This is a genomic window from Billgrantia bachuensis (assembly GCF_011742165.1).
Taxonomy (GTDB): domain Bacteria; phylum Pseudomonadota; class Gammaproteobacteria; order Pseudomonadales; family Halomonadaceae; genus Halomonas; species Halomonas bachuensis.
The window spans coordinates 1-56,226 of record NZ_JAAQTO010000030.1 but is presented as its reverse complement, the minus strand read 5'-3'; the positions used below and the strand labels follow the sequence as shown (position 1 = coordinate 56,226).

Here is a 56,226-nt window from a genome sequence, read left to right as displayed (position 1 = left end):
AGGTTTCGCTCACCACGTCGTCGGCACCGGCTTCGCGCAATTCATAACCATGGCCGCGGTCGAAGGCGCGGGCCAGTATCCAGACCTCCGGGTAAAGCTGTTTTACATGGCGCACCAGGCTCACGGCCCGGTCGCGGTCGTCGATGGCGACGACCAGCAGGCGCGCCTCGGCAATGCCGGCGGTTTCCAGCAGTTCGACGCGGGTGGCGTCGCCAAAGTAGCTTTTCAGTTGGATGCGGCGCAGGTTTTCGATCTGATCCAGGGCATGGTCCAGGGCGACGCTGGGAATGTTGTTGGCGCGAAGCAAACGACAGACGATCTGCCCGAAGCGGCCGACCCCGGCCACGATCACCGGGGCACGCTCTTCTATCTCATCCGGCTCCGCTTCTTCATTGGATGCCTTCTGATAGCGCGGCAGCACCACCCGGTCATAGACAATGAACAACAGCGGCGTCAGGAACATGGACAGGGCCACCACCAGTGACAGCACCTGGGCGGTGTCCGCAGGAATCACCCGGTTCTGGGTGCTGTAGGTCAGCAGGACAAACCCGAACTCACCGGCCTGGGCCAGCCCGAGCGTGAACAGCCAGCCTTCGCTATCGCGGATGCCGAATGCGAAGGCCAGGCCAACCAGAATCAGCGCCTTGCCCACGATAACCGCCAGGGCGAGAAGAAGGACCGCATCCCAGGAATCCGCCAGCACCCCGAAATTGATCCCCGCGCCCACGGTAATGAAGAACAGCCCCAGCAGCAGCCCCTTGAACGGTTCGATATTGGCTTCCAGTTCGTGCCGGAATTCGCTGTTGGCCAGGACCACGCCGGCCAGGAAAGCGCCGAGCGCCGGCGACAGATTCACCAGGCTCATGAGTGCCGCGATGCCGATAATCAGCATCAGGGACGTGGCGGTAAACACTTCCCGCATACCGGACTGCACCACGTAGCGGAACAGCGGCCGGCTCAGGTAATGGCCGCAGACAATCACCAGCACGATCGCACCGACAACCACCAGCCCATGCGCCCAGCCCGGTAGGTTCTCAACCAGGCTCAGGCTGCTGTGCCCGTGCTCTGCGTCGGTACCGGAAATTCCCGGCACGGCCAGCAGCGGGATGACGGCCAGCATGGGAATCACCGCGATGTCCTGGAAAAGCAGCACTGAGAAGGCACTTCGGCCGCCTTCGGTTTTGACCAGACCCTTTTCGGTCAATGTCTGCAGGACGATCGCGGTTGAGGAGAGGGAGAAGAGAAACCCCACCGCCACGGCTGTTTGCCAGGGCAGGCCCAGGGACCAGGCAAAACAGGTGGCGGCGGCTGCGGTCAGTGTGACCTGCAGGCCGCCGAGACCGAGCAGGCGGACCCGCATGGCCCAGAGTGTTTTGGGGTCAAGCTCCATCCCCACCAGGAACAGCATCATGACCACGCCGAACTCGGCAAAATGCTGAACGGTAGCGGTCTCCTGGCCCACCAGTCCGGTCACCGGCCCTATGACCACACCGGCCACCAGGTAACCGAGTACCGACCCCAGCCCGAACCGCCTGGCCAGTGGCACCGCGACCACCGCCGCCACCAGGTAAATAAACGCTTGAACAAAGTAGTCTGTCATCAGAGTAGTCAGTCATGTCCGTGGGCCGAAAAGCAAATATTCGCACATCCAACCTTAGCCCAACGGTTGCATTCCGCTTCCGGTTCCGAAAACGGGAGTGACCTTCCCCCTGGCTTGGCTCCGCTAATAATTCTCCAGGTCAGTCACCGACATGAGCCAAAGCCGCCGACGCTTCCCCAGCGTCGGCGGCTTTTTCTTTTCTAAGTCCGCAACCTCACGCCTCGATCCACACCTCATCGCTCTTGAAGCTTACCTTCCAGGTGCGCAGCCGCACGCTGTCGTCTTCCAGGCATTGGCCGTCTTTCAGGCGGAAGTGCTGCTTGTAGATCGGCGTGGCGACGACGAGCTGGCCCTTGAGGTCGCCGACGATGCCGCGGGCGATAACGTTGGCGTTGGAGAAGGGGTCGTGGTGGTCCAGGGCGTAGAGTTCCTGCGCCTGGCCGGGCAGGTAGAAGACTGCCACTTGGGCCGGGCCTTCCGGGGTTTCCACCCAGGCGGCGACGCCGGAGTAGGGCACCAGGTCGGCGCGGGTGCAGAGTCGTTGCCAGGTCTGGGTCATGGTCTTCGCCGCAATTGCTGAACTCATTTCTTTTAATCTCCAGATACGTTTCAGGAAATCGGCGAGCGAGATGAAGCGCTAGGCGCGCGGCGGACCGAAGGCGAGACATAACGTGGGGTTAGGCGAGCCTTCGGGGTGCCGCGCAACAACGCGATTCGCTCGCGCAGCGATTTCCATTAGGCCGGCCGCAGCTGGCCGCGCTCGGTGGTATAGATAATGTCCGGGTCGGGTCGCGCGTCGTTGACGAAGCTGCGGAAGCGCTTGAGCTTCTCCGGGTCGCTGATGGCGTTGGCCCATTCGCACTCGTAGGTGTCGATCACGGCCTGCATCTGCCGGTCGAGTTCTTCGCCGATGCCGAGGCTGTCCTCGAGGATCACCTGCTTGAGGTAGTCGAGGCCGCCTTCGAGGTTCTCGCGCCACACCGAGGTGCGCTGCAGGCGGTCGGCGGTGCGGATATAGAACATCAGGAAGCGGTCGATGATGCGGTAGACCTGCTCGTCGTCGAGGTCGGTGGCGAAGAGTTCGGCGTGGCGCGGGCGCATGCCGCCGTTGCCGCACACGTAGAGGTTCCATCCGTTCTCGGTGGCGATAACGCCGATGTCCTTGCTCTGGGCTTCGGCGCACTCGCGGGTGCAGCCGGAAACGCCGAACTTGATCTTGTGCGGTGCGCGCAGGCCCTTGTAGCGGTGCTCCAGCTGGATCGCCATGCCTACGCTGTCCTGCACGCCGTAGCGGCACCAGGTGCTGCCCACGCAGGACTTCACCGTACGCAGCGACTTGCCGTAGGCGTGGCCGGTCTCGAAGCCGGCTTCGATCAGCTCGCCCCAGATCGCCGGCAGGTCCTCCAGGCGGGCGCCGAACAGGTCGATGCGCTGGCCGCCGGTCACCTTGGTGTAGAGCGCGTATTTCTGCGCCACCTGGCCCAGCACCACCAGCTTGTCGGGGGTGATCTCGCCGCCCGGCACGCGGGGAACGACGGAGTAGGTGCCGTTCTTCTGCATGTTGGCCATGAAGGTGTCGTTGGTGTCCTGCAGCGGGATGTGGGCCGCGTCGGTGATCGGCTCGTTGAAGCAGGAAGCCAGTATCGAGGCCACCGCCGGCTTGCAGATATCGCAGCCGAGTTTATGGGTCTCGGGATTGCCATGCTTCTCCATCAGCTCGCTGAAGGTCTTGATGCCCTCCACCCGCACAATGTCATAGAGCTCCTGTCGGGTATGGGCGAAGTGCTCGCAGATCGACTTGTCCACCTCCACGCCGCGGCTTTCGAGCTCGTGGTCCACCAGGTTCTTGAGCAGGGCGGCACAGCCGCCGCAGCCGGTGCTGGCCTTGGTGGCGCCCTTCACCGCGCCGAGGTCCACGGCGCCGGCGTCGATCGAGGCGCACACGTCGCCCTTGGTGACGTTGTGGCACGAACAGATGGTGGCGGTTTCCGGCAGGGCGTCCGGCCCCAGCGCGGGGGCGGCTTCGCCACCGGCGGGCAGGATCAGCGCGGCCGGGTCCTCGGGCAGGTCGATGCGGTTGGCGTAGTACTGCAGCAGGGTGTCGTAGTAGCTGTTGTCGCCCACCAGCATGGCGCCCACCACGCGCTTGCCGTCGCTGGAGACCACCAGCTTGCGGTACTGCTGCTTGATGGGGTCGAGGAAGCGGTACTGCCGCGCGCCGGGGGTGCGGTCGCCGTGGGCGTCGCCGATGGAGCCCACGTCGACGCCCATCAGCTTGAGCTTGGTGCTCATGTCGGCACCGGCGAAGGTCACGCCGCCTTCCAGTAGCGTGGAGGCGGCGGCCTTGGCCATCTGGTAGCCGGGGGCGACCAGGCCGAAGATGCTGTTGTTCCACAGCGCGACTTCGCCGATGGCGAGTATCGCCGGGTCGCTGGTCAGGCAGTTGTCGTCGATCACCACGCCGCCGCGCTCGCCCATCTCCAGGCCGCAGTCGCGGGCCAGTTCGTCGCGTGGGCGAATGCCGGCGGAGAAGACGATGAGGTCGGTTTCCAGCACCTTGTCGTCCTGGAACACCATGCGGTGGCGGCTGGCCTCGCCGTCGACGATCTCCTGGGTGGCGCGGCCGGTGAGCACCTGCACGCCCAGCGCCTCGATCTTCTCGCGCAGCAGTTCGCCGCCTTCGCTGTCGACCTGCATTGGCATCAGGCGCGGGGCGAATTCCACCACGGCGGTATCGAGGTTGAGCCCGCGCAGGGCGTTGGCGGCTTCCAGGCCGAGCAGACCTCCGCCCACCACCACGCCGGTGGTGGCGGTCTCGGCGGCTTCGCGAATGGCGTCGAGGTCCTCCAGGGTGCGGTAGACTAGGCAGCCTTCGCGGTCGTTACCGGGAATCGGCGGCACGAAGGGGTAGGAGCCGGTGGCCAGCACCAGGCGGTCGTAGGCGTAGCGGCCCTGGGATGTCACCACTTCGCCCTTGCCGCGGTCGATGGCGGTGACCGCCTCGTGCAGGCGCAGCTCGATGTCGTGCTCGGCGTAGTAGTCGGCGGTGGAGAGCGCCAGCGAGGCGGCGTCGCGACCGCTGAAGTACTCGGAGAGGTGCACGCGGTCGTAGGCCAGGTGGCGCTCCTCGCCGAACACTGTGACTTCATAGCGCTGCGTGGCGCCCTGTTCGACCAGCTGCTCGACCAGATGGTGGCCGACCATGCCGTTGCCGATGACGATCAGTTGCGGTTTAGCGGGCGTGTTCATGCGGCCTCCTTCGCGGGGCTTTGCGGTGATTCATTCAGGGCGTCGTCGAGCAGGAGTTGGGCGTCGGCGGCGCCGAGCAGCAGGGCCGGGCGGCAGGGGGTCAGGTCGCGGCCCGCCAGGGCCTGCTCGAAGTACCAGGGGCCGGAGGCGGTGTCGCCGTAGAGCACGGCGCCTTCCAGGCGGCCGTCGCGCAGCAGCAGGCGGCGGTAGTCGCCCTGCTGGGGATCGCGATAGCTGAGCACTTCATGGCCGCCGGGTTCGGGATCGGTGGGGCCGAAGGCGTAGAGCGAGACGCCGCTGACCTTGAGCTTGGTGGCGGTGGGCTTCTCGGTGTAGCCCTGCGCACCCTCGGCATCGGGCCGGCAGAGCCGCTCGGCCAGCACCTCGACTTGGCGCCAGATCGGCTCCACCAGGCCGTAGGTCTGGCCTTCGAACTCGCAGCACTCGCCCAGGGCGTGGATCGATGGATCGGAGGTGGTCAGCCACTCGTCGACGACCACGCCGCGGTTGACCTCGAGCCCGGCGCTGCGGGCAAGCGCCGTGTTGGGCACGATGCCGATGGCCACGACGACGCAGTCGGCGGCGAGCCGGGTGCCGTCGCCCAGAAGCGCGGCGCATACCTGGCCGTCGACGTCGGCTTCCAGCCGTTCGAGCTGGGCAGCTGTATGGATGTCGAGGCCGCGGCCGCGCAGCTCTTTCTCGAGCAGGCGCGCGGCGGTAAGGTCGAGCTGGCGATTCATCAGGCGGTCGTCGCGCTGCAGCAGGCTCACCTGCATGCCGCGTTTGCGCAGCCCTTCGGCCGCTTCCAGGCCGAGCAGGCCGCCGCCAATCACCACGGCATTGCTGCCTCGTTCGGCGGCGCGCGCCAGGGCGTCGGCATCGTTGAGGTCGCGGAAGACGTGAACGCCCGGCAGTTCGAGCCCCGGCACCGGCGGGCGGGCCGGATGGGAGCCGGTGGCCAGCACCAGGCGGTCGTAGTCGAGTTCACGGTCGGCATCGGTGGCCAGGCGCCGTGCGCTGCGGTCGATGGTCTCCACCCGCTCGCCCAGCACCAGCTCGATGCCCTGCTCGGCGTACCACGCGGCATCGCGCAGGGTCAGCGCCTCGCGCTCCATCTCGCCGGCCAGTAGCGGCGAGAGCAGAATGCGGTTGTAGGCCGGCGTCGTTTCAGCGCCGATCACGGTGATGCGAGCGGGTCGCTCCGGCCGGGCGAGGAGCGCTTCGACCAGGCGATGGCCGGCCATGCCGTTGCCGACGATGACCAGGTGTTCGCTGGGTGCCGTTGCGGGATGTCGCTGGCGCATGGCTGACAGCTCCTCTCGATGCTTAAGTGACTGGGTAAAACCAAATGACCGGGTCAAAACGCAACGACGCCTCGGCGCGGCCCCTATCGATCTGCCATCGAATCGGGAAGCGCAGAGACGTCGTTGTCGAATATGTGTCGGCGATCGCCTTTGATCGCCTCACTCAGTACAGTTCAAGAACCCGGCCAGAACGCCAAAATGCAGCTAATTTCATTTGAAGAACATGAGGTTGGGCTGCATAAATACGACCGGATGGAGCTCGGCTCCCGCCGGTCGTGCACATCACTGGTGCGTTGCGGCATCGAAATGCACAGGGCTGTAGCAAGCCGCCAGCAGCGCCGGGTCGAAGCGTCCCCCCGCTTCTTCCAGTTGCCTGACGATGGGTTCGGCGAAATGCAGGGCGGCCTGCGGCGTGGGGCGCAGCACGTCCGGGCCGCAGAGCTGCTGGTGGATAGGCGCTTCGTCGTGGGCAAGAGTCTCCAGGTGGCGAACCGAGCGGTCGAGATAGGGCGGCAGGGCCAGCCACTCCAGCGCCTGGCGGCGGTGCTCGGGCGAGGCGTAAAGCCACTCGCCGGCATCGCGCAGGGCACGCAGCAGGGCGGCCAGCGTGGCCGGGTAGCGCTGCGCCCAGGAGCGCGTCACGCCGAGTACCTTTTCCGGGTGGTTGGGCCATAGCTGGGCGCCGGTGGTCACCAGCCGGCCCACCTCGCAATGGCGGGCCAGGGTGCCCCAGGGCTCGCCGGCACAGAAGCCGTCGATTTGCCCGTCGCGCAGGGCTTCCACCATGCGCGGCGGCGGCAGGGCGACCAGCTCCACGTCGCGGTCGGGGGCGATGTCGCCCAGGGTGAGCCATTCGCGCAGCTGATAGTGCTGGCAGGAGTAGGGGTAGACCATGGCCAGGCGCGGGCGCTTGCCGCCGCCCTGGCCGCGCAGCCAGGTGCCCAGCGTCAGGGCGCTGCCGGCCGGGTCGCTGGTAAGCGTGGCACCGCTGGCCTGGCACAGGGCGTCGGACAGGGTCACGGTGTTGCCGTTGCGGCTGAGCAATAGCGGGGCCAGCGTTTCGCAGGGCGCGCGCCCCAGCCCCAGGCTCATGGCCAGCGGCATGGGGGCGAGCATCTGGGCGCCGTCGAGCAGGCCGGCGGCGACCTTGTCGCGCAGGGTGGTCCAGGCGTTTTCCCGCGACAGGCTGACATCCAGCCCTTGGGCGGCGAAACAGCCCCGTTCGCGGGCGACGATCAGCAGGGCGGCATCGAGCAGCGGGACGAACCCGAGGGAGATGCGCTCGAGTTCCGGCGAGTCGGCGTGGTGTTGCGGGTGGCTCATGAGCGGGATCCCCGTGGTTCGGAGGCGGGCACGGTCGGGTTCAGGCGGGCGAGAATGTCAATGACGCTGTCGGCGACCTCGGCGATGCGCTGGCCGCGGTCCATGGCCAGCTTGCGCAGCATGCGGTAGGCCTGCTCCTCGTCGCAGCCTTGGTGCTTCATCAGCAGGCCCTTGGCGCGTTCGATGCGCTTGCGCTCGGTCAGCTGGTTGCGTGCCTTGTCCAGCTCCTGGCGCATGCTCTGGAAGGCGTCGAAGCGGGCGATGGCCACCTCGACGATGGCCTCGACCCGCTCGGGTACCAGGCCGTCGACCACGTAGGCACTGACGCCGGACTTGAGCGCGGCCTGCAGCATGTCGGAGTCGTGCTGGTCGGCGAAGAAGACCACCGGGCGCGGGTTCTCGCGGTTGAGCAGCGCCATGCTTTCCAGCGTGTCGCGGTCGGGGCTCTCCATGTCGATGATCACCACGTCGGGCTGGTGGCGTTCGACCATCTGGTTGAGGCTGGCCGGGCTCGCGAGCCGGCAGATGACCCGGTGCCCTTCGGCCATCAATGCCTCTTCGACCATGGCGGCGCGTACCACCTCGTCGTCGACCAGCAGGATGTTCAGGGGTGGTGGCATAGTGACGTCGCTCGTGTCTGGCTAGGGCTCCATCCCTTGCCTAGCAAGATCCATTCCAAATGTGATTTGCCGCACTCCTGGCGCTGCCTGGCGAAGGGCGGCCTCGGGGGCGGTTGCTGCGTCGCAGCGTTCTGGCTGGCATTCAGGCACCAGACTGGTGCAACGCGAGTGTGGACCCTGCCGGTTCATGGTGCGTTGCCGCATGAGGAAGCCGGCCGGGAGGCAACAGCGGAGAGACATCTGCCTGAAACGGTCGCGTTATACGCCGCATGGCACGCTTCCTGCTTGATATGGGGCAAGTAACTTCAATGGGAGCGCAACGTTCAGCGCCCCAAGCGGCAACGACGCCCGCCAACCGCCACCTCTTGAGGACGGCCGTTGGCGGGCGTCGTCGTTTTGCGAACGACGAGACAGGAGATCGACATGCGCGAGGCCCGAACCACTTGCCCCTACTGTGGCGTCGGCTGTGGCGTGGTGGCCTGCGTCGAGGACGAGCGGATCGTCGACGTACAGGGCGACCCGGAGCACCCGGCCAACTTCGGCCGGCTGTGCGTGAAGGGCTCGGCCCTGCACGAGACGCTGGGCAACCACGGCCGCCTGACCCGGCCGCGGGTCGACGGCGTCGAGGTTGACTGGGAGACGGCGCTGGCCACGGTGGCCGAGCGGCTCACGGCGGTGCAGGCCACCCGCGGCTCCCAGGCCCTGGCCGCCTACCTTTCCGGACAGCTGCTGACCGAGGATTACTACGTCGCCAACAAGCTGTTCAAGGGGTTTCTCGGCACGCCGCACCTGGATACCAACTCACGGCTGTGCATGGCCTCGGCCGTGGCCGCCCACAAGCGCGCCTTCGGCGCCGACGCCGTGCCGTGCAGCTACGAGGATCTCGAAGAGGCCGAGCTGGTGGTACTGGTGGGTTCCAACCTGGCCTGGAACCATCCGGTGCTCTACCAGCGGCTGAAGGTGGCCAAGCAGCGCAAACCGCTGCTGCGGGTGGTGGTGATCGACCCACGGGTCACCGACACTTGCGAGATCGCCGACCTTTACCTGGGGCTCAAGCCAGGCAGCGATGCGCGCCTGTTCACCGGGCTGCTGGCGTGGATGGCCAAGCGCAACAAGCTCGACCGGGTCTATCTGGAGCAGCACGTCCAGGGCTTCGACGAGGCACTGGCCGCGGCGCGGGAGCAGGATGCCGGCGTGGAGGCCATCGCCGCCGACTGCGACGTCGATGCCGAGCGCCTGGAAACCTTCTTCTACTGGTTCGCCAGCCACCTGCACGTGGTCACGCTGTTCTCCCAGGGCGTGAACCAGTCGAGTAGCGGCACCGACAAGGGCAACGCCATCATCAACTGCCACCTGGCGGGCGGCAAGATCGGCCTGCCCGGGGCCGGGCCGTTCTCGATCACCGGCCAGCCCAACGCCATGGGCGGGCGCGAGGTGGGCGGGCTGGCCAACCAGCTCGCCGCGCACATGGACTACGACACTCCCGGGGCGCGGGATCGCGTCACGCGCTTCTGGGCCACCGAGCGGCGGGTGCCGTGCCTGCCCGACGGCCCGGGTCACAAGGCGGTGGCGCTGTTCGAGGCGATCGAGCGCGGAGAGGTGCAGGCACTGTGGATCATGGCCACCAACCCGGCCGTGAGCCTGCCGCGGGCCGACCGGGTGCGCGCGGCGCTGGCGAAGTGCCCGCTGGTGATCGTCTCCGAGTGCATGGCCGACGCCGACCTGCTGGCCTATGCCGATATCGTGCTGCCGGCCTCGAGCTGGTCGGAAAAGGACGGCACCGTGACCAACTCCGAGCGTCGCATCTCGCGCCAGCGCGGCATCCTGCCGCCACCGGGGGAGGCGCGCCACGACTGGTGGATCGTCTGCGAGGTGGCCAAGCGGCTGGGCTTCGGCGAGGCCTTCAACTACAGCCACCCGAGCGAGATCTTCGACGAGCACGCCAGGCTTTCGGGCTTCGAGAACGGTGAGAATCCGGGCGAGGGCCGCCGGCTGTTCGACATCTCCGGCCTGGTCGGGCTCGACCGGGCCGCCTACGACGGCCTGGCGCCGATCCAGTGGCCGGTGAATGCTGGCGCCCCCCACGGCACCGCCCGGCTGTTCACCGACGGCCGCTTCGCCACGCCGGACGGCCGTGCGCGGATGCTGCCGGTGCGCCCGCGGTCGCCGGCACAGGCGCTGGACGCCGCGCGGCCGCTGCGGCTCAACACCGGGCGCATTCGCGACCAGTGGCACACCATGACCCGTACCGGGCGTGCGCCGCGCTTGATGAACCACCGTGCCGAGCCGTTCATCGAGATCGCCCCGGAAGATGCCAGCGAGCTGGGCGTGGAAGAGCATGCGCTGACCCGGCTGCACGGTGCGGGCGGCAGCTATATCGGCCGGATGCGGGTGTCGCGCGGGCAGCGCCGCGGCGAGGTGTTCGTGCCGATGCACTGGAGCAGCCATTTCAGTGGGTCGGCACTCATGGGCGAGCTGCTCGAGGCGCACCTGGACCCGATTTCCGGCCAGCCGGAGTCCAAGCATGGCGCAGTGTGGTTGGAGCCGCTGCAACTGGGCTGGGAGGCCACCCTGCTGGTGGCCGACGACCTGGGCGTGGCGGAAACGGCCTGGTGCGACGAGAGCCGCTACTGGGCGCGCATTCCCCTGGGCGACTGCCAGCGTTGGCAACTGGCCGGCGGCGAGCTGAGCGCCTGCGGCGGGGTGGAAGGCGCCCGCGGCGGGGTTGAGAAGGCCGAACGCGACTGGCTGGCCTGGCTGGAGGCCGAGCTGCCGGTACCTCCTACGCTCTGGTGCACCGACCCCGCCAGCGGCCGCCTGCGCGCCGCCGGGGTCGATGAGGCGGGCCGCCTGCGCTGGTGGTTCATGTCGGGGGCGCCCAGGGAGCTGCCCAATCTGACCTGGCTGGCCGCTCGCTTCGCTGAGGCTGCCAACGGGGAAGGGCTGGCGCCGCCGCACCGTCGGCGTCTGCTGGCCGGCTGCGACGACGGTACCGCCAACCAGGGCCCGGTGGTCTGCAGCTGCCATCAGGTGGGCCAACGCGCTATCCTAGGGGCTATACGTGAAGGCGACGACAGCGTCGAGGCGCTGGGCGCCAGGCTGGCCTGTGGCACCCAGTGCGGCAGCTGCATTCCCGAGCTGAAATCGCTTATCGAAGAGGAGAAGGCCCATGCGAGCGCTGAGCCACTTGAAGACAATGCTGTCGCCTGAGCTGCTGCAGGCCGCCTTCTCGCGGCTGCACGGCCTGGGGCATATCGTGCGCTCGCCGTTCGGGCGATCCACCCGCGTTGCCGCACCGACCGTGACCCTGGACGGCGATTGCCATGCCGGCCGGGTCTACCTGGTGGGGGCAGGTAGCGGCGACGTCGAGCTGCTCACGCTCAAGGCCGCCCGGCTGCTGCAGCAGGCCGATGCGGTGGTCTACGACCGCCTGGTGGGCGACGACGTGCTGGCGCTGATTCCCGCCGGCCACGAGCGCTACTACGTGGGCAAGGAGCGCGGCCACCACAGCGTGCCCCAGGCCGAGATCGGCGCGCTGCTGGTGAAGCTGGCGGGGCAAGGGAAGTCGGTGGTGCGGCTCAAGGGCGGCGACCCCGGCGTGTTCGGGCGCATGGGCGAGGAGCTCGCTGCGCTGGCCGAGGCCGGTGTGGCAGCAGAGATCGTGCCGGGGATCACCGCCGCCTCGGCGGCCGCGGCCGGCATGGGCATTCCGCTGACCGACCGCGCCCACGCCCAGCAGCTGCGCTTCATTACCGCCCAGCTGTGCCGCAAGGACGGTGAGCCCGACTGGGCCACCTTGGCGCGCCAGGACGAGACGCTGATCTTCTACATGGGCCTGACCAAGGTCGAGGCCATTTGTGCCGGGCTGCGTCGCCACGGCCTGCCCGACGACTGGCCGATCATGCTGGTGGCCAACGCCAGCCTGCCCGAACAGGCCTCGCTGGTCGGCACCCTGGCCGACATGCCGGGCAAGCTGGCTGCCTCACCGCTACCGTCGCCCTGCCTGATCGTGGTCGGCAGCGTGGTCAGCATGGTCGCGACCAGCCCGGCCGCCGCCCCGTCGGCCCAGACTGAGGCATCTCCCTCCCGCTGAACCGTCCGCGCCTGAGGTGCCCTGGGCCTTATGCTGCACCAAGGCTGGGCGCCCGCTCTCTGACTTGCACCGGCATGGTCGCTTCCGCCACGGATAGCGTGGGCCATGCGGGCATGCCGAAGCCTGGCGAAAGCTGAGCAAGTCGTAGCAAGTGCGCCGCGGCTCCGCCCTGGCGCGCTTTCTGCCGCGCGAGCGATGAATTGGCACGCAACGTGCTAGGTATAGGGCAAGGCTGCAACCGCAGGCTGCCGGCAGGATCAACGACGATCGCCGCTGCCTGGTTTCGCAGGCCTACGACAACGCGACGAATACAGGCAAGGGCGCCTGAAGCTGCACGCCGGCTTCAGGCGCCTTTGCGTTTGTCGCGCCAGTTTCGATACGGAGAAACGCCACGAGCGTCGAGAACGTTATGTCCTATCTGCTTCCTTCGGAATTCGCGACAAAGATGGTGGATGCCGGCGAGTCCAAGCTCCACATGGCCACCCGGGACGTCCTGATTCGCGCCTTCATGGCCGGGGCCATCCTGGCCCTGGCCGCGGTGTTCGCCGTCACCATCACGGTGCAGACCGGTATGCCGATCCTCGGTGCGGCGCTGTTTCCGGTCGGCTTCTGCATGCTCTATCTGATGGGCTTCGATCTGCTGACCGGCGTTTTCGTGCTGACGCCGCTGGCCTGGCTGGATCGGCGCCCCGGCGTCACCATCGAAAGAATCCTGGTCCATTGGGGCAAGGTCTTCTGCGGCAACCTGGCCGGCGCCCTGACGGTGGCGGTGCTGATGGCGGTCGTCTTCACCTACGGCTTCGCCACGCCGCCGGACGAGGTGGGGCAGAAGATCGCCGGCATCGGCCATGCCCGTACCGTGGGCTACAAGGAGTTCGGCGCGGCCGGCATGCTGACCATCCTGATCCGCGGCATCCTGTGCAACTGGATGGTCTCGCTCGGCGTGGTCGGGGCGATGGTCTCGACCACGGTGGGCGGCAAGGTGATCGCCATGTGGATGCCGATCATGGTGTTCTTCTTCATGGGCTTCGAGCACTCCATCGTCAACATGTTCCTGTTCCCGTCTGCGTTGATGATGGGTGGCGACTTCTCGATCACGGACTACCTGATCTGGAACGAGATCCCCGTGGTGGTGGGCAACCTGATCGGCGGGCTGTCGCTCACCGGGCTGACGCTATACGCCACCCACGTGCGCACCGCGCCCCTGCGCGATATCTGACATGTCGGCTTTCGAACCCGGCAGGTCGCTGCGGGTTTCGCTGGGGCAGTGCTCGAAGGCGGGGCGCAAGCCGGTCAACCAGGATTTCCACGGCGCCTACGTACCGCGTGAGCCGCAGCTGTCGAGCAAGGGCGTCGTGGTGGCGCTGGCCGACGGTATCAGCAGCAGCGATGTGAGCCAGGTGGCCAGCGAGTCGGCGGTCAGGAGTTTCATCGAGGACTACTACTGCACTGCCGAGAGCTGGACGGTGAAGACCGCGGCCCAGCGGGTGCTGATGGCGACCAACTCCTGGCTGCACGCCCAGACCCGGCGCAGCGAGTATCGCTGGGACAGGGATCGCGGCTACGTCTGCACCTTCACCGCGTTGGTGCTGAAGTCGCGCACCGCCCACATCTTCCATGTTGGTGATGCGCGCCTCTATCGCCTGGTCGAAGGAAGAGCGGGCGGCGCCCTGGAACCGCTGACCCGTGAGCATCGTGTCTGGGCGACGCCGGACAGGAGCTACCTCAGCCGGGCGATGGGCGTCAGCGAGCAGCTCGAGATCGACTACCTGGCCCTGCCCGTCGAGGCGGGAGAGCGCTTCCTGCTGATGACCGACGGCGTCTATGAGCATCTGAGCGAAGCGCGCATGCACGAAATTCTCGCCGAGCACGAGGCCGACCTGGACGCCGCCGCCCTTGCCCTGGTGCAGGCGGCCTTCGCAGCGGGCAGCGACGACAACCTGACGGTGCAGGTGGTGAGAGTCGAAGAGGTGCCGCTGGGCCAGGCCGAAGAGCTCTATTCGGGCGAGGCGAGGCTGCCGTTCCCTCCGCAGCTCGAACCGCGCATGGTCTTCGATGGCTATCGCATCCTGCGCCAGCTCCACGCCAGCGATCGCAGCCATGCCTACCTGGCCGTGGACCAGGCAACCGCGGACAAGGTGGTCATCAAGACCCTGGCGACCGAACTGCGCGAGAGCCCGAAGCACGTGGAGCGGTTCCTGATGGAGGAGTGGATCGCCCGACGCATCGACAACCCGCACGTGGTAAAGGCGCACCGGTCGGGGCGCCGGCGGCGCTACCTCTACAGCGTGACGGAGTTCATCGAGGGTCGTACGCTGGCCCAGTGGCTGCGCGACGAGCCGCGGCTGGAGCTGGAAACGGTGCGCAGCCTCGTCGAGCAGATCGCCCGCGGCCTGCGCGCCTTCCATCGCCTGGAGATGGTGCATCAGGACCTGCGGCCGCATAACGTCATGGTCGATGCCGCGGGGCACGCGACCCTCATCGACTTCGGTTCGGTACGCGTGGCCGGGGTTGTGGAAGGCAACCCGGGGCAGGGGGAGGAGCTGCTGGGGACGGCTTCCTACACGGCGCCGGAGTGTTTCCTCGGCGAGCCGGCCACGCCACGCTCGGACATGTACTCGCTGGCCGTGATCGCCTATCATGCGCTCACCGGGACGCTACCCTACGGCACCGAGGTGGCCAAGGCGCGCAGCCGAGCGGGGCAGCACCGCCTCGCGTACCGCTCGGCGCTTTCGGCCAACCGCGAGCTGCCCGCCTGGGTCGACGAGGTGCTGAGGAAGGCGCTGCACCCTCAGCCGGAGCGGCGCTTCGAGGCACTCTCCGAGCTGGTCCACGAACTGCGCCAGCCCAGTCCCGTGTTCGTGAAAAAGTCCCGCCCGCCGCTGATCGAGCGCGACCCCGTACTGTTCTGGAAAGGCGTGGCCGCGCTGCTTTCGCTGCTCGTGCTCGTGCTGCTGCTCGAGTGAGGTTGGAGGTTAGGCCCGCGAACTCGTGCCAGGGCGCTGCCGACGGCCGGCGAGGGCGCGCGCGAGCTGCGACTTGCTCATGCTCGAACGACCGCTGATGCGCCGCTCGCTGGCCAGCTGGTAAAGCTCGTCCTTGCTCTTCGCTTCGAGGTTCGTTGCGTCACCGTCCGGCTTGCGCTCGGCGTGCCCGTCGGGCCTCGGCTGCTCGTTCTGCTCGATCGTTTCCTCAGGCTGGGGCTTTCCTGCCTGCTCGATGCACGCCTTCACCGCATCCAATAACTCCTCGCGCTTCATCTTCGATGTGCCGGAGATTTCGTACTTCTTCGCCATGTCGAGCAGCTCGGCCTTGGTGCGCAGGTTGAGCCCGTAGATGTGCTCGTGCTCGCCAACGCTGTAGGGCAGGGCATCCGATTCGTCGGCTTGCTTCAGCTCCTCGATCATCTGCTCCAGATACTCGATCACCTTCTTGCGCTGGGCTTTCTCGCTGACGTTCCAGGCATTGTTGCTGGCACGCTTGTGCGCGACTTTGAATTTCTTGCCTTCCAGGCAGGTCTCGTAGCTGTTGGCGTCGCACTTCTCTACACGCTGATGGGACACGATCAGCCAGTTGTATTCCGTCCCGATGGGGGCGCCGGACTCCTCGGGGGCGCGGGCCGCCCGCCGCTTGGTGGTCTGGTAGGAGATTTCCCACTCGTCGGGGCTGAGCTTGCGCTCGCGCCACTCTCCCTGGTCGTAGTACCACTTGTGCGAGCGGCCGACTTTCATTCCCGAATAGCCTTTGCCTTCGTGCTGCTTGAGGCGGTCATAACGCTTGTCATCGGTAGCCATCGCTGCACCTCCCTGGTTTTCTTGATGCACACACCTAGCATAGGAGTAAACGGGGTTGGCGAAGTTCCTGGCGCGTGAGCCGCGGCCTCGGCATCTGCTAGGCTGATTCTGCAAGGCGCCGGGAATGGCGCGACGCGGCAGTTGCCGCAGCAGGCAAGGAGCGGGCATGGCCGACAAGGAAAGCGGCGTCAAAACGATTTCGCGCTATACCCGACGCGTGATGATTGCTATTGGGCTCGCCGCCCTCGTGGCGGTGCTGCTCTATTTTGCCAATCAGCTCCTCGACGTGATGCTGCTGGTGTTCGCCGGCATCCTAGCGGCCGTGGCGATCGATGGCGTGGTGCGTTTGTGCCAGCGCTATCTGCCGATCGGGCGGCGGTGGGCCCTGGCCATCGCGCTGCTGCTGGTCTGTCTGGCGCTGGGTGGAACGGGCGCGCTGGTCGGCCCGCGGCTGATGGCGCAGCTACCCCAGTTGGTGCAGCAGCTCCCCCAGGCGTTACTCCGCCTCGTGGAGGTGGTGCAGGAGCTGCCCGGCGTCGCGACGGCCCTCGAGGAGGTCGAGGACCCCGCGCGACTGCTCGGCGAGCCGGTGTTCAATCGCTTCACCGCTCTCTTTTCCAGCACGCTGGGGGGCATTGCCAGCTTCCTGCTGATCCTGCTGGTGGGTTTCTATCTGGTGCTCAGCCCGGGCGAGTACGTCGACAACGTGGTGCAACTGTTCCCACCGGCCCGGCGCGTGCGGTTGCGTCAGGTGCTGTACATGCAGGGACGTTCGTTGCGGCTATGGCTGCTCAGCCGCCTGGTATCGATGCTGTTCGTCGGCATCGCCATTGCGCTCGGGCTGATGTTTCTCGACGTGCCGATGGCGGGCGCGCTGGGACTGATCGCCGGCCTGCTCACCTTCATTCCCTACCTGGGGCCGATTCTCGGCGCGATACCGACCGTGCTGATTGCCTTTCTTCAGGCGCCGGAGCTGGCGCTGTACGCCATTGCCCTCTACGTGACGGTGGAAACACTGGAGTCGAATATCGTCATGCCGCTGGCGGCCAAGGGCATGGTGCGCCTGCCGCCGGCCTTTACCGTGGTGGTGCAGCTCGCGGGGGCGGCGGTGGCCGGAGTGGCCGGGGTAATCCTGGCCACGCCGCTCGCAGTGGTGGCGGTGGTAGCCGTACAGATGCTCTATGTGGAAGATGTGCTTGGCGACGATGTCGAGGTGCTGGGGCAGCGATGAGGGTGGTCAGCGAAAGGAGCGTCAGGAACCTCTTTCGTTGTGGTCGCCGTGCGTCTGCCGTCGGCTCCTGGCGTCCTTGAAGGCGGCATCCCACCCTTGGCGGTATGCAGGACATACCCTTCTGGGCGCAGCATGCGAGTCAGTGCGGAGAGCACGTTGGGCTCGTCGTCGACCAGGAGCAGCCTGGCAAGTACGGCTTCCTGCGCTACGTCTTCCATGCAGCTTACTCCTTTCCCGGTGAAGCATCGTGCCGAAACGGCCTCGACTGTTTTATCGGCGGAAAGGGAGGAAGCTTTAGCAAACGGGGCCAGGGAGCCCCGTGTCTTGCGTCACGAAGAGGAGCGGGAACCCTAAAGGTGAGCGAGCACCGTGTCGACGCTGCTCTTGTCGACCACGCCGCGTTCGGTATCGATGCCGACGTAGGACACCACGCCATCCTCTGCGATCAGGGCGAAACGCAGGCAGCGAATGCCCATGCAGGCACCGCTGGAATCCTTCTCCATGCCCAGGGCGCGAGTCAGCTCGGCGTTGCCGTCGGCCAGCATCAGGATCGCCTGGGCGTTCTGGTCCTTCTGCCAGGCGCGCATCACGAAGGCATCGTTGACCGCCATGCAGGCCAGGGTATCGACCTTCTCCAGCACCTTGTCGGCCTTGGCCACGAAGCCGGGCATATGGGTGTTGGAACAGCCGGGCGTGAAGGCGCCCGGCACGCCGAACAGCACCACGCGCTTGCCGGCGAACACCTCGCTGGTGGTGATGTCCTCGGGGCCGTCGGGGCCGTTGGTCTTGATCTTCACGTCGGGGATCTTGTCGCCTACGGAAATGGGCATTGGACAGCTCCATGTCATGTCATTGGTAGCGATACTGTAGCGCAGTATGGCGGCTTGGCACGTTGCCGAATGTAGCCCGGTCAGCTGCCCTGGTAGGCGTCGAAGACTTCCTGGCCGGTCATGTCGTGGGTCTCGTTGGCGAAACGGTAATACGCCGGCTTCTGGTCGATGAATATCTGGGAGTCGAAGCTCCATGCCTCGCCGCCGTCGACCAGGCCCACCGGAATGGCATAGTGGTTACCGGTCTTGAGGCGATAGAAGAGGTGGGTGCCGCAGCGTCGGCAGAAACCGCGCTCGGCCCAATCCGACGAGGCATAGACCGTGATGCTCTCCTCGCCTTCTATCTCGACGTCGCTGACCGACTCCAGCGCCAGCAGCGGGCCGCCACCCCAGGTGCGGCACATGTCGCAGTGGCAGGCGCCGACGTTCTGCTTGTTGACTGCCACGGCGACCTTCACCGCGCCGCACAGGCAACTGCCGCGTGCATTCATCCCGTCTTTCATTGGGTCTCCTCCGTTGAGCATTGAAGTGTTCATCATGGCGAAGGATAGCCTTCGCAGCGAAGGTTCGCAGTCTCATGTTGCGGGCCTGCGACCGGCTCCGTAAGCCTGGCCAGGCCGGCTAATCGGGGTCATCCGAGACGAAGGCTTGGCGATGAAAGGCAGCTGCGGCCTCGACCTCGGCCAGGCCGGTGATGCTGGGCTCTTGCAAGGTGCCGCCAGCCAGAGCCTCGAGAACCGTCCTGACCCCGCGTGACAGGGAAATGAGGTGGTAACCCCCTTCCAGCACGAAGACTAGTTGGCCCTTGCAATGTCGGCGTGCAACCTCTTGAAGTATTCCGGTCATGGCGGCAAAGCCTTCGAATGAGACATTGAGGGCGAGATCGAACGGGTGCGGATCGAACCCTGCCGATACGAGAATCAGGTCCGGTTGGAACCAGTCGGCGGCAGGCACCAGGATTTCGTTGAAGGCCTTGAGGTAGGCCTGGTCGCCGGCTCCGGCCGGCATGGGGACGTTGACCGTGGTGCCTTCGCCCAAGCCAACGCCGATCTCTTCCAGTTGCCCGGTGCCGGGATAGAAGGGCGAGGCACGGTGGATATCGAAGAACAGCACATCGGGGTCGGCATAGAAGATGTCCTGTGTGCCGTTGCCGTGATGGGCGTCCCAATCGACGATCATGACGCGCCTGCAACCGAGCTCCGCCTGGGCATGGGCGGCGGCGACGGCCACGTTGTTGAACAGGCAGAAGCCGCGGGCACGCGCCGGCTCGGCGTGGTGCCCAGGTGGGCGTACCAGCGCGAAAGCGGACTCGCTGCGCCCCTGTATGACCGCCTCGACTGCGGCGATGGCGGTGCCGGCTGCCACTTCGGCGGCATCGATGCTGCCGGTGGAAACCGCCGTTGTGTCCACGTCGAGCCAGGCATTCTTGCCGCGTAGATCGAAGATGTGGCTGAGATACGAACTGGTGTGGACGCGCCCCAGCTGCTCCCGCGTGGCCGCCTTGCCAATCTCGAAGCGCAGGCCGGGCACCGGCTCGAGTTCCAGCAATTGACGAATGGCGCTGAGCCTTCCTGCGTGTTCCGGGTACTTCCAAGGCACGTTCAGCGATGAGAGCAGTTGGCGTATTCGCCGCTCCATGCGGCTGGGCAGGAAGGGTGCGTCGGAGTCAGGCTGGTGCGATAGCACTCGTTCGTCGTAGAAAGCGATCACGCTATTGGGCTCGGCCACGTTCCGCTCCTGCAGGAAAGGTGTCGTTTTCCCACAGCATAGCCGCTTGCGAAACGCTAGCCGCCTGGATTCAGGGCCGACGCCTGGATCATGGCGTGAAGCGCCGCGGCGGCGGCCGAGAGCGGATGCCGACGACGCATGACGATGCCCAGTGGGCGGCTCACGTCGGGTGCCGTCAGCGGCCGGTAGTCGATGCCGTCGGTGGCGATCTGGCGGAAGCTGAGCCGCGGCAGCACGCTGATACCGAGGCCGGCGGCCACCATGCGACCCACGGTAGCGATCTGGCTGGCGTCGCAGAGGATCTCCAGTGGGGTGCCCACCTCGGCCATGATGCGGTCGATGTCCTGGCGCGAGCTGGAGAGACGATTGATGCCGATGAAGGGGTGGCCGGCCAGCTGCGCCCATTGCACGCTCTGCTGCTCCAGCAGCGGGTGCCCGCTGGGACAGACCGCCACGTAGCGATCCACCAGCACCGGTTCGAAAGCCAGCTCTTCGGTATCGTGGGGGGCCACCGAGAGCCCCAGGTCGGCACGGCCCTCACGCACCAGTTGGCTGACCTGCTCGGCCAGCACGTCGTGCAGGCTCAGGTTGATGCGTGGATGGCGGGCATGGAAGGTGGCGATGATGCCGGGCAGCAGGCCCGCTGCCAGGGTGGGCAGCGCGGCTACGGTGACCTTGCCGCGCTGCTTGGAGAAGCGCTCCTCGAGGTCGTCGAAGGCTTCGGACCAATCATGCAGCAGGCGTACCGCCACCGGTAGGAAGGCTTCGCCCTCGGGGGTCAGGGTGAGCTGGCGCGTGGTGCGCGAGAACAGCGCGCCGCCGACGGCCTCCTCCAGCTTGCGCAGGGCGATGGAGATCGCCGGCTGAGAGAGGTGGATGCGCTCGCTGGCCTCGGCCAGGCTGCTTGACTGGGCCACGGCGACGAAGGCGCGCAGCTGCTTGATGCTGGGTTTCATTTAGAAAGTAAAACACAATTTAAAAACTATTCAATATACAAAACGTAGGGGGCGCACCATGCTGGTTGCGTAGGCCATTCCACCTGCAACACGACAACAACAAGCCCGCAAGCCGGGCCCAAGGAGCCACTCATGAAGCCAACCATGAAGACCCTGCTGGCCGCCGTGGCGGCCAGCGCCACCCTGCTTTCTGCCGCTGCCGTACAGGCCCAGGAGCGCCTGCTGATCGGCTCGACCTCCAGCTCGTCGAGCCACTACGGTTACTTCGTCGCCGTCAATCAGATCATCAACAACCAGGTCGAGGGTGTCAGCGCCTCGGTGGCGGAAACCGGGGCCACCGTCGACAACCTGCGCCGCCTGAGCCGCAATCAGATCGACATGGGGCTGGTGACCACCAACACCGGCTACCACGCCTATGCGGGGCAACAGGACTTCGACGGTCGTCCGGTCGACAGCCGCCTGCTGTGGGTCTATACCGTGGCGCCCCAGAACGTGGTGATACGCGATGATGCCGATGCCTCCAGCCTCGAGGAGCTCGACGGCGTGCGCTTCAATCCGGGTATTACCGGCTCGGCTACCGAGAGCACCACCGAAGCGGTATTCGAGACCCTCGGCATCTCGCCCGACTACGTACGCGGTTCGACCACCGACGTGGTCGATTCCATCAAGGACGGTCGCATCATGGGCTACGTCAAGTCGGGGGTCGGCAACAAGCTCGACGGCTCGACAATGGACATCGCTACCTTCACGCCGGTCAACGTGCTGTCGCTCTCCGAGGAGCAGGCCGACACCCTGCGTGCCGAGATGCCCGATTTGGCCGTGGTCGATATTCCCGAAGGCGCCGGCGAAGGCATTCCGGCCTATACCACCTGGGCTTTCGGCGTTGCCGTGCATGCGCACCCGGACCTCGACGAAGAGACCGCCTACCAGATCGTCAAGGCGGTGATGGAGAACCCCGAGCCGCAGGCCAACGCCTTCTCGGCCGTGCGCGACGAGGACCTGGCGCAGATGACCCTGGAGGTCGGTACCGTGCCGTTGCATGCCGGTGCGGCACGCTACTTCGAGGAGCAGGGGCTGGAGATTCCCGACGCCCTGCAGCCCGTCGAGTAACGCCAGGAGGCGATTGCCATGCGCGAGAATCTGACCAAGCTGCTGGCCCTCGCATTGGGCGGGCTGATCCTCTACACCTCGGCGTCCGGCCCCTTCGAGAGCCTGATCCAGCGGGCCATCTTTCTCGCGCTGGTGATCCTGCTGGGGCTGACCCTCTATCCGCTGGGTGCCGACAGGCGCTGGCGGCCGCTGGGGCTGGCCGTCGACCTGTGCCTGGCCGTCGGCACGGTGCTGGCCTGCGGCTACGTGGCGATGAACCATGAACGGATTCTCGTCGAGCTGCCTTGGGCCACGCCGCAGGACATGCTGTTCACCGGCGTGCTGGTGGTTACGGTGCTGGAACTCTCACGGCGCGCCATCGGCGCGATATTCCCGCTGCTGGTGTTGGCGGGGCTAGCCTATGCCTGGCTTGGGGCGGCGATTCCCGGGCCGCTGGGGCATCGCGGCTTCGACCTCTTTTTCATTACCGAGACGCTCTACCTGGGTGACCTGGGCGTGTGGGGCATGCTGGTCGGCGTAGCCGCTACCACCATCGCCGCCTTCGTGCTGTTCGGCTGCCTGCTGCTGCATACCGGCGGCGGCCAGACCTTCATGGATCTGGCGCTGCGCATCAGCGGTCGCTCGCCGGGTGGTGCGGCCAAGGTCGCCACCGTGGCCTCGGGACTGTTCGGCATGGTCAGCGGCAGTGCCGTGGCCAACGTGGCCACCACCGGCAATTTCACCATTCCCATGATGAAGCGGCTCAATTATCCCGCGCCTTTCGCCTCGGGAGTGGAGGCGGTGGCTTCTACCGGCGGCCAGATCGCCCCGCCGATCCTCGGCGCGGCGGCCTTCATCATGGCCGAGATCCTCGGCGAGAGTTACCTGCGCATCGCGCTCGCCGCACTGCTGCCGGCCATCCTGTTCTATCTCGGCGTGTTCATGACCATTCATCTGGTGGCCAAGCGCCGCAACCTGCAGGTGGTGCCCGACGATGAACTGCCCACCTGGCCGGATGTACTGCGCCCGGAGCGGATCATCCCGATCCTGGCGGCGCTGGGCGGGCTCTTCTACGGCGTGCTGTCGGGACGCTCGATCCAGATGGCGGCCTTCTACGGCATCCTGATGACGGTGCTGACCTTCGTGCCCTTTGCCTTGCTGGCGCGCAGGCCGCTGCGCGAGATCGCCGGCAAGCTGCTGGCGGGGCTGATCGATGCCGGCAAGGGCATGGTGATCATCGGCGTGCTGCTGGCCGGCGCGCAGATGCTGGTGGCAATGATCGGCATGACCGGCATCGGCGTGACGCTCGCCAGCCTGATCGTCAACGTGGGTGGCGAGTCGCTGTTCCTGGTCGCCTTCATCGTCGGTGGCGTGTGCCTGATCCTGGGCATGGGCATTCCCACCACGGCGGCTTACGTGCTGGTGGCCTCGGTGCTGGCACCGGCGCTCACCACCATCGGCGTCGAGCCGCTGATCGCCCATCTCTTCGTGTTCTACTTCGCCACCCTCTCGGTCATCACGCCGCCGGTGTGCGTGGCGGTTTTCGTCGCGGCGGGCATTGCCGGTACCAACTGGCTGCCGGCGGCGGGCGAGGCGGTGCGCCTGGCGGCGGCGATCTACGTCATTCCCTTCCTGCTGCTGATTTACCCCGCCCTGGCCGGCTTCGGCAGTGCCGTGGATATCATGCTGGCCTGCTCCCAGGGCGTAGTGTTCGTGGTCGCCTTCGCCGCGCTGATGTCGCGGGTGGCGATGAGCGGCAACCGGCTTCTGGACGTGGCGGGGCTCGTGCTGGTGGTGGGCCTGGCGCTCATTCCCGGCTGGCTGACCACGGCCGGGGCGTTGCTGCTGCTGGTGGCGCTCTTCGCCCGGCGCCGCCAGCGCCTGGTGGCGGCCTCTTCTGGTGAGAGAAGGCTTGGCGAGAAGACACCGAACGCTCAAGGCATACCGGCCAAGGAGACCCACTCATGACCTTTCTGCTGGGAAGCGGGGCGGGATTCTCCGGCGACCGCACCGATGCGGCCATTCCGGTGGTAGCCGAGCTGATCCGTCGCGGCCAGCCCGCCGCCTTGCTCTTCGAGACCCTGGGTGAGCGCACCCTGGCGGCAGCCCATCGCGCCATGCGCGACGACCCGGCGGCCGGCTACGAGCCGCTGCTCGGGGAGCTGCTGGCGCCGGTGCTCGACGACTGCCTGCGCCACGGGATCGCGATTCTCGGCAACTTTGGCGCGGCCAACCCGGACGGCGCCTGTCGCGTGGTGGCCGAACTGGCCGCCACCACCGGGCGGGGGGGCGCCAGCATCGGCCGGGTGCATGGCGACGACATCCGCGCGCGCCTCGGCGAGCTGGAGCTGCAGCGCTGGGAAGCGGAGAACCGCGAGCTGCCCGGCGAGGAGGCGCTGATCTCGGCCAACGTCTACCTGGGGGCGGCGCCCCTTGTCGAGGCGCTCGAACTCGGCGCCGAGGTGGTGGTCAGCGGTCGGGTAGCCGACCCGGCGCTGTTCCTGGCGCCGCTGGTGCACCACTTCGGCTGGGCCTGGAACGACTGGGACCGCCTGGCAGCGGGCATGATGGCCGGCCACCTGGGCGAGTGCGGGGCCCAGGTCACCGGGGGCTACTTCGCCGACCCCGGTTGCAAGGAGGTGCCGGACCTGGCAAGGGTCGGCTACCCGATCATCGAGGTGGAGGAGGATGGTCGCCTGGTGGTGACCAAGCCCGCCGGTACCGGCGGCATGGTCACCGCGCGCACGGTCAAGGAGCAACTGCTCTACGAAGTGCACGACCCGGCCAATTACCTGACCCCCGATGTGGTGGTGGATCTCTCCTCCGTGCGGGTGGAGGAGCTCGGCCCCGACCGGGTAGCGGTGACCGGCATCCGCGGCAAGCCGGCCCCGCAGCGGCTCAAGACCACCGTCTGCTACGAAGGCGGCTGGCAGGGCGAGGCGGAGATCTCCTACGCCGGGCCCAACGCCCTGGCCAGGGCCCGGCTCGCCGCCGAGGTGCTGCGCGAGCGGCTGACGTTCCGAGCTCCAGTGGAGCTGCGCTCGCGGCTGGACATCGTCGGCCATGCCAGCGTGTTCGACAGCGATGTCGGCGACCTGCAGCGCACGCTGCCGGCGAGCGCCGGCGGCGACTATCGTCTGCGCCTGGCCGTCGAGCACTCCGAACGGCGCTGGGTGGAGCGCGCCACCCAGGAACTGCTGGCTCTCTATTGCGCCGGCCCGGCCGGCGGCGGCGGGGTGCGGCGCCAGTTCCAGCGGCGCGTATGCACGGCTTCCTATCTGGTCAAGCGCAGCGACGTGGAAGCCTTCGCCACCCTGTTCGATGCCACTCTTTTCGAGACGAAGATGGCCAACGAGAGGAGAGACGCCGATGTCGCCCACTGAAACGAACATGGCCGCAAGCACGGCCGGTGGGCGTGAGGTGGCGCTGCATCGCCTGGCCCACGCCCGCGCCGGCGACAAGGGCGACCGGCTCAACCTGGCGCTGTTTGCCTACGACCCGCATCATTACGCGACGCTGGTGGAGCAGGTCACCGAGGAGCGGGTGTTGGCGCTGTTTGCCCACCGCGGCGCCAGCCGCGTACGCCGCTACCTGATGCCGGGGCTTGCCGGCATGAACCTGGTGATCGATGACGTGCTGCAGGGCGGCGTCAACGGTGCGCTCAACCTGGATGGCCATGGCAAGACGCTCTCCTTCCTGCTGCTGGGGATGAGCATGGTGGTCGAAGACGTGCTCCGCTGAAAGGAACGGCGCCTGCCCGGATTCGCATGACATCGTCACGGGAACCTGGGCAGGCGCCGTTGTTCTGGCGCTGATCTATCAAGGCGGGCCCGGCAACCTGGCACCAGGTTGCCGGGCGCTTTCGTCTCAGCGCAAGCTCAGCGCACCGGCGCCGGTGTCCTCGCCCACCGCGTCGGTATAGGCCTTGGCTTCCTCGGCTTCGACTTCGGGCGAGAAGCGCACGACCAGGGCACACAGCGAGGCGATTATCACGGCGATGCCGAGATAGAACAGCCCCTGCTGGTAGGAGAGCGACTCCGAGCGGAACAGGAAGCCGGCCGCCACGGCACCGGCATTGCCGCCGGCGCCGACGATCCCGGCCACCGCCCCCAGCGCCTTCCTGTTGATGAAGGGCACCACGCCGAAGGTGGCTCCCTCGGCCATCTGCACGAACAGGCTGAACACCAGCATGATGCCGATGGCCAGCGTCAGCACGTGCATCTGCGAGAAGAACAGCAGCGCTATGCCTTCGCAGAGCATGGCGACGAACAGCCAGCGCACGCGACCCTTGAGGCCGCCGTTGCGCGCGAACAGGTCGGAGAAGACACCGCCCAGGGTGCGGGCGAAGATGTTCATCAGCCCGAACAGGCCGGCGATCATGCCGGCGGTGGCCAGCGTCAGGTCGAAGTTGTCGAAGAAGTAGATGGCGGCAATGTTGTTGATGGTGAGTTCGACGCCGAAGCAGGCGGCGTATACCACGAACAGCGCCCACACGCGGATATCCTTGGCTGCGGCCTTGAAGCTCGCGCCCATGCCGTGCTCGCCGTTGGCTTCGGGGAGTTCGCCGCGGGCGCGCAGCTCGTCGAAGTTGCCGTCAGGAGCGTCCTGGGTGAACCGGTAATAGCCGATACCGGCGAAGAACAGCACCACGCCGGGGACGATCATCGCCAGGCGCCAGCCGAGCGCCTCGTTGACGCCGAGCATCAGGATGCCCGAGAAGATCAGCGGCATCAGGATCTGCGTAGTGCCGCCACCCAGGTTGCCCCAGCCGGCCGAGGTGGCATTGGCGGTGCCGACCACGTTGGGCGCGAACATTACCGACGTGTGGTACTGAGTGATGACGAAGGAGGCGCCGATGGCGCCGATGGCCAGGCGCGCCAGGAAGAAGGTCTCGAAGCTGGAGGCCAGGCCGATGCCCATCACCGGTAGCGAACCCAGGCACAGCAGCCAGGTGTAGGCCTTACGCGGCCCGATTCGGTCGCAGAGCACACCCATGACCAGACGTACCACAATGGTAATGGCCACCGAGGCGATGATGGTGTTGCCGATCTGGGTTTTGGTCAGCCCCAGGTCGTCACGCACGATGGCCATCAGCGGGGCGATACCGAACCAGCCGAAAAAGCAGAGGTGGAAGGCGAACCAGGAGAAGTGGAAGGCGCGCATCTGTGGCGTGCGCAGGCTCAGGAGGCGGATGCGGTTCGCCTTGTTGCGAATTTCCATGGGCTAGGACCTCGTACGGATTGCCGATACGTGAGTTCGCCCTTCTCCGTTGAAGGTCAGGTCTGACGCACTCGTGCTTCCCTCGAGAAGCCTGGTCCACGCCTACCCAGCATTTGATTTATATCAAGCAACCTGTTTGCCACACCGATGGCTTGTTCTTTTAAAACATTCAGTTGTGGTCTGATGGGTGGTGGCGGGAATGGCCGACTGCGAACGCGGCGTGATAAGAATGGTGCAGCGCCGCAGAAGAGTGCCCCCTGCTGGTGCTGCGAAAGCGGCAGGGGGCGAGAGGAAAGTGCGCAAGGTCGCGCACAGGAATGACGAAGGGCTCAGTGCATGGCCAACTGCGTGGGTGCCCGGTCGCAACTGAGGAAGGCGGAGTTTTCCAGCCACTCGGGGTCGGGGTAGTAGGCGAACAGGTAATGATCCTCCTTGATACTGTCGATCAACGGGTAGGTCACTTCCTGGCGTACCGCCGGACAACCATGGCTACGGCCCAGCCGGCCGGTTTTCTGAATGAAGGATTCGCTGACGTAATCGGCGCCATGGATCACGATGGCGCGCTGGTAGGCCAGGTCGTTGACGCCATCTTCCAGCCCTTCCAGGCGCAGCGAGTAGCCGTTGCTGCCGTAGTAGCTGTTCATGGTGCGGAACAGGCCCAGGCTCGACTGGTGGCTCTCGGGGGTGTTGGAGAATAGCGTGGCCTCGGCATCGCCCGAGCCGCGGCCGTGGGAGACGAGTTCCTCGAACATCAGCCGCTCCTTCGCCAGATCGAAGACCCACAGGCGCGGCTCGGTGGAAGGGCGCGAGAAGTCGATCACTGCCAGCCGTTCGGCATCGGGCTCGGCGCAGGCCAGGGCGCTGGCGGCAAGCTCCAGCACCTGCGGGTCGGCGTCCGGCGCGAGGCGGGTCAGGGTCTGGCTCAACGGCGAAGAGGCTGGGTAAGAGAGGCCTGCCTGGGCCAGGAAATCACCGGCGTGGACGGTGCTGGAAAGGGCTGTGGGTAGTGTGACCAGCAGGGAGGCGGCCAGGGTCGGTAGAAAGCGCATCGAACATGCCTATACGTTGACGCCGCGAATGGCAGGTGCCGCTCGCAGAAACAGAAAAGGGTGAATAAGGTAAAAACGGACCCGGCTGACTGGCAGCCATGTACCAGGCCCTATTATGAAGAGAGTGGCCAGGAAGACCAGACTAGCCATCAACGGAGCAGGAGCAATAGATGCGGGTTATTACATGGATGGGAATGTTGATGCTGTTGCTTGGCCTTGCACCCTTGGCCTGGGCGGAGCAGGGAGAGGCAGCAAGAGCGTGGGAAGATGAGCCGGGCGTGGTGGGAGAGCTGGCCCGTCAGGCGGCTTCGGAAGGGGCACGAATACAGGATTTCTATGCCCTGCGTGACTATCGTCCGGCATGGCAGGATGCCGACGCGGTGGCTGCGTTCACTTCGGCGCTGCATACCCTCGAAAGCGACGGGCTCCATCCTCAGGATTATCGCCCGGATGAGTTGAGGAGTCGGCATCGAGCGGTCTATGACGACGGCGCCGATGTCGAGGCGCAGGCGCAATACGATCTTTTCGCCACGCGGCAACTGCTGATGGCACTCGACCATCTGCAGCGCGGCAAGGTCGATCCCGAAGCGCTCGAAACCGGTTGGGAGGTGCCTGTGGCGCCCCCCGATTACTCCTTCGCGGCAGTGTCCGGTGCCGTGGATCAGCAGAGATTCGAGGCACTGATCGGCGAAGTGCGGCCGGATTTCGTCCCCTATCAGCGGCTGCGCTCGGGGCTGGCGCGCTATCGCAACATCGAGAAGCTGGGAGGCTGGCCGCGCCTGCCGGAGCGGGAGCAGGCGCTACGCCCGGGAGACGTCGACGAAGACGTCCCACTGCTGCGCGAGCGTCTAGCGGTCATCGGTGAACTCGAGATAATGATGGCCGATAACGACATCTTCCCCGGTGGGGAGTTCGAGGCGCCTGATCCGCGCCGCTACGATGCCAGCCTCGAGGCCGCGGTAAAGCGCTTCCAGCGTCGGCACCTGCTGGAAGCGGATGGGATCGTCGGGCGCCAGACCCTGGCGGCGCTCAATGTTCCGGTGGAGCGCCGCATCGACCAGATCCGCCTCAACATGGAGCGTGCTCGCTGGCTGCTGCATGGCTTGCCGGAGTCCTTCGTGCTGGTCGACATTGCCGGCTACCGGCTCAACTATTATCGCCCTGACGGCCAGATCTGGCGTTCGCGCATCGTGGTGGGCCGGCCGTATCGGCGCACGCCCTCGCTACGTTCGGAAATCACACACCTGACGGTGAATCCCACCTGGACGATACCGCCCACCATCAAGCGCGAGGATGTATTACCCAAGGTGCGGCAGGATCTCGGCTATCTGTGGCGCGAGCGGATCCAGGTGCTGAGCCCGTCGGGCGCTCCCCTCGACCCCTGGGAGATCGACTGGGACAACCCCGGCAACATCGTCCTGCGCCAGGCTCCGGGCCCGCAGAATGCCCTGGGGCAACTCGTCATCCGCTTTCCCAACGAGCACATGGTCTATCTCCACGACACTCCGGCCCAGGATCTCTTCTCTCGCGAACAGCGTGCCTTCAGCTCCGGCTGCATCCGGGTGGAGAACATTCGCGAGCTGGGGCAGCTATTGTTCGACGATACCAATAGCGGTCACGACGTGGAGCGGCGGATAGAGGGCGGCGAGACACAGAACGTGCGCCTGGCCCATCGCATGCCGATCATCATCCATTACTGGACGGTCAATCCCGGCGATGACGGTGAGCTCTCGTTCCGTCCCGATATCTACGAGCGCGACGATGCCCTGCTGCGCGCGTTGGATCGCCCGCTGACACTTTGAGCCAGCGGGCAGGGAAAGGCCCCGGTCACGTCCTGTGACCGGGGCCTTGGCTAAGCCAGGCGCGCCCCACAGCGGGGACAGACCTCATGCATGCTTTCGGCTGCGCTGAGCTTGCTGCCGGCACTGCCGCCGGCCTGTGGCTCGGCGGAAGCGGGATGCTCCGAATGGATCGGCATCAGCTTGCCGCGTTCCCAGCGCAGGCCAATGTCCTTGAGCATGCGTGGGTCGCAGTCGCGCAGCGAGGCGTCACGACGACGGTTGGCATAGTGTGTGCGCACGGCGCGAAGCAGGCGACGGGTGGTGCGTAATACTGCCATGGTCTCGGTCTCCTTGAGTGGAGGCCGGGAACTTGAGCGCGGTAGGCGAGGAATGAATCATGCTTGGCCGCGACAAGTGCCGCGGCCAGCGTCCTTCAGGTGTCGTCGTTTCGACGGCTGGCACACGGCAGCAGCAAACGGGTACGCATCGCGTTATGAAATACGCGATGTTGCCAATTTGCCTTGTAGCCTTGTGGTAGCCAGCGCATGAGGAACGCGTCTCTTGAAAGGTGATGGGTTGGGGATTGTGCCGCATCGACGATGCGACTCTTTCGTTATAGCCAAACGCTGAACAAGCGTCAACGGATGGAGGGGATTTTGTCCGGGCCTAGCGATAGCCCTCCGCCTGCAGCCGGAACAGCCTGGCATAGAGCCCGTTCTGCGCCATCAGGCTGTCATGGTCGCCGCGCTCGATGACCTCGCCGCCGTCGATGACGACGATCTGGTCGGCGGCGCGCACCGTGGAGAAGCGGTGCGAGATGAGGATGGTCATCTTGTCCCGGCGATGCTCGCGGAAGTCGGCATAGACCGCCGCTTCTGCGGCGGCATCCATCGCCGCGGTGGGCTCGTCTAGCACCACGATGTCGGCACTCTCGCGCATGTAGGCCCGGGCCAGGGCGATCTTCTGCCACTGGCCGCCGGAGAGTTCCTGGCCGCCCTTGAACCAGCGTCCGAGCTGGGTATGGTAGCCGCCGGGCATGTCGCGAATGAATTCGTCGGCCAGCCCGCGCTCGGCGGCCTCCTGCCAGCGCGCTTCGTCGGCGAAGGCCTCGACGTCGCCGGCGCCCAGGTTCTCGCCCACCTTGAGTTGATAGCGCACGAAGTCCTGGAAGATCACGCCGATGCGCCGGCGCAGGGTGGCCACGTCCCACTCGCGCAGGTCGCTGCCGTCAAGCAGGATACGGCCGCTGCTGGGTTCGTAGAGACGGGTGAGCAGCTTGATCAACGTGGTCTTGCCGGAGCCGTTGGCCCCGACCAGGGCCAGGCTCTGCCCTGGCGCAACATGCAGGGAAATGTCGCGTAGGGCTGACCTCTCGGCACCGGGGTAGGTGAAGCCGACATTCTCGAAGCGAATGCCGTCGCCGGGATGGGCGCCTTGGGTGAGGGTACCGCCTTCGGGAGCCACCGGCTGCTCCAGGTACTCGTAGAGATTCGACAGGTAGAGGTTGTCCTCGTACATGCCGCTGATCGAGGTGAGGCTGGCGGAGAGCGCCGCCTGGCCCTGCTTGAAGACCATCAGGTACATGGTCATCTCGCCCAGGGTCAACGCGCCCGAGATCGTCTCCACCACCACCCAGGCATAGGCGCCATAGAAGGCCAGCGTGCCGAGCAGGCCCAGCAGGAAGCCCCAGCTCTCGCGGCGAATGGTCAGGCGCCGGTCTTCGCCGTAGAGGGTGTCGAAGATCTTGCGGTAGCGCTCGAGCAGCAGCGGCTCCAGCCCGAACAGCTTGACTTCCTTGATGCTGTCCTCACGCGCCAGCACGGTTTCCAGGTAGATCTGCATGCGGGTCTGGGGCGAGCGCCAGCGGAACAGGCGGAAGGCGTCGCCGGAAAACTTGGCCTCGGAGACGAATACCGGCAGGGCGCCGATCACCAGGATCAGGATCGCCCAGGGCGAGAACTGCACCAGCAGCACGCCGAAGCTGGCCAGCGAAATGGCATTCTGCAGCAGGGAAAAAGTCTTGTTGACCAGCCCCAGCGGGCGGGTCGATGCTTCGCGCCTGGCCCGGGTGAGCTTGTCGTAGAACTCGCTATCCTCGAACTGGGTAAGCGAGAGCGTGCTCGCCTTTTCCAGGATCATGACGTTGACCTTCTGCCCCAGCAGCGCTCGCAACAGCGACTGCTGTGCCGAGAGCCCACGCTGGGCCAAGGCGATGGCGGCGATCACGCCGGCCTCCGCCAGCACGTAGCGCATCACCGGCCAGGTGTTCTCGAAGGTCAGGGCGGCGCCTGTCTCGCGGTGATGGGCCATGGCCGCGACCACGGCATCGACGATGAGCTGGCCGATCCAGGCGGCGACGGCAGGCAGTACGCCGGCAATCAGCGTGCAGATCGCCAGTCCCAGGGTGAGCGTGCGGGAAGTCTGCCACACTAGTGTCAGCGCGCGGCGGCTGTAGCGGAAGACGCCGAAGAAGGTCATCAGGCGGCTGCCAGCGGGCGGCGGTAGGGCAGGGGAGGCGCGGCGCATGGGCTGAGTGAGCAAGGGCTCCGTTCAAGAAACGACGCCCTGCTGAAGAGCAGGGCGTCATGGGGCGTGCTAGCTAGCGGTTGGCCAACGCTCGATCAGTCGTCGTCGTTCTCGGCGTCGGCCGAGGCCACCACTGGCCCGGTCTGGCCGGAACGCAGTGCGGCGAGCAGTGGCTCCGCCTCGCGCTGGAAGGCCATCAGGCGTTCGCCGTCGAGGCTCTGGCTCTCCGGTAGCTCGACCTTCATGGCATCGACCGCGTTGTTGTTGACGATGACTTCATAGTGCAGGTGAGGGCCGGTGCTGCGGCCGGTATTGCCCGACAGCGCAATGCGTTCACCCATCGAGACACGGTCGCCGCGATTGACCATCGCGCGCGAAAGGTGCAGGTAGCGCGTGCGGTAGCCGTTGTCGTGGCGAACCACGATGTAGCGCCCCGCCATCGGATGGTTGCCGACCTTCTCGACGCGGCCATCGGCAGGTGCCGTAACGGGCGTGCCGATGGGCATCGCCCAGTCGGTGCCACGGTGCGGGCTGACGCGTCCCGTCACCGGATGTGTGCGGCGCGGGTTGAAGCTGGAGCTCATGCGATAGCTGCCTTCGAACGGGTAGCGGCTGAAGGCGGGATCGAGGCTCTGGCCGTCCGGGGTATAGAAGTTGTTGTCATCGCTGTTGCGAACCAGCGTCAGGTCCATGCGGGCGCCCTGGTACTCGATGGCCAGCACGCGGGAATCGAAGCTGGCGCCGTCGATGATGTCGGACTCGATAAGCACCTGGAATTCATCGCCGCGGCGGGTGTCGCGGCGGAAGTCGAGCTTCTTCTCCAGCAGGCGTGACACCTGTGCCACTTCGGTACTGGAGAGGCCGGTGGCCTGGGCGGAGCGGGCAAAGCTGCCGCTGACGCTGCCGGCGAACAGGCGCTGGGTGGCTTCGCCGGCGCGCTCGATGGTCGCCACGTCGAAGCCATCCTCATCACGCTCTAGCATGAAACCTTCGCGAGCGTTCTTCATGATTCGCATGGCCAGCAGGCGTTCCTGCTCGTCGAGCTGATACTCGAAAGTGTTGCCGACCCGCCAGTGTGTCAGCAGACGCTTGTCGGGCATGTCGTCGAGCAGGCGCATCGCCTCGCTGTAGCCGAGGCCGAGCTCGTTCTGGGCCAGCACGGCGAAGGTGTCGCCCTGCTGCACGGTGTAGGTGCGCCATTCCGGCACGAAGGGTTCGGCGGCGACAACTTCTTGGTTGAAGTTGATGGGGCCATCCTCGAACAGCGCCAGCTCTTCGTCCGGATAATCCTCGTAGGAGGTCGCATCGGCGGCAAGCGCCTCGTCGTCGGTATGCATGTCGTCGAGCATGCCGCTAGCCAGGGTGCCGATGACCATGGCCATGTGCAGCGCACCGGAATCCAGCTCCGTTGCCAGTTCGATGCCGCTGGTGTCGCCGGTCGTAGCGGAAAGGCTTGCGGTAGCGGTAGCGGCATCGAGCTCGGCAGCGGCGGGAGTGGGGGACGTCGCTTGCCCTGCCTGGGCCACGGTGACTCCGGAAAGGTCGACGATCTCGCTGGGCTGCAACTGGGAGAGAGGGATGTAGTCTCGGGTGGCGTCGATGGCCTGGGTGGCGATTTCGATGGCATCGGCGACGGAGTAGCGTTCGCTGTTGAGAGCGGGGAGGCCGGGTTGGGCCTCTGGCGACAGGGGATAGAGTACGGTTTCGGGGACTTGCCCTTGTCGCTGGGTATTCTCGACAAAGGTAACGATCTTTTGCGCGCCCAGCACGGTCACCATGGTGGCGACGGGTAATAGCAGCAACTTATGCGTGCGGGGCAGCGAATGGAGGATTCGCAACATGTGTATTAGGCCATAAAAAAAGATGACAAGAATATAAAAAGCCACGGGAACCTTAACCCATGATATATGGCCTGCCTAGACTGTACGTCCATACAGCAAGGCGCGCCCGGAGCCCCTCGCATTAGGCTCCAGGCGGTCTAAATGTTGTCGAACACTGTTCAACAAAGTCATTGAACGTGAATATAAGGTAGGAAACAACCCCTGTTCGGTAAATGAATGGCATGCGTCAGTCGGTGAAGCTGCCATTGCGATAGTCGTGCAGCGCCTGGTCGATCTCGTGCATGTGGTTCATCACGAAAGGGCCATAGTGGACGATCGGTTCACCATGCGGCGTGCCGGCGAGTATCAAGCACTGGGCACCCTCGCGGCTGGAGAGGGCCAGCGTATCGCCTTCGCCGAGACGGGCCAACTGGCCGGCTGCGACATTCTCGCCGGCGATTTGCAGGGCACCGTCGAAGACGTATACGGCCAGCGTTTCACTGCTTGTCACGAGCGCCATTTCGCCGCCAGCCTCGAGCCGCGCATGGGCCACGGCGCCGTCGCCGGCCAGGGAGTCCAGCGGGCCCGCGACGCTCTCTCCGGCCTGCGTCGTCCAGCTGCCACCGAGCGCAATCAATTCCCCCTTGCCGGATTGCAGGCGCGGCATTTCACCGCTGCGCACATCGCGGTAGCGTGCTTCGCTCAGTTTTTCCCGTGCCGCCAGGTTGAGCCACAGTTGGAAACCATGCAGCCCCTGACTATCGGTCAGCGGCATTTCGGCGTGAACGATGCCGCGGCCGGTATGCATCCACTGGGCGTCGCCGGCCTGGATGGTACTGCTGTGTCCCAGGTGGTCTTCGTGGGTGATGCCGCCATGGATGATGTAGGTCAGCGTCTGAATGCCGCGGTGCGGATGCGGAGGGAAGCCGCCAATGTAGTCGTCGGGTCGATCGGAGCCAAGTTCGTCGAGCATCAGGAAGGGGTCGAGTTCACCGTCGAAGCGATGGATGCGTTGGATGTGAACGCCGTCGCCATCCTGGCTGGGGTGGCTCTGGATCAGGCCTTCGATGCGACGAATACCGGGGCTGGCGACCATGGTGCGGTCTCCCATTGTGGTTCTCAAATGGTGGATATGCCTGGCATTCTAGACCGTTTTTTTCGAAGATTAAGCGCAACGTTTCGCAGCTTTCATTCGAGGAAGTCGAATATGTCCCGCGTCACCCTGGCCCAGTGGCAGATGCTCGCGGCAGTCGTCGACCACGGCGGCTTTGCCCGCGCCGCCGAGGCGATTCACAAGAGCCCATCCACCCTCAATCATGCCGTGCACAAGCTCGAGGAGCAGCTCGGCGTCAGAGTGCTGGAGCCGGTGGGGCGCCAGGTGCGTCTGACTGAGGCCGGCGAAATGCTGCTGCGCCGGGCGCGCCAACTGATCGAGAGCGCCGAGGCGCTGGAGGACGTTGCCGGTCGCCTCTCCGAGGGGCTCGAGGCCGAAGTGGTCCTGTCGGTCGACCAGATCTTTCCCACGGCTGCCTTGGCGGCAGCGTTGAGCCGTTTTTCAACCGAATATCCTTACGTGCGTGTACAGCTCCATGAAACCGTGCTCAACGGTGGCATCGAGATGCTCTACGACGGCCGTGCGGATCTGGCCATCTCGGGACTCGCCGCACAGGGCTTCCTCGGCGAGCCGCTGGTGTCGGTCCGCTTCATTGCCGTGGCCCACCGCGACCATGAGCTGCACGCGCTCGATCGTGAGCTCGACCTGCGCGACCTGCAGCGTCATCGCCAACTGGTGGTACGCGACTCGGCGCTGCGACAGTCGATGGATGCCGGCTGGCTCAAGGCGGAGCAGCGCTGGACGGTCAGCCATCTCGAGACCTCCATCGACATGATCCGGCGCTGCCTGGGGTTCGCCTGGCTACCCGAAACGCGCATACACGACGACCTGAAAAATGGCTTGATGCGCCCGCTGCCGCTCTCGGCCGGCGTTATCCGTGAGGTTCCCATGCAGATGATCTTTCGCGACCGCGATCGCGCGGGCCCTGCGACCCACGCCATGGCCCGCGCGCTACGCGAAGCGGTAGCGAGTACCTGTTCGGGGCATGAGGGATCGTTCGCTTTTTTCGATGGCAGGGGCGGAAAAACTGCGCTTGAGCGATGAGCAGGGCACGTTACTCTCACTAACCAAATGGCAGTGTTTGGAGAACGCAATGGGTCTGTTGATCGACGGCAAGTGGCACGACCAGTGGTACGACACCAAGAAGCATGGCGGTGAATTCGTGCGCGAATCGGCCAAGCTGCACGACTGGGTGACACGTGACGGTGGCCCGGGTCCCGAGGGACAGCGTGCCGTGCCGGCAGAAGCGGGGCGCTTTCATCTCTATGTGTCGCTGGCCTGTCCCTGGGCGCATCGTACCCTGATCATGCGCAAGCTGAAGGGGCTCGAGGCTGTTATCGGTGTTTCCCACGTCAGCCCGCTGATGCTCGATCAGGGCTGGACCTACCACGAGGATGAAGGCGCCAGCGGCGATCCGGTCAATGGCGTCGAGTACCACCGCGAACTCTACACCCTGACCGATCCACACTACACCGGGCGCGTCACGGTGCCGGTATTGTGGGACAAGCAGGAAGGGCGCATCGTCAACAACGAGTCGGCCGAGCTGGTACGCATCTTCAACGACGCCTTCGACGAGGTGACCGGAAACCGGCTCGACTTCTACCCTGCGGACCTCCGCGAGACCATCGACGCGGTCAACGAGGATGTCTACGAGCACATCAACAACGGCGTCTACAAGTCGGGTTTCGCCACCGAGCAGGCGGTCTACGACAAGCACGTCAAGGCATTGTTCGAGGCGCTCGATCGCGTCGAGGCGCGCCTGGCCGAGAACCGCTACCTGGCCGGCGAGTGGCTGACCGAAGCCGATGTGCGGCTGTTTACCACCCTGGTGCGCTTCGATGCCGTCTACTACGGCCACTTCAAGTGCAACTTCAGGCGCATCGAGGACTACCCCAACCTCTCGAACTATCTGCGTGAGCTGTACCAGTGGCCGGGCGTGGCCGAGACGGTGAACCTCGAGCATATCAAGCGTCACTACTACTACAGCCATGACACCATCAACCCCACGCGCATCGTGCCTAGGGGGCCGCTGCTCGACTTCGATCGCGCGCATGACCGCGAACGGTTGCCGGGGCAGGGAATACGCAGGAAAGGCTGACGTGGCCCGCCGCTCCCAGTGGGAGCGGCGTCGTGTGCTGCCGCTCGCTCAGTAGGCGGCATCCGGCTGGTAGAACTCTTCGACGTTATCCGCAGTTATCAGGTCGGCGGCAAGAATCACTCGCGACGGCACGCCGTGGTACATGTTGCCGAGGCGCTCGCCCTTCACCCCGTGTACGGCCAGGGCAATGGCGGAGGCGATCATGTTGGGCGGATAGGTCACTGTGCCGCGCACCACCGGGTGGCCTTCGCGGATCATCTCGATGACCCGCTGCGAGCCGCCCCCGCCGACGATCAGTTGGACGTCGTCGCGCTCGTTCTCTTCCACTGCGCGCAACGCGGAGAGCAGGACGTCGTCGTCGCCGGCCCAGATCGCATCGACATGCGAGTTACTGCCGAGCAGGTCCTCGGTCACGCTCAGGGCCTCCTGCGGGTTCCAGTTGGTGGTCTGGGAATCGAGGATGTTGATGCCGGGATACTCGGCCATCACCGCATTGAAAGCGTCGACCCGCTGTGAATTGATCGGAATCGGGGGGCCTTCGAGCACCAGTACGTCGCCCTCGCCGCCGAGTGCCTCGGCCATGTAGCGGGCCGCCTCTTCGCCGAGCCCGGGGTTGTCCCCGGCCAGGAAGACGTCCTGGCTCGGCTCTTCCAGCTCGCGGTCGACCACTACCGTGTAGATGCCCGATTCGTAGGCCTCGGCGATCACCTGCTGCAGCGTGGCGGGGTTATGGGGCAGGATCACCAGGGCATCGATGTCGCGGATCATCAGATCCTCGACGTTGGAAACCTGGGCGGTGCCCGAACTGGCCGACAGCACCGTGAAGCTGACGTCGTCATACTGCGCGGCCAACTCCTCGGTGGCGCGCTGTGCCCACCACAGCAGGCCAGCGGTCCAGCCGTGGTCGGCGGAGGGTACGGTCACGCCGATATGGTACTCCTCGGCGCTGGCCGCAAGCGATGTGGCGGCCAGGGTGGCCGCCAGGGCGGTTTGCTTGAGAACGCGTGTTATCGTCATTGTTGTCACTCCCGTTGCAGCGTTGTCGGAACGAATGGGCTGGCGTAACCAGCAATGACGGCGCGGCGGCCTCGTCCGCCGGCCATCGATTCCAGTCAGCCGGTGCGTCGATACTGCAGCAGCACCGCCAGCAGGATCACGGCTCCCTTGACCAGGCCCTGCAGGTAGGGCGAGACACCGGTCAGGTTGAGCATGTTGTTGATGATGCCGAGGATCAGCGCGCCGATGACCGTGCCCCACACCGAGCCGCGCCCACCGGACAGTGCCGTACCGCCGATCACCACTGCGGCGATGGCGTCGAGCTCATAGAAATAGCCGGCGTCGCTGGGGCTGACCGAGTTGAGCCGCGAACTCAGCATGATGGCGGAGAGGCCCACGCAGACCCCGGCGATCACGAAGGTGCTGAGCACCACCCGTTCGACGCGAATGCCGGCATAGCGGGCCACCTGCGGGTTGGCGCCCACGGCGCACACATGCCGCCCGAAGGGGGTATGGAAGAGCAGGACATGGGCGACGACGGCGAGACCGAAGAAGGTCCACACCGGAATCGGCAGGCCAAAAAAGTATCCGCCGCCGACCTCGGAGAAGAGCGGGTTGCGGGTCGTCACTTCACCGGCATTGGTGAAGTAGAGCGCCAGTGAGCGGAAGATCGACATGGTGGCGAGCGTGACCACGAATGCGGCCATTCGCCCTCGGGTGACCAGCAGCCCGTTGAACAACCCGAACAGCGAACCCACCGCCACGGCGGCCAGCATGCCGAGCAGCACGCCCTGGATGGGGTCGGCGATGGCGTTGACCACGTAGAGCAGCAGCACGCCGACCAGTGCCACCATCGAGCCCACCGAGAGATCGATACCGCCGGCAATGATCACGAAGGTCATGCCGATGGCGATGATGCCGGTATAGGAGACCTGGCGCAGCACGTTGGAGATATTGCGCGCATTGAGGAAGTACTCGCTGGCCAGTGACGAGAGCACGAAGAGAATGAGCAGCGCCAGCAGTGGCGCCAGAATGGTGGCGTTGATCGGCAGTCGGCGCAGCCGCTGCAGACCCAGTTGCCCCATCGGTTTGGAATTGGAAGCGTCGTTCATCTCAATGTACCTCGGCCGCTGCCTGGCCGCGCTGGCGTGCACCGGCGGCGTAGAGCATGATGTCTTGTTCGTTGATCTGATCGTCGTCGAGCTCGGCGGCGATGCGTCCCTCGCGTATCACCAGCACCCGGTCGCACAGGCCGATGATCTCCTCCAGCTCCGAGGAGATGACCATTACCGCCTTGCCCTGGTCGGTCAGCGAGCGGATCAGCCGATAGATCTGCTGCTTGGTGTTGATGTCGATGCCGCGAGTGGGCTCGTCGAGGATCAGCACCTCGGGATCGATGTCGAGCAACTTGGCGAGATACACCTTCTGCTGGTTGCCACCGCTGAGCAGGTCGACCGGATCGCCGAGCCGCGCCGCCTTGATCGCCAGGCGCTGCTGGTACTCCTCGGCGCGTCGGCGCTCGGCGCGGTGACGTATCAGTCCGCGCACGTAGCGCGGCAGGCTCAGGGCGGTGATGTTCTCCATCACGTTGAACGACAGCACCAGCCCCTTGCCCTGGCGGTCTTCCGAGAGGTAGGCCAGGCCGTTGGCATGCGCCACGCGCGGCGAATCGACGGCCAGCGGCTTGCCGTCCAGTTCGATCTCGCCGGCGCTCTTGCGGCGCAGGCCCATGATCGCCTCGGCGATCTCGGTGCGCCCCGAGCCGACCAGCCCGGATAGCCCCAGCACCTCGCCGCGGTGCAGGGTGAAGTCGATGTCGTGAAGCAGGCCGGCGATGCTCAGGCCGCGTACCTTCAAAGCCACATTGCCCCGAGTCGAATTCTTGTCGGGATAGATCTGCGACAGTTCGCGGCCGACCATCCTGCAGGCCATTTCCTCCTCGCTGAGTTCGCCGGCCTGGCACAGTTCGATCTGTTGGCCGTCGCGCAGGATCAACAGCCGATCACACAGCTGCTTGACCTCCTTGAGCTTGTGCGAGATGAACAGTACCGCCACGCCCTTGGCCACCAGCGCGCGCACCACGTCGAACAGCACCGCGACCTCGCGGTCGGTCAGCACCGTGGTGGGCTCGTCGAGAATCACGATGCGCGCATCGTTGACCAGCACTCGGGCCACCTCGACCATCTGGCGCTCGGCGACGCTGAGCCGCTCGATGGGCTGCTCCGGATCGAGCTCCACCGCCAGCGAGCGCAGCACTTCGCGGGTGCGTTGGCGCATGCGGGCGCGATCGAGCAGGCCGCCACGGCGAATCTCCTGGCCCAGGAAGACGTTCTCGTAGACCCGCAGGGTCGAGACCAGATTGAACTCCTGGGGAATCATCGCCACGCCGTGGCGGCGTGCCGTGATCGGGTCGAGTGCGCTGAAGGTACTGTCGTCGAGGGTCACCCGCCCGGCGCTGGGCGTATACACGCCGCTGATGATCTTGAGCAGTGTCGACTTGCCGGCGCCGTTCTCGCCGAGGATGCCCAGTACCTCGCCGGGGGCAAGCTCGAAGGAGATGTCCTCGAGCACCGTGACCGGGCCGAAGGCCTTGCCGATACCCTCCAGGCGCAGAATGGGGCGGCTCATGGCTCGCCCTCTGTGGCTTGCAGTGGGGTCCAGGCGCCCGCGGCGCGGCTCGAGGCAAGGGTGGCGGCGATGAAGCGCATGCCGTCGACGCCATCCTCCACGCCTGGCAGCCAGGGCATCTCGACGCCTTCGCCGAGTCCGTCGCTGAGCGCCTGGTAAAGGTTGGCAAAAGCTTCCAGGTAGCCCTCCGGGTGACCGCCGGGAATACGAATGCTGCGGGCGACGTCAGTACCGAGCCGATCGTCGCGGCGCGTCAGGCGCTGGGCCGGGCCGTCCAGCGGGGCGAAGTGGAGCTCGTTGGGCGACTCCTGTGCCCAGCGCAGGCTGGCCTTCTCACCGACCACCCGAATGCTCAGGGCGTTCTCGAACCCGGGTGCGGTCTGGCTGGCCCACAGCATGCCCCGGGCGCCGTCGGCAAAGCGCAGCATAGCGTGAACGTTGTCGTCGAGTTCGCGACCCGCCACGGCGTTGAACAACTCGGCGCTGACCTCGCTGACGCGCTGGCCGCAAATGAACTGGGCCAGGTGAAAGGCGTGCACGCCGATATCGCCCAGGCAGCCCGCCGCCCCGGACTTGGCCGGGTCCAGGCGCCAGGCGGCCTGGCGGTTGTCCGGCCCCGGCGCCTCGCTGAGCCACTCCTGAACGTACTCCACCTGCACGCTGCGAATGTGGCCGAGTTCGCCACGCGACACCAGTTCGCGAGCATGCTGGACCAGCGGATAGCCGACGTAGGTATGCGCCAGCACGAAGCGCTTGCCGCTGGCCCTGACCGCCTCGGCCAGCCGCTGTGCCTCGTCGACGCTCAGCGTCATCGGCTTTTCGCAGATCACGTGCATGCCCGCTTCCAGGCAGGCCAGCGCCGCCGGAAAGTGCAGGTGGTTGGGCGTGACGATGGCGACGACCTCGGCGCCGTCTTCGCGCTCGGCCTCACCGGCAAGCAGCGCCTGGTAGTCGGCATAGCAGCGTGCTTCGGCCACGCCCAGCTCGCGGGCCGTGGCCCGGTTGCGCTCGGTCTGCGACGAGAAAGCCCCGGCAACCAGCGCGTAGCGATCGTCCATGCGCGCGGCGATGCGATGCACGCCGCCGATCAGCGCGCCCTGGCCGCCACCGATCATGGCCAGCCGCAGGCGCTGCGGCGTCTCTTGGCGTGATGTAGCGTTCATGTCGGGTCTCCTCAGGGTCAGTCGAGCCCCAGCAGGGCGCGATTGGCTTGGCGGTCGGTGCCGGCGTCGGCGAAGTCGTCGAAGGCGCGGTCGGTCACCCGAATGATGTGCTCGGCTACGAAGCGGGCGCCCTCGGCGGCACCCTGCTCGGGATGCTTGAGGGCGCACTCCCACTCGATCACCGCCCAGCCCGCGAAGTCGTACTGCGCCAGGCGCGAGAAGATGCCCTTGAAATCGACCTGGCCGTCGCCCAGCGAGCGGAAGCGCCCGGCGCGTTCCACCCAGGAGCTGTAGCCGCCGTAGACGCCCTGCTGGGCGGAGGGATGGAACTCGGCATCCTTGACGTGGAACATGCGAATGCGCGGGTGATAGCGGTCGAGGAAGGCCAGGTAGTCGAGCTGTTGCAGCACCATGTGCGACGGGTCGTAGAGGATGCAGCAGCGTGGATGCTCGTCGACGGCGGCGAGGAAGCGCTCGAAGGTAATGCCGTCGTGAAGGTCCTCGCCGGGGTGGATCTCGAAGCAGAGATCGACGCCCTCGCTGTCGCAGACGTCGAGAATCGGTTTCCAGCGCCTGGCCAGTTCGGCGAAACCCTCTTCCACCAGCCCGGCGGGTCGCTGCGGAAAGGGATAGAGGAAGGGCCATAGCAGCGCACCGGAGAAGGTAGCCAGCGCACTCAGCCCCAGGTTGGCGCTGGCCCGTGCGGCGAGCTTGAGCTGTTCCACGGCCCAGGCCTGGCGTGCCTCGGGGTTGCCATGCAGCTCGGCCGGCGCGAAGCCGTCGAACAGGCTGTCATAGACCGGATGCACCGCCACCAGTTGCCCCTGCAGGTGGGCGGAGAGTTCGGTGATGGCCAGGCCGTGCTCGGCCAGCATGGCCTGGATCTCCTGGCAGTACGCCTGGCTCTCGGCGGCGCGCTCGAGGTCGAACAGGCGCTTATCCCAGGAGGGGATCTGCACGCCTTCGAAGCCGAGCTTCGAGGCCCATTGAGCGATGCCTTCCAGGCTATCGAAGGGGGGCTCGTCGCCGGCGTACTGGGCCAGGAACAGGGCCGGCCCCTTGATGGTCTTCATCGAGCACCTCACTTGTCGCTCTTGTCGGCGCGGGCGGGAAGCCCGCCTGATGTCTGCTTGATGTAATGGATTACATTGCAGCAGCAAGGTCAATCAGGGTCAAGGAGGTGACGAGGGGCTTCGAGGCAGTGAATAGAGGGCGGGAGAACACGAGAATCCCGCCGGCTACGGGCCTCATGGCGTGATGCCCCGTGGCATGAGCGAAGCGTGGCTTAGACTAAAGATGGATGGCTCGAGCCGCTCATGCAGGGGAAACGAGAGGCGCTGGATAGCGCGTTGTTCTGCGCTCTGGTGTAAAGCTTTACATTCTGGCGATGGGCAACTCACAATAATGCGAGCGTGGCGGGGCGGTGCCGGCCACGGCGTTACCGCGGCGGGACGACACGTTATGCTCAGAGCCAAGCAAACTCTCCCCAAGAAAACTCTTTCAAAGCGAACACTCTCCATGCCTACCATCAAGGACGTCGCTTTGGCGGCAGGCTGCTCCACAGCCACCGTGTCGCGGGCGCTGGCCAACCCGGAAAAAGTATCCGAGGCCACCCGACAGCGCGTGGCGCATGCCATTGCCGAAGTGGGTTACGTTCCCAACGTGGCGGCACGCAACCTGCGCCGCGCCGAGTCGCGAACGATCGTCACGCTGCTACCCGACATCTCCAATCCTTTCTTCTCCGAGATCATCAACGGTATGGAGGAAGTGGCTCATCAGGCCGGCTACCAGGTACTGATCGGCGACTGCGAGCGCGACCCGGGCAGGGCCGAGGCCTACTTCAACCTGCTGCCGACCAACCAGGCCGACGGCATCATTCTGCTGACGTCCGACATTCCCCGTGCGCTGGTCAGCCACGCCGACGCCCGCGCGGATGCGCCGCTGGTCATGGCCTGTGAATTCTTCTCCGACGTCGACCTGCCAACCGTCGCCATCGACAATTACCAGGCCTCGGCCCATGCCATCGATTACCTGGCCTCGCTGGGTCATGCGCGCATCGCTTCGGTCTCCGGCCCCGTCGGCAACCCCATCTGCCGCGAGCGCACCCGCGGCTACCACGACGCGCTGGCCGCCCGGGGCCTATCGAATTCGGCACGGGTGGTGGAAGGCGATTTCGGCTTTCGATCGGGCTACCAGCAGGGAATGACCCTGCTCGATGGCATGGAACCACGACCCAGTGCGATCTTCTGTCATAGCGACGAGATGGCCATCGGCGTGCTCAAGGCGGCCCGTCAGCTCGGCATTGGCGTGCCCGAGGAACTTTCGGTAGTAGGTTTCGACAACATCGGCTTCAGCGAATACTGCGAGCCGGAGCTGACGACCGTCAGCCAGCCCCGTCACGAGATCGGCCAGCAAGCGATGCGCATGCTGCTGAGCCTGCTGGCGGGGGAGGCCGTGGTGCGACGGCAGACCCTGAGTACACAGCTCATCGTGCGCAAGAGTACCGGTCGTCCGGCGGCTTGAGCTACTTCCTGGGCTGCTTTGCCAGCCACCTGTCCAGCGCATTGGCGAACTCGCGCCGGTCGGTGTCGCTGTAACCCTTGGGGCCGCCGGTGTGCTCGCCGCTGGAGCGCAGGGTCTCCATGAAATCCCGCATCTGTACCCGTGCGCGAATGTTGTTCTTGTCGAGGATCTCGCCGCGGGTGGTCATCACCGCCGCGCCCTTGTCGACGGCCTCGAGAGCCAGCGGCAGGTCGGAGCTGATCAGCAGGTCGCCCACTTCTATTCGTGCCACGATCTCGTTGTCGGCGGCATCGAAGCCATGGCTCACCGACAGCGACTTGACCCACTTCGAGGGCGGCAGGGGGATCGCATGGTTGGCGACGAACCAGGTCGGCATGTTGGTGCGCTCGGCGGCGCGGACGATGATCTCGCGCGCGACCTTGGGGCAGGCGTCGGCATCGACCCATAGCGTGGGCATTCGGGCAGGCTCCTCGCGGAAGAATTCATGATTGTGTGATCGTAGCGTTGAAAGTACTGGTCATGGAACCAGTATCGATGGTAGCATGCGCGCTCCTCGCATGTGTTGACCCCGCCATCATGACGATTCGCTCCGTACGCCACGCGTACGTGAGGCAATCACCGAGACAGACAGCTAACGCTGCAACGTCCGAGATGTGAAGATGGAGCGCCGCAGGATGCCGCCAACCGGGCGACATCGGCGCAAAAAGGTCGCCACAGCGGTTCCGCCCGATGGCGCGAACCGGATGCCAGGTGCGACCGGCATCCCACGATAACGTGATCCGTTCTGTCCAGGCCCATAAGCCCGTGATGACAGAGCCACCGACCTGCCATGTGTTTGCGTCGGGGATGCCTCAATGTGATTTGCCGGCGAGTGCCGGCCTACCAAGGTGTGATTGATGACCTCGACTTCTGTCGCTTCGCCGAGCTTCGGCGATCTTGCTCTGCTGCCTGCCGTTCTCGCCGCTGTCGAAACACTGGGTTACGAAACTCCATCTCCGATTCAGACACAGACCATTCCGGCACTGCTGGAAGGGCGTGACATGCTGGGCCAGGCCCAGACCGGTACCGGCAAGACCGCGGCATTCGCCTTGCCGCTGCTGTCGCGGCTCGAGCTGACTCGCCGCGAGCCCCAGGTGCTGGTGCTGGCGCCTACCCGTGAACTGGCCCAGCAGGTGGCCGTCTCTTTCAGCAAGTACGGCCAGAACCTGCAGGGTCTGGAAGTCGCCACTCTGTGTGGTGGCCAGGAATATCGTGAACAGCTGGGTGCGCTGAAGCGTGGCGCTCAGGTGGTGGTGGGCACGCCGGGGCGGGTGATCGATCACCTGGATCGCGGCAGCCTCAAGCTCGACGGTCTCTCCGCCCTGGTGCTGGACGAAGCCGACGAAATGCTGCGCATGGGCTTCATCGACGACGTCAAGCGTGTCGTCGCCGATACCCCCAAGGAAGCCCAGCGGGTGTTCTTCTCCGCCACCTTGCCGGCCGAGATCGAGCGCATCGTCAATCGCTACCTGGTCGACCCGGTCAAGGTCGCGATCGAGTCGCGCACCACGACCGGCGAGAACATCGAGCAGCGCCTGGTGCGCGTCGACGGCGGTGCCAAGCTGGAGGCGCTGTCGCGCATCCTGGAAGTCGAGCCGGTGGATGCCGCTATCGTCTTCGTGCGCACTCGTGCCGCCTGTACCACGCTGATGGAACAGCTCTCCGCGCGGGGCGTGAACGTGGCGAGCCTCTCGGGCGACCTCGACCAGAGCCTGCGCGAGCGCACCATTCAGCGCCTCAAGCGCGGCAAGGTCGACGTGCTGATCGCCACCGACGTGGCCGCCCGCGGCCTCGACGTGCCGCGTATCACTCACGTCTTCAACTACGACCTGCCCCAGGATGCCGAGGCCTACACCCACCGCATCGGCCGTACCGGCCGGGCCGGGCGTACCGGTATCTCGATCACCTTCGTCGGCTTCCGCGAAGGCCGCAAGGTGGGCTGGATCGAGCAGGCCACCGGCCAGAAGCTCAGCGAGATGGAAGTGCCCGACGAGGCCGCCATCCGCGCCCATCGTGACGAGGTGTTTCATCAGCGCATCATCGGCAGCCTGACCGGCGGTGCCGACGAGCAGCGCGCACTGGTCGAGCGCCTGGTGGCGGAAGGCCACGATCCAGTGGAGCTGGCCTGTGCCTTTGCTGCCCTGGCACGTGCCGACGAGGCACCCATCGGCCGCCTGCAGGCGCCGCGCAAGGAGCGTGTCGAGCGTGGCGGTGAGCGTGCATCGCGTGACGGCAAGCCGCCGCGTCGCGAGCGTGACAACCGCGGCCCGAGCGAAGGCATGACCCGCTACCGCGTTGCCGTCGGCCACAAGGACGGCGTCAAGCCGGGCCAGCTGGTTGGCGCGTTGGCCAACGAGGGTGGCATCGAAGGTTCGCGGATCGGCCGTATCGATATCCGCAACGCCTTCTCGGTGGTGGAGCTGCCGAGTTCGCTGCCGCCGAGCATCCTGGCCAAGATGGCCCGCGCCCGCGTCGCTGGCCGCCCGCTGGAGATCAGCGAGGATGGCGGTGCCCCCGAGCGCGCCCCGCGCCGTCGCCGCGAAGATGGTGATGCGCCGGTGCGTCGCCGCACCAGCGCCTAAGCGCTTCGTTCGTCGCTAGCGGCGAACGCGAAAGATCAAGGCCCAGACCGGGAAACCGGCCTGGGCTTTTTCATGTCGACTTGCCAATTGCCATACTACCATACTAGTCTGTTCAGAGCGGCGACGCTCGATGAACGAGAACAACGGAGAACGGTGCCCATGACAACTCCCCTGCAGGCCATGTGGCAGGAAGCGCGCAATGACGGCTCGGTCCGCGAGCGGCTCTATCGCGTGCTGCGCCAGTCGATCATCCGCATGGTGCTGGCACCCGGGCAGGCGCTGTCGGAGAAGGAGCTGGCCGATGCCTTCTCCGTGAGCCGTCAGCCGGTTCGCGAGGCCTTCATTCGGCTATCGGAGGCGGGATTGGTCGAGGTGCGTCCGCAGCGCGGCACCTACGTGGTGAGAATTTCCCAGCAGGCCGTGCTCGAAGCCCGCTTCGTGCGCGAGGCGATCGAGGTGGCGGTGGCCAAGGAGGCTGCCACGCTGGGAGTGGCCGAGCGCACCCTGGATGAGCTGCGTGAATTGATCGAGCGCCAGCGGCGCTGCAGCGTTTCCAGCGATTACGACCGCTTCTTCCAGCTCGACGAGGCCTTTCATCGCGCGCTGTCGCTGGGGGTGGGGCATACCGCCGCCTGGCGCGTCACCGAAGAGGTCAAGGCGCAGCTCGACCGGGTGCGCTACCTGAGCATTCCCGATTCGACCCCCATCGCCAAGCTGACCGATCAGCACTCGATGATCGTCGTGGCCATTGGCCGTCGCGATCCCGATGCGGCGAGTCAGGCCATGAGCGTGCACCAGCGCGAGATCCTGCACTCGCTACCGGAGCTCATGCGCCGTTTCCCCGAGATGTTCGACGGTGCGCCCAGCGCTGCCGCCGTCGGCAAATAAGCAGTTTTCACGTAGCAACACGCCAAGCACGAGACGCAACAACCACAACACACGTCAGGAGGCTCACATGAAAATCACCGCACTCGCAGCGGCCATCGCACTGGCCGCCACCGCCAATCTGGCCCACGCGGCCTATCAGTTGAATCTCTCCTCGGCACTCAGCGCTCAGGACCCCATCGTGCAGGCCATGGAGGAGGCCAGCGAGACGATCGCGGAGCGCTCCGATGGCGAGCTCACCGTGCGCGTCTTCCCCAATAGCCAGCTCGGCTCCGACGAAGACGTGGTCGAGCAGATCCGCAGCGGGGCGAACGTCGCGGTGCTGATCGATGCCGGCCGCCTGTCCGAGTACCAGCCGGAGCTGGGTATTCTCAGTGCGCCCTACCTGGTCGAGGACCACACCGACTACGACCGCATCACCTCATCGGAACTCTACCAAGGTTGGGTCGACAGCCTGGCCGAGAGCAGCGGCCTGCGCCTGCTCAACTACAACTGGTTCCAGGGTTCGCGCCACATGCTGACGCAAGAGCTGGTGGAGACGCCCGAGGACCTGAACGGCATACGCGTGCGGACCATCAACTCGCCGGTCTGGCTGCGCACCATCGAATCGATGGGGGCCACGCCCACGCCGCTGCCCTGGTCGGAGGTCTACTCCGCTCTACAGCTCGGCGCGATCGACGGCGCCGAGGCACAGCTCACCGCCGCCGAAGGCCAGAACCTGCACGAGGTGATCACTCATATCGCACTGACCGGCCATATTCACCTGATGACCGGCCTGGCCACGTCCGAACAGTGGTACCAGTCGCTGCCTGAAGAGCTGCGCACCATTCTCGACGAGGAGCTGCGCAAAGCCGGTGAGGCGGCCAGCCAGGCTACCGTCGATGCCCAGGATGCCGTGCGCGAACGCATGGAGGCGGAAGGCGTGACCTTTACCGAGGTGGACGTCGATCTGTTTCGCGAACGGGTATCCGGCGTCTACGAAGAGCTTGGCTACGACCAGTATCGCGATCAATTGACCTCGGGAGAGTAAGCCTGATGGCCCCGCCGCGCATGCGGCGGGGGCCCTGGCTGCATCCTGGTTCGAGGATTTTTCTTATGTGGTACTGGTACGACCGACTCGAGGCGTGGGTCGCCGTAGCGCTGCTGGGCGGCACTTCCCTGACCCTGTTGGTGAGCTCGACGGCACGCGCCATCGGCCAGCCCTTCGCCGGCGGCGCCGAGCTGGCCCAACTGCTGTTCATCTGGACCGCCGTGCTGGGCGCCGACATTACCCTGCGCCGGGGCGGGCAAGTACGTATCGATGCCTTGTCAGTGCGCCTGCCGCTGCCGTTGCAACGCCTGGTCACCGGGCTGTGCCTGGTGCTGATGCTGGGTTTCCTGGTCCTGCTCGTGTGGCATGGCTTTCCACTGGCCCTGTCCAACTGGCAGCGCCCGATGGGCGTAGCCGGGCTGAGCTACGGCTATATCACCATGGCGCTTCCGGTGGGTGCCGCCATGATGATCGTCTCGCTCCTGCGGCGCATCGTGACCAAGGGCATCGTGACGAGCCTGATGCCGGATGACGATGTGGTGGAGGAGACGCTATGACGGCCGCACTCCTGCTGGGCCTGGGCCTGGTGCTGATGGCCATCGGCATGCCCGTGGCCTTCGCCATCGGCATCGCCGGCTTCACCTATTTCTTCCTGCCGGAAACGTTCCTGCCGACCAACATCGGCGCGCAGCGCATCGTCTCGGCGACGCAGTCGTTCCCGCTGCTGGCGGTGCCGCTGTTCATCTTCATCGGTCACCTGATGAACGCCAGCGGTATCACGCCGCGGCTGATTCGCCTTTCCACGCTGCTGGCCGGCTGGCTGAGCGGTGGGCTGGCTCAGGCCAGCATCGTGCTCAGTACGCTGATGGGTGGCGTGTCGGGCTCGGCGGTGGCCGATGCCGCCATGCAGTCGCGGGTGCTGGGGCAGGGCATGATCAAGGAGGGCTACAGCCCGGGATTCTCCGGCGCGGTGCTCTCGATCGGTGGGCTGATCACCGCCACCATTCCGCCCAGCATCGGCCTGATCTTGTACGGCTACCTGGGCGAGGTGTCGATCGGGCGGCTGTTCATCGCCGGCGTGGTGCCCGGCTTCCTGCTGATGGTGGCGCTGATGGTGACCACCTACTTCGTGGCCAAGCGGCGCGGCTACACGCCGATACGTGAAGGGTTGCCTGCCGGTCGCGAAGTCCTCGAGGCCCTGCGCGACAGCATCTGGGCATTGCTGTTTCCGGTGTGGCTGCTGGTGGGCATCCGTTATGGCTTGTTCACGCCCACCGAGGCGGGCGCGTTCGCCGTGGCATACGCGCTGCTGGTGGGCTGCGTCATCCACCGCGAGATGGGGATCCGCGAGGTCCTCACGGCGATGCACGCCAGCGTGCGCGACATCGGCATGATCATGTTGATCATCATGTTCTCGGGAATCATCGGCTACGTGGTCTCCTTCGAGCGGGTGCCGCAGACCATCGCCGAGCTGACGCTGGGCGTGTTTTCCAGCCACGCCACGCTGCTGCTGACGCTGGCCGTGCTGCTGGTGCTGCTCGGCATGCTGCTGGAGGCCACCGTGGTGGTGATGCTGCTGACGCCGATCCTGGTGCCGGTGGTCAAGGCCGCCGGCGTCGACCCGGTGCACTTCGGCCTGCTGATGATGACTCTGGTGACCTTCGGCGGCATGACTCCGCCGGTGGGCATCTCGATGTACACCGTGTGCGGCATCCTGCGCTGCTCCTTCTTCGACTACAGCCGCGAGCTGGTGCCCTTCGCCCTGGCGGTGTTCGTGGTGGTGCTGGCCATCATCTTCTTCCCCGATATCGTGCTGTTTCTGCCCAACCTGCTGATGGGCTGAGCATGGTACAAGCCGACAACGACGGAGCGTGTCATGACCTTCAATGATCGCATCGACTTCATGGGGCCTGACTTCCTGCTCGAGAACGAGCCGGCGCGCCGGCTCTACCATGAGCATGCTGCGGCAATGCCGATCTGCGACTACCACTCGCACCTGAGCCCGGAAGAAATCGCCGGCAACGTGCGCTTCGACAACCTCGCCGAGCTGTGGCTCAAGGGCGATCACTACAAGTGGCGGGCGATGCGCATCGCCGGCATCGACGAACGGCGCATCACCGGCGACGTGGGTGACCGCGAGCGCTTCCAGGCCTGGGCCGAAACGGTGCCGGACTGCCTTGGCAACCCGCTCTATCACTGGACCCACCTGGAGCTGCGCCATCCGCTGGGCATCGAGAACACGCTGCTTTCGCCCGCAACGGCCGAGGAGATCTGGACCACGTCCCGCGAGCGGCTGGCCACGCCGCAGCTGAGCGCCCAAGGCATTCTCGAGCGTTTCAATGTGCGTACCGTTTGCACCACCGACGATCCGGTCGATTCGCTGGAGCTTCATCGCCGCCATGGCGAGAGCGGGGCGGCTCCCTCCATGCTGCCGACCTTCCGCGCCGATGCCGTACTCAAGATCGAGCAGCCCGGCTTCGCCGACTACCTCGGCGAGCTGGAGGCGGCCAGCGGCGTGACGATCCGAGGCTATGACGACCTGCTCGCGGCGCTGTACCAGCGCCTCGAGCACTTCGCCGCCCACGGCTGCTGTCTCTCCGACCACAGCCTGGAGAAGCCGGTGTTCGTCGCGCCGCCGAGCGTGGCCGAGCTCGACCGGATGATCGAGCGCCGCCGCCGTGGCAAGACGCTCAGCGGCGAGGAGAGAGGCAGCTTCACCAGCGCTGTACTGTTGTGGCTGGGGCGCGAGTACGCCCGCCGCGGTTGGGTGATGCAGCTTCATCTGGGCGCGCTGCGTAGCCTGAGCCAGCGCGGCCTGGCCGAGATCGGCGCCAACAGTGGCTTCGACGCCATCGGCGATGTGACCTACGCCGAGTCGCTGGCGGCGATTCTCGATGCGCTCGACCGCGACCGTGCGCTGCCGCGTACCGTGGTCTACAACCTCAACCCCCGCGACAACGAGATGCTGGCTAGCCTGGTCGGCTCGTTTGCCAGCGACGGCATCCCCGGCAAGCTGCAGTTCGGCGCCGCCTGGTGGTTCAACGACCAGCGCGACGGCATCGAGCGCCAGCTCGTCACGCAGATGAACTTCGGCCTGCTGCGCCACTTCGTCGGCATGCTCACCGATTCGCGCAGCCTGCTGTCGTTCTCCCGCCACGACTACTTCCGCCGCATCTTCTGCCAGATGCTCGGTGCTCAGATGCTGCGCGGCGAACTGCCGAACGATCTCGATCGCATCGGCGAGCTGGTGCGGACGGTCTGCTACGACAACGTGCAGCGCTATCTCTTCGAGCGATAGGAGCTCTTCTCCCACATCACTGCGACGGAACCTTCATGAAAATCAGCGACGCCTATGTGATCGTCACCTCGCCGGGGCGCAACTTCGTCACCCTCAAGATCGTCACCGAGTCGGGCACCTACGGCATCGGCGACGCCACCCTGAACGGCAGGGAAATGGCCGTGGTGGCCTACCTCGAGGAGCACGTGATCCCCGCCCTGATCGGGCGCGATGCCAGCCGCATCGAGGATATCTGGCACTACCTCTACCGCGGTGCCTACTGGCGCCGGGGGCCGGTGACCATGGCAGCGGTCTCGGCGGTGGACCTGGCGCTGTGGGACATCAAGGCCAAGGCGGCCGGCATGCCACTCTACCAACTGCTGGGCGGCAAGAGCCGCGAGCGGGTAATGACCTACGCCCACTGCACCGGGCGCGACATCGAGGGTTGCCTCGCCGAGGTCGAGAAACACGTCAAGCTCGGCTATCGAGCGGTGCGCGTGCAGGCCGGGGTGCCCGGCATCCCCACCATCTACGGTGTCGCCAAGCATGAGGGCGAGCGCTACGAGCCGGCGGATGCCGAACTGCCCGCCGAGCACGTGTGGAGCACCGAGAAGTACCTCAACCACGTGCCCAAGCTGTTCGCTGCGGTGCGCGAGCGTTTCGGCGATGAGCTTCACGTGCTGCATGACGTGCACCATCGCCTGACGCCCATCGAGGCGGCACGGCTGGGCAAGGCGGTGGAGCCCTACCACCTGTTCTGGCTCGAGGATTGCGTGCCGGCCGAGAACCAGGAGAGCTTCCGCCTGATTCGCCAGCACACCACCACGCCGCTGGCGGTGGGGGAGGTGTTCAACTCGATCCACGACTACCGCGAGCTGATCGAGAACCAGTGGATCGACTACATCCGTACGCCGCTCTCCCACGGCGGCGGCATCACCCATGTGCGGCGCATCGCCGACCTGGCCGGGCTCTACCACGTGCGCACCGGCTTCCACGGGCCCACGGATCTGTCGCCGGTATGCCTGGGCGCGGCGGTGCATTTCGACACCTGGGTGCCCAACTTCGGCATTCAGGAGCACATGCCCCATACACCGGAGACCGACGCCGTCTTCCCCCACGACTACCGCTTCGAGGATGGCCATTTCCTGGTCGGCGAAGCGCCGGGGCACGGCGTCGACATCGACGAGACCTTGGCCAAGCAATACCCCTACAAGCGCGCCAGCCTGCCGGTCAACCGGCTGGAGGACGGCACCCTGTGGCACTGGTAAGGAGAATGCATCGATGAAAGCCTTTCGGGTCAATGCGCCGCTGGACTACGTCATCGCCGACGTCGAGGTGCCCCGCGCCGCTTCCGGCGAAGTGCTGGTGAAGGTGGCCTTCGCCGGGATCTGCGGTTCCGACATGCACATCATCCACGGCGACAATGCCTTCGTGCGCTTTCCGCGCATTACCGGGCACGAGTTCGCCGGCACCGTCGAGGCGCTCGGTGAGGGCGTCGAGGGCATCGCGATCGGCGACAGGGTGTGCATCGATCCGGTGGTCAGCTGCGGTAAGTGCTATCCGTGTCGTATCGGTCGCCCCAACGTTTGCAGCGCGATGCAGGTGGTTGGTGTGCACCGCGACGGCGGTTTCGAGGAGTGGGTCAACGTGCCGGCGACCAATGTCCATCGCCTGCCTGAAGGCCTCGGGCTGGAAGCCGGTGCCTTGGTGGAGCCTTACTCCATCGCCGCCAACGTGCTGGAGCGGATGCAGCCGCTGCGCGGCGACCGCCTGCTGGTCTATGGCGCCGGAGTGATCGGTCTGACCATCCTGCAGATGGCCCGCGCCCAGGGCATCGAGGACATTACCGTCGTCGACCTGATCGATGAGCGCCTGGCCACGGCCCGCGAACTCGGCGCCACGCGCACCTGGCACGGCAAGGAGGACGTCGAGGCCGCGGCGAGCGAACTGACGGGCGGCGAGGGCATTCCGCTGATCGCCGATGCTGCCTGCGTGCCGGCCCTGTTGCCGCAGATGCTGCGTATCGCCTCGCCGGCAGGTCGCATCGGCCTGCTCGGCTTCAATCCCACTCCCAGCGACCTGGTGCAACTGGAGGTGATCAAGAAGGAGCTGACCCTGGTGGGGTCTCGGCTCAACAACCGCAAGTTTCCGGATGTGCTCGAGCGCATGGCCTCCGGACGTCTCGATCCGCTGGCGCTGGTGAGTCATCGCCTGCCCTTCGACGAGATGCCGGGGGCCATCGACATGCTCGATCATCATCCCGAAAGGGCTCGCAAGGTACTTATCGACATAAGCGCCGATATCGGAACCTGAGCCAGCATGACTCGACAGCCGCATCGCGACGATGCGATGCCCATAACAGCAACAACAGCCAGTTTGGCAAAAACAGGAGTTACGCCATGATCAAACGACTCGTCACCGGCGCCGTCCTAGGAACGGCCATGATCGCAAGCCAGGCCGCGCTGGCCGCCGACTTCACGCTGAAATTCGGCCACCTGGCCAATGAGCAGAACATCTGGCACCAGGCCGCCGTGAAGTTCAAGGAGGAGGTGGAAGCCAACTCCGATGGTCGCATCGAGGTGCAGCTCTATCCCAATGAGCAGCTCGGCGCCGAGATGGACGTCATCAACAGCATTCAGCTCGGCAGTGCCGACATGACCATCACCGGCGAGAGCCTGCAGAACTGGGCGCCCAAGGCCGCCTTGATGGCTGCCCCCTACGCCTTCCGCGATTCCGAGCACCTGCACGCCGCGGTCAGCGGCGAGATTGGCGAGGAGATCGAGGCGCAGATCACCGAGCGCGCCAACCTGGTGCCGCTGGCCTGGTTCGAGCGCGGGCCGCGTCACCTGACCTCCAACGAGCCGATCGAGCATCCCGACGACCTCGATGGCCTCCGCCTGCGTGTGCCCAACGTGCCGCTGTTCGTCGATACCTGGGAGGCGCTGGGTGCGCGACCCACGCCGATGGCCTTCAGCGAGGTGTTCACCTCCCTGCAGCAGAACACCATCCAGGCCCAGGAGAACCCGCTGAGCCTGATCGAGAGCGCCAGCTTCGACGAGGTGCAGGATTACGTGAACCTGACCGGCCACGTGCGCAGCTGGATCTACGTGGTGATCGGCAAAGACAAGCTCGAGAGCATGCCGGAGGACCTGCAGGAGGTGATCTTCGAGGCGGCCGACACCATGCAGGCCCATGAGGCCGACCTCTTCGCCGAGGACGAGGAACGCCTGCGTCAGGAACTCGAGGAGCGCGGCATGGAGTTCGTCGAGGTGGATACCGACGCCTTCGCCGATAAGGCCCGTCCAGCGGTGCTCGAGGCACTCGACGAGGAGCAGCGCGAACTGTTCGAGGCCATCCAGGACCTGTGATGCCACCTGTGGGCGAGCTCGGCCGGGCTCGCCCGCTTCCGTATCAGTGGCCTGCGGGTATCATGAGGAAAGCGTATGGATTCCCATCTCAGGACGGCCGAGCAGGAAGCGCTCGACCAGTTGGACCCACTCTCTTCGGTCCCTACCTTTCAGGGCGTCGTGGGGCGCCTGATTGGCTGGGTCGACACGTTGTTCACCGCTCTCGCCGTGCTGGCACTGGTGGCCATTGCCGGCACGGTACTGCTGCAGATCGCGGCACGCCTCTTCCTTCCGTTCAGCATCTCCTGGACCGAGGAGTTGTCGCGCTACC

The 56,226-nt window shown here is 65.8% G+C and carries 45 protein-coding genes and 1 pseudogene (1 of these 46 only partly in view); 23 read left to right on the top strand and 23 right to left on the bottom strand.

The window, feature by feature from the left end; translation table 11 throughout:
- From HBJ55_RS12015 to HBJ55_RS11990, 6 genes are all read right to left on the bottom strand, one after another.
- Window positions 1-1,600, bottom strand: the 5' portion of a protein-coding gene (locus HBJ55_RS12015) for a monovalent cation:proton antiporter-2 (CPA2) family protein (RefSeq protein ID WP_167114840.1). Its footprint begins 281 nt before the window's first position; 1,600 of the gene's 1,881 nt are visible here — the first part of the coding sequence; it begins with the start codon at window positions 1,598-1,600; its stop codon lies off the left edge, out of view.
- 214 nt (window positions 1,601-1,814) lie between these two features.
- Window positions 1,815-2,186, bottom strand: coding sequence for a nitrite reductase small subunit NirD (nirD, locus tag HBJ55_RS12010; RefSeq protein WP_167114838.1), 372 nt, complete (start codon window positions 2,184-2,186; stop codon window positions 1,815-1,817).
- A gap of 149 nt (window positions 2,187-2,335) precedes the next feature.
- Complete coding sequence (gene nirB / locus HBJ55_RS12005) at window positions 2,336-4,849, bottom strand: nitrite reductase large subunit NirB (RefSeq protein ID WP_167114836.1); 2,514 nt, start codon at window positions 4,847-4,849, stop codon at window positions 2,336-2,338.
- Window positions 4,846-6,153, bottom strand: a complete 1,308-nt coding sequence (locus tag HBJ55_RS12000; protein ID WP_167114834.1) for an NAD(P)/FAD-dependent oxidoreductase — start codon at window positions 6,151-6,153, stop codon at window positions 4,846-4,848. The genes nirB and HBJ55_RS12000 overlap by 4 nt, the downstream gene beginning before the upstream one ends.
- Before the next feature lie 282 nt (window positions 6,154-6,435).
- Entirely contained in the window at window positions 6,436-7,476 is a 1,041-nt protein-coding gene (locus tag HBJ55_RS11995; RefSeq protein WP_167114832.1) for a CmpA/NrtA family ABC transporter substrate-binding protein, read from the bottom strand.
- Complete coding sequence (locus tag HBJ55_RS11990; protein ID WP_167114830.1) at window positions 7,473-8,096, bottom strand: ANTAR domain-containing response regulator; 624 nt, start codon at window positions 8,094-8,096, stop codon at window positions 7,473-7,475. The genes HBJ55_RS11995 and HBJ55_RS11990 overlap by 4 nt, the downstream gene beginning before the upstream one ends.
- Before the next feature lie 423 nt (window positions 8,097-8,519).
- On the opposite strand from HBJ55_RS11990, the gene HBJ55_RS11985 reads away from it, so the two are divergent.
- The 4 genes from HBJ55_RS11985 to HBJ55_RS11970 all read left to right on the top strand — a co-directional run bounded on the left by HBJ55_RS11985 (window position 8,520) and on the right by HBJ55_RS11970 (window position 15,155).
- Entirely contained in the window at window positions 8,520-11,306 is a 2,787-nt protein-coding gene (locus tag HBJ55_RS11985; RefSeq protein ID WP_167114828.1) for a nitrate reductase, read from the top strand.
- Window positions 11,266-12,189, top strand: coding sequence for a uroporphyrinogen-III C-methyltransferase (gene cobA, locus HBJ55_RS11980; RefSeq protein ID WP_167114826.1), 924 nt, complete (start codon window positions 11,266-11,268; stop codon window positions 12,187-12,189). Before HBJ55_RS11985 ends, cobA begins: the two co-directional genes overlap by 41 nt.
- Before the next feature lie 409 nt (window positions 12,190-12,598).
- Window positions 12,599-13,408: a formate/nitrite transporter family protein gene (locus HBJ55_RS11975; RefSeq protein ID WP_167114824.1), complete on the top strand. Its 810-nt coding sequence runs from the start codon at window positions 12,599-12,601 to the stop codon at window positions 13,406-13,408.
- Window position 13,409: 1 nt separating this feature from the next.
- Window positions 13,410-15,155 (top strand): bifunctional protein-serine/threonine kinase/phosphatase, encoded by a 1,746-nt coding sequence (locus HBJ55_RS11970; protein ID WP_167114822.1) that lies wholly within the window; start codon window positions 13,410-13,412, stop codon window positions 15,153-15,155.
- Window positions 15,156-15,164: 9 nt separating this feature from the next.
- On the opposite strand, the gene HBJ55_RS11965 is transcribed toward HBJ55_RS11970, so the two are convergent.
- Window positions 15,165-15,983, bottom strand: a complete 819-nt coding sequence (locus HBJ55_RS11965) for a Rho termination factor N-terminal domain-containing protein (RefSeq protein WP_167114820.1) — start codon at window positions 15,981-15,983, stop codon at window positions 15,165-15,167.
- Window positions 15,984-16,149: 166 nt separating this feature from the next.
- Here HBJ55_RS11965 and HBJ55_RS11960 point away from each other — a divergent pair, with 166 nt between their 5' ends.
- Window positions 16,150-17,214, top strand: coding sequence for an AI-2E family transporter (locus HBJ55_RS11960; protein ID WP_167114818.1), 1,065 nt, complete (start codon window positions 16,150-16,152; stop codon window positions 17,212-17,214).
- 350 nt (window positions 17,215-17,564) lie between these two features.
- Here the strand turns inward: HBJ55_RS11960 and HBJ55_RS11955 are convergent, their stop codons facing one another.
- From HBJ55_RS11955 to HBJ55_RS11940, 4 genes are all read right to left on the bottom strand, one after another.
- Window positions 17,565-18,044, bottom strand: coding sequence for a peroxiredoxin (locus HBJ55_RS11955; RefSeq protein WP_167114816.1), 480 nt, complete (start codon window positions 18,042-18,044; stop codon window positions 17,565-17,567).
- Window positions 18,045-18,124: 80 nt separating this feature from the next.
- A complete protein-coding gene (locus HBJ55_RS11950) occupies window positions 18,125-18,547 on the bottom strand; it encodes a GFA family protein (protein WP_167114813.1) in 423 nt (140 codons plus the stop codon).
- 118 nt (window positions 18,548-18,665) lie between these two features.
- On the bottom strand, window positions 18,666-19,772 hold the full coding sequence (locus HBJ55_RS11945) for a histone deacetylase family protein (protein ID WP_338072011.1): 1,107 nt from the start codon (window positions 19,770-19,772) through the stop codon (window positions 18,666-18,668).
- Between the two features lie 56 nt (window positions 19,773-19,828).
- Entirely contained in the window at window positions 19,829-20,728 is a 900-nt protein-coding gene (locus HBJ55_RS11940; RefSeq protein WP_167114811.1) for a LysR family transcriptional regulator, read from the bottom strand.
- A gap of 132 nt (window positions 20,729-20,860) precedes the next feature.
- On the opposite strand from HBJ55_RS11940, the gene HBJ55_RS11935 reads away from it, so the two are divergent.
- Genes HBJ55_RS11935 through HBJ55_RS11920 form a run of 4 tightly spaced genes read left to right on the top strand, consistent with a single transcriptional unit; the run spans window position 20,861 to window position 25,558 of the window.
- The gene (locus HBJ55_RS11935; RefSeq protein ID WP_240936082.1) at window positions 20,861-21,838 is read left to right on the top strand and encodes a TAXI family TRAP transporter solute-binding subunit; all 978 of its coding nucleotides are present in this window, start codon (window positions 20,861-20,863) and stop codon (window positions 21,836-21,838) included.
- A gap of 18 nt (window positions 21,839-21,856) precedes the next feature.
- The gene (locus tag HBJ55_RS11930; RefSeq protein WP_167114808.1) at window positions 21,857-23,785 is read left to right on the top strand and encodes a TRAP transporter permease; all 1,929 of its coding nucleotides are present in this window, start codon (window positions 21,857-21,859) and stop codon (window positions 23,783-23,785) included.
- A complete protein-coding gene (locus HBJ55_RS11925) occupies window positions 23,782-25,200 on the top strand; it encodes an acyclic terpene utilization AtuA family protein (RefSeq protein ID WP_167114805.1) in 1,419 nt (472 codons plus the stop codon). Before HBJ55_RS11930 ends, HBJ55_RS11925 begins: the two co-directional genes overlap by 4 nt.
- Entirely contained in the window at window positions 25,187-25,558 is a 372-nt protein-coding gene (locus HBJ55_RS11920) for an AtuA-related protein (RefSeq protein WP_206022540.1), read from the top strand. The genes HBJ55_RS11925 and HBJ55_RS11920 overlap by 14 nt, the downstream gene beginning before the upstream one ends.
- Before the next feature lie 126 nt (window positions 25,559-25,684).
- On the opposite strand, the gene HBJ55_RS11915 is transcribed toward HBJ55_RS11920, so the two are convergent.
- A complete protein-coding gene (locus tag HBJ55_RS11915; RefSeq protein ID WP_167114802.1) occupies window positions 25,685-27,037 on the bottom strand; it encodes an MFS transporter in 1,353 nt (450 codons plus the stop codon).
- A gap of 329 nt (window positions 27,038-27,366) precedes the next feature.
- The gene (locus tag HBJ55_RS11910) at window positions 27,367-28,086 is read right to left on the bottom strand and encodes a murein L,D-transpeptidase catalytic domain family protein (protein WP_167114799.1); all 720 of its coding nucleotides are present in this window, start codon (window positions 28,084-28,086) and stop codon (window positions 27,367-27,369) included.
- A 170-nt stretch (window positions 28,087-28,256) separates the two neighbouring features.
- On the opposite strand from HBJ55_RS11910, the gene HBJ55_RS11905 reads away from it, so the two are divergent.
- Complete coding sequence (locus HBJ55_RS11905; protein WP_240936081.1) at window positions 28,257-29,888, top strand: L,D-transpeptidase family protein; 1,632 nt, start codon at window positions 28,257-28,259, stop codon at window positions 29,886-29,888.
- Window positions 29,889-29,938: 50 nt separating this feature from the next.
- Here HBJ55_RS11905 and HBJ55_RS11900 read toward each other — a convergent pair whose 3' ends face one another.
- The 4 genes from HBJ55_RS11900 to HBJ55_RS11885 all read right to left on the bottom strand — a co-directional run bounded on the left by HBJ55_RS11900 (window position 29,939) and on the right by HBJ55_RS11885 (window position 35,324).
- Window positions 29,939-30,205 (bottom strand): DUF1127 domain-containing protein, encoded by a 267-nt coding sequence (locus HBJ55_RS11900; RefSeq protein ID WP_167114796.1) that lies wholly within the window; start codon window positions 30,203-30,205, stop codon window positions 29,939-29,941.
- Window positions 30,206-30,533: 328 nt separating this feature from the next.
- Window positions 30,534-32,393, bottom strand: coding sequence for an ABC transporter ATP-binding protein (locus tag HBJ55_RS11895; protein ID WP_167114961.1), 1,860 nt, complete (start codon window positions 32,391-32,393; stop codon window positions 30,534-30,536).
- A 95-nt stretch (window positions 32,394-32,488) separates the two neighbouring features.
- Complete coding sequence (locus HBJ55_RS11890; protein WP_167114793.1) at window positions 32,489-34,234, bottom strand: peptidoglycan DD-metalloendopeptidase family protein; 1,746 nt, start codon at window positions 34,232-34,234, stop codon at window positions 32,489-32,491.
- A 226-nt stretch (window positions 34,235-34,460) separates the two neighbouring features.
- Window positions 34,461-35,324 (bottom strand): pirin family protein, encoded by an 864-nt coding sequence (locus tag HBJ55_RS11885; protein ID WP_240936080.1) that lies wholly within the window; start codon window positions 35,322-35,324, stop codon window positions 34,461-34,463.
- A gap of 96 nt (window positions 35,325-35,420) precedes the next feature.
- Between HBJ55_RS11885 and HBJ55_RS11880 the strand changes: the two genes are divergently transcribed.
- Window positions 35,421-36,371 carry a LysR family transcriptional regulator gene (locus HBJ55_RS11880; protein ID WP_167114789.1) on the top strand — a complete coding sequence of 317 codons (951 nt, stop codon included), beginning with the start codon at window positions 35,421-35,423 and terminating at the stop codon, window positions 36,369-36,371.
- 49 nt (window positions 36,372-36,420) lie between these two features.
- On the top strand, window positions 36,421-37,425 hold the full coding sequence (locus tag HBJ55_RS11875; protein ID WP_167114786.1) for a glutathione S-transferase family protein: 1,005 nt from the start codon (window positions 36,421-36,423) through the stop codon (window positions 37,423-37,425).
- Window positions 37,426-37,473: 48 nt separating this feature from the next.
- On the opposite strand, the gene HBJ55_RS11870 is transcribed toward HBJ55_RS11875, so the two are convergent.
- From HBJ55_RS11870 to HBJ55_RS11850, 5 genes are all read right to left on the bottom strand, one after another.
- A complete protein-coding gene (locus HBJ55_RS11870) occupies window positions 37,474-38,442 on the bottom strand; it encodes a substrate-binding domain-containing protein (RefSeq protein ID WP_167114783.1) in 969 nt (322 codons plus the stop codon).
- 95 nt (window positions 38,443-38,537) lie between these two features.
- Entirely contained in the window at window positions 38,538-39,533 is a 996-nt protein-coding gene (locus HBJ55_RS11865) for an ABC transporter permease (protein WP_206022538.1), read from the bottom strand.
- A gap of 1 nt (window position 39,534) precedes the next feature.
- Window positions 39,535-41,049, bottom strand: a complete 1,515-nt coding sequence (locus HBJ55_RS11860; RefSeq protein ID WP_167114778.1) for a sugar ABC transporter ATP-binding protein — start codon at window positions 41,047-41,049, stop codon at window positions 39,535-39,537.
- The gene (locus HBJ55_RS11855; RefSeq protein ID WP_240936079.1) at window positions 41,046-42,212 is read right to left on the bottom strand and encodes a Gfo/Idh/MocA family protein; all 1,167 of its coding nucleotides are present in this window, start codon (window positions 42,210-42,212) and stop codon (window positions 41,046-41,048) included. The genes HBJ55_RS11860 and HBJ55_RS11855 overlap by 4 nt, the downstream gene beginning before the upstream one ends.
- A 17-nt stretch (window positions 42,213-42,229) precedes the next feature.
- Window positions 42,230-43,285, bottom strand: coding sequence for a sugar phosphate isomerase/epimerase family protein (locus HBJ55_RS11850; protein ID WP_167114775.1), 1,056 nt, complete (start codon window positions 43,283-43,285; stop codon window positions 42,230-42,232).
- Window positions 43,286-43,730: 445 nt separating this feature from the next.
- Between HBJ55_RS11850 and HBJ55_RS11845 the strand changes: the two genes are divergently transcribed.
- Complete coding sequence (locus HBJ55_RS11845) at window positions 43,731-44,735, top strand: LacI family DNA-binding transcriptional regulator (RefSeq protein ID WP_167114771.1); 1,005 nt, start codon at window positions 43,731-43,733, stop codon at window positions 44,733-44,735.
- Window position 44,736: 1 nt separating this feature from the next.
- On the opposite strand, the gene HBJ55_RS11840 is transcribed toward HBJ55_RS11845, so the two are convergent.
- Window positions 44,737-45,192, bottom strand: coding sequence for a YaiI/YqxD family protein (locus HBJ55_RS11840; protein WP_167114769.1), 456 nt, complete (start codon window positions 45,190-45,192; stop codon window positions 44,737-44,739).
- Between the two features lie 439 nt (window positions 45,193-45,631).
- Between HBJ55_RS11840 and HBJ55_RS11835 the strand changes: the two genes are divergently transcribed.
- From HBJ55_RS11835 to HBJ55_RS11790, 10 genes and pseudogenes are all read left to right on the top strand, one after another.
- Complete coding sequence (locus HBJ55_RS11835; protein ID WP_167114766.1) at window positions 45,632-47,356, top strand: DEAD/DEAH box helicase; 1,725 nt, start codon at window positions 45,632-45,634, stop codon at window positions 47,354-47,356.
- 159 nt (window positions 47,357-47,515) lie between these two features.
- Window positions 47,516-48,244, top strand: a complete 729-nt coding sequence (locus HBJ55_RS11830; protein ID WP_167114763.1) for a GntR family transcriptional regulator — start codon at window positions 47,516-47,518, stop codon at window positions 48,242-48,244.
- A 67-nt stretch (window positions 48,245-48,311) separates the two neighbouring features.
- Window positions 48,312-49,271: a C4-dicarboxylate TRAP transporter substrate-binding protein gene (locus tag HBJ55_RS11825; RefSeq protein WP_167114760.1), complete on the top strand. Its 960-nt coding sequence runs from the start codon at window positions 48,312-48,314 to the stop codon at window positions 49,269-49,271.
- A 65-nt stretch (window positions 49,272-49,336) separates the two neighbouring features.
- Window positions 49,337-49,828 (top strand): TRAP transporter small permease, encoded by a 492-nt coding sequence (locus HBJ55_RS11820; RefSeq protein ID WP_167114758.1) that lies wholly within the window; start codon window positions 49,337-49,339, stop codon window positions 49,826-49,828.
- The gene (locus HBJ55_RS11815; RefSeq protein ID WP_167114755.1) at window positions 49,825-51,114 is read left to right on the top strand and encodes a TRAP transporter large permease; all 1,290 of its coding nucleotides are present in this window, start codon (window positions 49,825-49,827) and stop codon (window positions 51,112-51,114) included. The genes HBJ55_RS11820 and HBJ55_RS11815 overlap by 4 nt, the downstream gene beginning before the upstream one ends.
- Before the next feature lie 33 nt (window positions 51,115-51,147).
- Entirely contained in the window at window positions 51,148-52,569 is a 1,422-nt protein-coding gene (gene uxaC, locus HBJ55_RS11810; RefSeq protein WP_167114752.1) for a glucuronate isomerase, read from the top strand.
- 35 nt (window positions 52,570-52,604) lie between these two features.
- The gene (gene manD, locus HBJ55_RS11805; protein WP_167114749.1) at window positions 52,605-53,816 is read left to right on the top strand and encodes a D-mannonate dehydratase ManD; all 1,212 of its coding nucleotides are present in this window, start codon (window positions 52,605-52,607) and stop codon (window positions 53,814-53,816) included.
- A 13-nt stretch (window positions 53,817-53,829) separates the two neighbouring features.
- Window positions 53,830-54,861, top strand: a complete 1,032-nt coding sequence (locus tag HBJ55_RS11800) for a Zn-dependent oxidoreductase (RefSeq protein WP_167114746.1) — start codon at window positions 53,830-53,832, stop codon at window positions 54,859-54,861.
- Between the two features lie 86 nt (window positions 54,862-54,947).
- On the top strand, window positions 54,948-55,916 hold the full coding sequence (locus HBJ55_RS11795) for a TRAP transporter substrate-binding protein (protein WP_167114743.1): 969 nt from the start codon (window positions 54,948-54,950) through the stop codon (window positions 55,914-55,916).
- 75 nt (window positions 55,917-55,991) lie between these two features.
- Window positions 55,992-56,226: pseudogene (locus HBJ55_RS11790) on the top strand (TRAP transporter small permease); the annotation flags it as partial.

What these genes read in the sequence shown, in the direction of transcription:
- nirD (WP_167114838.1), bottom strand. Translation starts at nt 2,186, where the DNA reads ATGAGTTCAGCAATTGCGGCGAAGACCATGACCCAGACCTGGCAACGA.
- nirB (WP_167114836.1), bottom strand. Translation starts at nt 4,849, where the DNA reads ATGAACACGCCCGCTAAACCGCAACTGATCGTCATCGGCAACGGCATG.
- HBJ55_RS12000 (WP_167114834.1), bottom strand. Translation starts at nt 6,153, where the DNA reads ATGCGCCAGCGACATCCCGCAACGGCACCCAGCGAACACCTGGTCATC.
- HBJ55_RS11995 (WP_167114832.1), bottom strand. Translation starts at nt 7,476, where the DNA reads ATGAGCCACCCGCAACACCACGCCGACTCGCCGGAACTCGAGCGCATC.
- HBJ55_RS11990 (WP_167114830.1), bottom strand. Translation starts at nt 8,096, where the DNA reads ATGCCACCACCCCTGAACATCCTGCTGGTCGACGACGAGGTGGTACGC.
- HBJ55_RS11985 (WP_167114828.1), top strand. Translation starts at nt 8,520, where the DNA reads ATGCGCGAGGCCCGAACCACTTGCCCCTACTGTGGCGTCGGCTGTGGC.
- cobA (WP_167114826.1), top strand. Translation starts at nt 11,266, where the DNA reads ATGCGAGCGCTGAGCCACTTGAAGACAATGCTGTCGCCTGAGCTGCTG.
- HBJ55_RS11975 (WP_167114824.1), top strand. Translation starts at nt 12,599, where the DNA reads ATGTCCTATCTGCTTCCTTCGGAATTCGCGACAAAGATGGTGGATGCC.
- HBJ55_RS11970 (WP_167114822.1), top strand. Translation starts at nt 13,410, where the DNA reads ATGTCGGCTTTCGAACCCGGCAGGTCGCTGCGGGTTTCGCTGGGGCAG.
- HBJ55_RS11965 (WP_167114820.1), bottom strand. Translation starts at nt 15,983, where the DNA reads ATGGCTACCGATGACAAGCGTTATGACCGCCTCAAGCAGCACGAAGGC.
- HBJ55_RS11960 (WP_167114818.1), top strand. Translation starts at nt 16,150, where the DNA reads ATGGCCGACAAGGAAAGCGGCGTCAAAACGATTTCGCGCTATACCCGA.
- HBJ55_RS11955 (WP_167114816.1), bottom strand. Translation starts at nt 18,044, where the DNA reads ATGCCCATTTCCGTAGGCGACAAGATCCCCGACGTGAAGATCAAGACC.
- HBJ55_RS11950 (WP_167114813.1), bottom strand. Translation starts at nt 18,547, where the DNA reads ATGAAAGACGGGATGAATGCACGCGGCAGTTGCCTGTGCGGCGCGGTG.
- HBJ55_RS11940 (WP_167114811.1), bottom strand. Translation starts at nt 20,728, where the DNA reads ATGAAACCCAGCATCAAGCAGCTGCGCGCCTTCGTCGCCGTGGCCCAG.
- HBJ55_RS11935 (WP_240936082.1), top strand. Translation starts at nt 20,861, where the DNA reads ATGAAGCCAACCATGAAGACCCTGCTGGCCGCCGTGGCGGCCAGCGCC.
- HBJ55_RS11930 (WP_167114808.1), top strand. Translation starts at nt 21,857, where the DNA reads ATGCGCGAGAATCTGACCAAGCTGCTGGCCCTCGCATTGGGCGGGCTG.
- HBJ55_RS11925 (WP_167114805.1), top strand. Translation starts at nt 23,782, where the DNA reads ATGACCTTTCTGCTGGGAAGCGGGGCGGGATTCTCCGGCGACCGCACC.
- HBJ55_RS11920 (WP_206022540.1), top strand. Translation starts at nt 25,187, where the DNA reads ATGTCGCCCACTGAAACGAACATGGCCGCAAGCACGGCCGGTGGGCGT.
- HBJ55_RS11915 (WP_167114802.1), bottom strand. Translation starts at nt 27,037, where the DNA reads ATGGAAATTCGCAACAAGGCGAACCGCATCCGCCTCCTGAGCCTGCGC.
- HBJ55_RS11910 (WP_167114799.1), bottom strand. Translation starts at nt 28,086, where the DNA reads ATGCGCTTTCTACCGACCCTGGCCGCCTCCCTGCTGGTCACACTACCC.
- HBJ55_RS11905 (WP_240936081.1), top strand. Translation starts at nt 28,257, where the DNA reads ATGCGGGTTATTACATGGATGGGAATGTTGATGCTGTTGCTTGGCCTT.
- HBJ55_RS11900 (WP_167114796.1), bottom strand. Translation starts at nt 30,205, where the DNA reads ATGGCAGTATTACGCACCACCCGTCGCCTGCTTCGCGCCGTGCGCACA.
- HBJ55_RS11895 (WP_167114961.1), bottom strand. Translation starts at nt 32,393, where the DNA reads ATGCGCCGCGCCTCCCCTGCCCTACCGCCGCCCGCTGGCAGCCGCCTG.
- HBJ55_RS11890 (WP_167114793.1), bottom strand. Translation starts at nt 34,234, where the DNA reads ATGTTGCGAATCCTCCATTCGCTGCCCCGCACGCATAAGTTGCTGCTA.
- HBJ55_RS11885 (WP_240936080.1), bottom strand. Translation starts at nt 35,324, where the DNA reads ATGGGAGACCGCACCATGGTCGCCAGCCCCGGTATTCGTCGCATCGAA.
- HBJ55_RS11880 (WP_167114789.1), top strand. Translation starts at nt 35,421, where the DNA reads ATGTCCCGCGTCACCCTGGCCCAGTGGCAGATGCTCGCGGCAGTCGTC.
- HBJ55_RS11875 (WP_167114786.1), top strand. Translation starts at nt 36,421, where the DNA reads ATGGGTCTGTTGATCGACGGCAAGTGGCACGACCAGTGGTACGACACC.
- HBJ55_RS11870 (WP_167114783.1), bottom strand. Translation starts at nt 38,442, where the DNA reads ATGACGATAACACGCGTTCTCAAGCAAACCGCCCTGGCGGCCACCCTG.
- HBJ55_RS11865 (WP_206022538.1), bottom strand. Translation starts at nt 39,533, where the DNA reads ATGAACGACGCTTCCAATTCCAAACCGATGGGGCAACTGGGTCTGCAG.
- HBJ55_RS11860 (WP_167114778.1), bottom strand. Translation starts at nt 41,049, where the DNA reads ATGAGCCGCCCCATTCTGCGCCTGGAGGGTATCGGCAAGGCCTTCGGC.
- HBJ55_RS11855 (WP_240936079.1), bottom strand. Translation starts at nt 42,212, where the DNA reads ATGAACGCTACATCACGCCAAGAGACGCCGCAGCGCCTGCGGCTGGCC.
- HBJ55_RS11850 (WP_167114775.1), bottom strand. Translation starts at nt 43,285, where the DNA reads ATGAAGACCATCAAGGGGCCGGCCCTGTTCCTGGCCCAGTACGCCGGC.
- HBJ55_RS11845 (WP_167114771.1), top strand. Translation starts at nt 43,731, where the DNA reads ATGCCTACCATCAAGGACGTCGCTTTGGCGGCAGGCTGCTCCACAGCC.
- HBJ55_RS11840 (WP_167114769.1), bottom strand. Translation starts at nt 45,192, where the DNA reads ATGCCCACGCTATGGGTCGATGCCGACGCCTGCCCCAAGGTCGCGCGC.
- HBJ55_RS11835 (WP_167114766.1), top strand. Translation starts at nt 45,632, where the DNA reads ATGACCTCGACTTCTGTCGCTTCGCCGAGCTTCGGCGATCTTGCTCTG.
- HBJ55_RS11830 (WP_167114763.1), top strand. Translation starts at nt 47,516, where the DNA reads ATGACAACTCCCCTGCAGGCCATGTGGCAGGAAGCGCGCAATGACGGC.
- HBJ55_RS11825 (WP_167114760.1), top strand. Translation starts at nt 48,312, where the DNA reads ATGAAAATCACCGCACTCGCAGCGGCCATCGCACTGGCCGCCACCGCC.
- HBJ55_RS11820 (WP_167114758.1), top strand. Translation starts at nt 49,337, where the DNA reads ATGTGGTACTGGTACGACCGACTCGAGGCGTGGGTCGCCGTAGCGCTG.
- HBJ55_RS11815 (WP_167114755.1), top strand. Translation starts at nt 49,825, where the DNA reads ATGACGGCCGCACTCCTGCTGGGCCTGGGCCTGGTGCTGATGGCCATC.
- uxaC (WP_167114752.1), top strand. Translation starts at nt 51,148, where the DNA reads ATGACCTTCAATGATCGCATCGACTTCATGGGGCCTGACTTCCTGCTC.
- manD (WP_167114749.1), top strand. Translation starts at nt 52,605, where the DNA reads ATGAAAATCAGCGACGCCTATGTGATCGTCACCTCGCCGGGGCGCAAC.
- HBJ55_RS11800 (WP_167114746.1), top strand. Translation starts at nt 53,830, where the DNA reads ATGAAAGCCTTTCGGGTCAATGCGCCGCTGGACTACGTCATCGCCGAC.
- HBJ55_RS11795 (WP_167114743.1), top strand. Translation starts at nt 54,948, where the DNA reads ATGATCAAACGACTCGTCACCGGCGCCGTCCTAGGAACGGCCATGATC.